The organism is Alkanindiges hydrocarboniclasticus (assembly GCF_001982605.1).
GTDB classification, from domain to species: Bacteria; Pseudomonadota; Gammaproteobacteria; order Pseudomonadales; family Moraxellaceae; genus Alkanindiges; species Alkanindiges hydrocarboniclasticus.
Genome location: NZ_MLCN01000017.1, coordinates 1 through 57,671, shown reverse-complemented (window position 1 = coordinate 57,671; position 57,671 = coordinate 1). Strand labels below are relative to the sequence as shown.

Annotated in this window: 40 protein-coding genes (1 of these 40 running past the window's edge); 31 read left to right on the top strand and 9 right to left on the bottom strand. The window is 46.7% G+C overall.

Annotated elements, in window-relative coordinates:
* From BKE30_RS07270 to BKE30_RS07235, 8 genes are all read left to right on the top strand, one after another.
* Positions 1–1,055, top strand: partial view of a cupin domain-containing carboxymuconolactone decarboxylase family protein gene (locus tag BKE30_RS07270; protein ID WP_076877944.1) — the 3' portion only. Its footprint begins 82 nt before the window's first position; the window shows 1,055 of its 1,137 coding nt (coding positions 83–1,137); its start codon lies off the left edge, out of view; its stop codon occupies positions 1,053–1,055.
* Between the two features lie 92 nt (positions 1,056–1,147).
* Positions 1,148–2,173, top strand: a complete 1,026-nt coding sequence (locus BKE30_RS07265) for an alpha/beta hydrolase (RefSeq protein WP_264754293.1) — start codon at positions 1,148–1,150, stop codon at positions 2,171–2,173.
* A 523-nt stretch (positions 2,174–2,696) separates the two neighbouring features.
* Complete coding sequence (locus tag BKE30_RS07260; protein ID WP_143253679.1) at positions 2,697–2,897, top strand: hypothetical protein; 201 nt, start codon at positions 2,697–2,699, stop codon at positions 2,895–2,897.
* A gap of 32 nt (positions 2,898–2,929) precedes the next feature.
* Positions 2,930–3,100: a helix-turn-helix domain-containing protein gene (locus tag BKE30_RS07255; protein ID WP_158073170.1), complete on the top strand. Its 171-nt coding sequence runs from the start codon at positions 2,930–2,932 to the stop codon at positions 3,098–3,100.
* Between the two features lie 153 nt (positions 3,101–3,253).
* Positions 3,254–4,111, top strand: coding sequence for a DUF6502 family protein (locus BKE30_RS07250; RefSeq protein WP_076878005.1), 858 nt, complete (start codon positions 3,254–3,256; stop codon positions 4,109–4,111).
* 184 nt (positions 4,112–4,295) lie between these two features.
* Positions 4,296–4,997 carry a hypothetical protein gene (locus tag BKE30_RS07245; protein WP_076877941.1) on the top strand — a complete coding sequence of 234 codons (702 nt, stop codon included), beginning with the start codon at positions 4,296–4,298 and terminating at the stop codon, positions 4,995–4,997.
* Positions 4,998–5,188: 191 nt separating this feature from the next.
* Positions 5,189–10,834 carry an ESPR-type extended signal peptide-containing protein gene (locus tag BKE30_RS07240; RefSeq protein ID WP_083698479.1) on the top strand — a complete coding sequence of 1,882 codons (5,646 nt, stop codon included), beginning with the start codon at positions 5,189–5,191 and terminating at the stop codon, positions 10,832–10,834.
* Positions 10,835–10,899: 65 nt separating this feature from the next.
* Positions 10,900–11,292, top strand: coding sequence for an outer membrane protein assembly factor BamE (locus BKE30_RS07235; protein WP_076877939.1), 393 nt, complete (start codon positions 10,900–10,902; stop codon positions 11,290–11,292).
* Between the two features lie 612 nt (positions 11,293–11,904).
* Here BKE30_RS07235 and chrA read toward each other — a convergent pair.
* The 7 genes from chrA to BKE30_RS07195 form a co-directional block, all read right to left on the bottom strand.
* Positions 11,905–13,275, bottom strand: coding sequence for a chromate efflux transporter (chrA, locus tag BKE30_RS07230; protein ID WP_076877938.1), 1,371 nt, complete (start codon positions 13,273–13,275; stop codon positions 11,905–11,907).
* Between the two features lie 315 nt (positions 13,276–13,590).
* Positions 13,591–13,884, bottom strand: coding sequence for a hypothetical protein (locus BKE30_RS07225; RefSeq protein WP_076877937.1), 294 nt, complete (start codon positions 13,882–13,884; stop codon positions 13,591–13,593).
* A 109-nt stretch (positions 13,885–13,993) separates the two neighbouring features.
* The gene (locus BKE30_RS07220; RefSeq protein ID WP_076877936.1) at positions 13,994–14,803 is read right to left on the bottom strand and encodes a metal-dependent hydrolase; all 810 of its coding nucleotides are present in this window, start codon (positions 14,801–14,803) and stop codon (positions 13,994–13,996) included.
* 570 nt (positions 14,804–15,373) lie between these two features.
* Complete coding sequence (gene mmsB / locus BKE30_RS07210) at positions 15,374–16,285, bottom strand: 3-hydroxyisobutyrate dehydrogenase (protein WP_076877934.1); 912 nt, start codon at positions 16,283–16,285, stop codon at positions 15,374–15,376.
* Between the two features lie 51 nt (positions 16,286–16,336).
* Positions 16,337–17,533, bottom strand: a complete 1,197-nt coding sequence (locus tag BKE30_RS07205; protein WP_198938053.1) for an enoyl-CoA hydratase/isomerase family protein — start codon at positions 17,531–17,533, stop codon at positions 16,337–16,339.
* A complete protein-coding gene (locus tag BKE30_RS07200) occupies positions 17,533–18,693 on the bottom strand; it encodes an acyl-CoA dehydrogenase family protein (protein ID WP_076877933.1) in 1,161 nt (386 codons plus the stop codon). The genes BKE30_RS07205 and BKE30_RS07200 overlap by 1 nt, the downstream gene beginning before the upstream one ends.
* A 27-nt stretch (positions 18,694–18,720) precedes the next feature.
* Entirely contained in the window at positions 18,721–20,226 is a 1,506-nt protein-coding gene (locus BKE30_RS07195) for a CoA-acylating methylmalonate-semialdehyde dehydrogenase (RefSeq protein WP_076877932.1), read from the bottom strand.
* Positions 20,227–20,452: 226 nt separating this feature from the next.
* Here BKE30_RS07195 and BKE30_RS07190 point away from each other — a divergent pair, with 226 nt between their 5' ends.
* The 6 genes from BKE30_RS07190 (at position 20,453) to BKE30_RS07165 (ending at position 34,651) form a co-directional block, all read left to right on the top strand.
* Positions 20,453–21,496 carry an AraC family transcriptional regulator gene (locus BKE30_RS07190; RefSeq protein ID WP_076877931.1) on the top strand — a complete coding sequence of 348 codons (1,044 nt, stop codon included), beginning with the start codon at positions 20,453–20,455 and terminating at the stop codon, positions 21,494–21,496.
* Positions 21,497–21,706: 210 nt separating this feature from the next.
* A complete protein-coding gene (locus BKE30_RS07185; RefSeq protein ID WP_076877930.1) occupies positions 21,707–22,720 on the top strand; it encodes an AraC family transcriptional regulator in 1,014 nt (337 codons plus the stop codon).
* An 89-nt stretch (positions 22,721–22,809) separates the two neighbouring features.
* A complete protein-coding gene (locus BKE30_RS07180; RefSeq protein WP_076877929.1) occupies positions 22,810–23,436 on the top strand; it encodes a sterol desaturase family protein in 627 nt (208 codons plus the stop codon).
* Between the two features lie 664 nt (positions 23,437–24,100).
* On the top strand, positions 24,101–31,057 hold the full coding sequence (locus BKE30_RS07175; RefSeq protein ID WP_076877928.1) for a carboxypeptidase regulatory-like domain-containing protein: 6,957 nt from the start codon (positions 24,101–24,103) through the stop codon (positions 31,055–31,057).
* 58 nt (positions 31,058–31,115) lie between these two features.
* Complete coding sequence (locus tag BKE30_RS07170) at positions 31,116–34,358, top strand: transglutaminase-like domain-containing protein (RefSeq protein WP_083698478.1); 3,243 nt, start codon at positions 31,116–31,118, stop codon at positions 34,356–34,358.
* Positions 34,355–34,651 carry a hypothetical protein gene (locus BKE30_RS07165; protein WP_143253678.1) on the top strand — a complete coding sequence of 99 codons (297 nt, stop codon included), beginning with the start codon at positions 34,355–34,357 and terminating at the stop codon, positions 34,649–34,651. Before BKE30_RS07170 ends, BKE30_RS07165 begins: the two co-directional genes overlap by 4 nt.
* Before the next feature lie 75 nt (positions 34,652–34,726).
* Here the strand turns inward: BKE30_RS07165 and BKE30_RS07160 are convergent, their stop codons facing one another.
* Positions 34,727–35,122, bottom strand: coding sequence for a winged helix-turn-helix transcriptional regulator (locus BKE30_RS07160; protein ID WP_076877925.1), 396 nt, complete (start codon positions 35,120–35,122; stop codon positions 34,727–34,729).
* A gap of 125 nt (positions 35,123–35,247) precedes the next feature.
* Here BKE30_RS07160 and BKE30_RS07155 point away from each other — a divergent pair, with 125 nt between their 5' ends.
* From BKE30_RS07155 to BKE30_RS07075, 17 genes are all read left to right on the top strand, one after another.
* Positions 35,248–36,189: a pirin family protein gene (locus BKE30_RS07155; RefSeq protein WP_076877924.1), complete on the top strand. Its 942-nt coding sequence runs from the start codon at positions 35,248–35,250 to the stop codon at positions 36,187–36,189.
* A gap of 98 nt (positions 36,190–36,287) precedes the next feature.
* The gene (locus BKE30_RS07150; protein WP_076877923.1) at positions 36,288–36,845 is read left to right on the top strand and encodes a hemerythrin domain-containing protein; all 558 of its coding nucleotides are present in this window, start codon (positions 36,288–36,290) and stop codon (positions 36,843–36,845) included.
* Positions 36,846–36,985: 140 nt separating this feature from the next.
* The gene (locus BKE30_RS07145) at positions 36,986–37,300 is read left to right on the top strand and encodes a GNAT family N-acetyltransferase (RefSeq protein ID WP_076877922.1); all 315 of its coding nucleotides are present in this window, start codon (positions 36,986–36,988) and stop codon (positions 37,298–37,300) included.
* Positions 37,301–37,717: 417 nt separating this feature from the next.
* Positions 37,718–38,749 carry a DUF1852 domain-containing protein gene (locus BKE30_RS07140; RefSeq protein WP_076877921.1) on the top strand — a complete coding sequence of 344 codons (1,032 nt, stop codon included), beginning with the start codon at positions 37,718–37,720 and terminating at the stop codon, positions 38,747–38,749.
* A gap of 23 nt (positions 38,750–38,772) precedes the next feature.
* Entirely contained in the window at positions 38,773–39,816 is a 1,044-nt protein-coding gene (locus tag BKE30_RS07135) for a methionine synthase (protein WP_076877920.1), read from the top strand.
* 263 nt (positions 39,817–40,079) lie between these two features.
* On the top strand, positions 40,080–40,571 hold the full coding sequence (locus BKE30_RS07130) for a flavin reductase family protein (protein WP_076877919.1): 492 nt from the start codon (positions 40,080–40,082) through the stop codon (positions 40,569–40,571).
* A 46-nt stretch (positions 40,572–40,617) separates the two neighbouring features.
* On the top strand, positions 40,618–41,418 hold the full coding sequence (locus tag BKE30_RS07125; RefSeq protein ID WP_076877918.1) for a sulfite exporter TauE/SafE family protein: 801 nt from the start codon (positions 40,618–40,620) through the stop codon (positions 41,416–41,418).
* A 771-nt stretch (positions 41,419–42,189) separates the two neighbouring features.
* Positions 42,190–43,572 (top strand): diaminobutyrate--2-oxoglutarate transaminase, encoded by a 1,383-nt coding sequence (locus BKE30_RS07120; protein WP_076877917.1) that lies wholly within the window; start codon positions 42,190–42,192, stop codon positions 43,570–43,572.
* Positions 43,572–45,179: a pyridoxal phosphate-dependent decarboxylase family protein gene (locus tag BKE30_RS07115; protein WP_083698476.1), complete on the top strand. Its 1,608-nt coding sequence runs from the start codon at positions 43,572–43,574 to the stop codon at positions 45,177–45,179. Before BKE30_RS07120 ends, BKE30_RS07115 begins: the two co-directional genes overlap by 1 nt.
* Positions 45,176–46,990: an IucA/IucC family protein gene (locus BKE30_RS07110; protein ID WP_076877916.1), complete on the top strand. Its 1,815-nt coding sequence runs from the start codon at positions 45,176–45,178 to the stop codon at positions 46,988–46,990. Before BKE30_RS07115 ends, BKE30_RS07110 begins: the two co-directional genes overlap by 4 nt.
* Complete coding sequence (locus tag BKE30_RS07105; RefSeq protein ID WP_076877915.1) at positions 46,983–48,287, top strand: lysine N(6)-hydroxylase/L-ornithine N(5)-oxygenase family protein; 1,305 nt, start codon at positions 46,983–46,985, stop codon at positions 48,285–48,287. The genes BKE30_RS07110 and BKE30_RS07105 overlap by 8 nt, the downstream gene beginning before the upstream one ends.
* The gene (locus BKE30_RS07100) at positions 48,271–49,587 is read left to right on the top strand and encodes an MFS transporter (RefSeq protein WP_076877914.1); all 1,317 of its coding nucleotides are present in this window, start codon (positions 48,271–48,273) and stop codon (positions 49,585–49,587) included. The genes BKE30_RS07105 and BKE30_RS07100 overlap by 17 nt, the downstream gene beginning before the upstream one ends.
* A complete protein-coding gene (locus BKE30_RS07095; RefSeq protein ID WP_076877913.1) occupies positions 49,562–51,475 on the top strand; it encodes an IucA/IucC family protein in 1,914 nt (637 codons plus the stop codon). Before BKE30_RS07100 ends, BKE30_RS07095 begins: the two co-directional genes overlap by 26 nt.
* A gap of 57 nt (positions 51,476–51,532) precedes the next feature.
* Positions 51,533–52,159, top strand: coding sequence for a GNAT family N-acetyltransferase (locus BKE30_RS07090; protein WP_076877912.1), 627 nt, complete (start codon positions 51,533–51,535; stop codon positions 52,157–52,159).
* A 77-nt stretch (positions 52,160–52,236) separates the two neighbouring features.
* Entirely contained in the window at positions 52,237–52,605 is a 369-nt protein-coding gene (locus BKE30_RS07085) for a hypothetical protein (protein WP_076877911.1), read from the top strand.
* Positions 52,602–53,897 (top strand): MFS transporter, encoded by a 1,296-nt coding sequence (locus BKE30_RS07080; protein WP_076877910.1) that lies wholly within the window; start codon positions 52,602–52,604, stop codon positions 53,895–53,897. The genes BKE30_RS07085 and BKE30_RS07080 overlap by 4 nt, the downstream gene beginning before the upstream one ends.
* A gap of 10 nt (positions 53,898–53,907) precedes the next feature.
* Complete coding sequence (locus tag BKE30_RS07075; RefSeq protein ID WP_143253677.1) at positions 53,908–56,226, top strand: TonB-dependent receptor; 2,319 nt, start codon at positions 53,908–53,910, stop codon at positions 56,224–56,226.
* Between the two features lie 338 nt (positions 56,227–56,564).
* On the opposite strand, the gene BKE30_RS07070 is transcribed toward BKE30_RS07075, so the two are convergent.
* Positions 56,565–57,347, bottom strand: coding sequence for a hypothetical protein (locus BKE30_RS07070; protein WP_143253676.1), 783 nt, complete (start codon positions 57,345–57,347; stop codon positions 56,565–56,567).
* Between the last annotated feature and the right edge of the window lie 324 nt (positions 57,348–57,671).

Genomic DNA, 57,671 nt, shown 5'->3' with positions numbered 1-57,671 from the left:
AGATTACTAAAGTCAATCAACAGGTAAGTCAGCAGGCACCGGCAAATAACTTTTCAGGCCAGGCAAATTTTTCCCGTTTCCCTGTTATGCCCTCACAAGGTAATGTTGCACCAGCGATCGTCAATTTTGCAGCAGGTACAATTACCAACTGGCATATCCATCCGCAGGGGCAGTATTTAATTGTGACTGAGGGTGAGGGACGTACTCAGGAATGGGGCAAGCCGATACAGACCATTCACAAGGGTGATACTATCTGGTGTCCGCCCGGTGTTAAGCACTGGCATGGGGCAAGTGAACATAGCCCCATGTCACATATTGCTATTTCACCTGTAGCAACTGATGGCAAAAGTGCGACATGGCTGGAAAGAGTGAATTTGCCGATTCAACCACAAGCATCTGTACAGTCCAAAGCAAACTCACCTGTGGTATTAAGCCAAAGACAACTCAGCCTGATTCCAATTGCTGCCTTTAATGCCACAGGCAATCTTGAACAGCTTAAAACTGCATTGATTCAAGCTTTGGAAAGTGGTTTAACAGTGAATGAAATCAAGGAATTATTTGCCCATCAATATGCCTATGCAGGTTTTCCCCGTGCGTTAAATGGCATGCTAACTTTTAAAAGCCTGCTTGAAGAACGTGAGAAACAAGGCATCAAGGATATACAAGGTGCAATGCCAAGTAACTTGCCAAGCAATACTGATTATTATCAAATGGGTATAGAGCGGCTCGCTTATCTCAACAAAACCTCTATCGAAGCCAATACAAAACCACTATTTGATAATTTCTCACCGACGATGGATTACGCTTTAAAGGCCCATTTGTTTGGTTATCTGTTTAGCCGGGATAATTTATCGCCTTTAGAGCGTGAATTGGCGGTGGTCAGTACTTTATCAGCATTCGGTGATGTCAATGCCCAATTACGTTCACATTTAAGAATTACCCGAAATTTGGGTGTCGATCAAACTCAAATGCAAAAAATCATAAGCACTTTACGGCAAGCCATAGGAGATGATTTGGCAAAGAATGCCCAAGGTGTTTTACAGCAACTACAATAATTGAGAGCTAGAAAAAAATGATCAATACCACATTCATATTCAGAACTACGCTGATGTCGATCTGCCTTGCCGGGATTATGTCAGGCTGTTCAATGAATCCAAACAAGCCAGCCGCTCTGACCATTGCCCAGCAAGGTAATTTTGCTGCGGGTGGGAAAATCATTACCAGTGAAGGTAATTTTGACGACAAGCAGTTATTTAAGCCTGCTGGCCAAACATTACATGGCGATCATGCATCGGTCTTTTATCAAATTCCTGAAAATCCGCATCCTTATCCCTTGGTCTTTCTCCATGGTGCAGGACAATCTGCCAAAACCTGGGGAACCACACCTGATGGCCGGGAGGGGTTCCAGACCATTTTCCTACGCCAACATTTTCCAGTCTATTTAGTCGACCAACCACGTCGGGGGCAGGCAGGCCAATCAACAGTTGGCGCAGAAGTGCCTGCAACCACCAACGATCAGGCATGGTTTAACATGTTCCGTCTGGGACGCTACCCCAACTTTTTTAAAGGCGTTCAATTTTCCCAAGACCCGCAAGCGTTAAACCAGTATTTCCGTCAAATGACACCCAATACTGGTGCCTATGATGAACAAGTGATTAGCGATGCGATGGTTGAAGTCTTGAAACGATCGGGGGATGCAGTATTGATTACCCATTCGCAAGGCGGTGGGCCGGGTTGGTGGACAGCCATAAAATCCAATCAGGTCAAAGGTATTGTGGCTTATGAACCCGGCAGTGGTTTTGTTTTTCCTGAACATGAATTGCCTGACCCCATGCCAAGTGCAACAGGAACATTAGCTGCAACCCCAATCAAAATGGCAGATTTCCAGAAACTGACCAAAATTCCAATCATTGTCTACTATGGCGATAATATTCCAACAGAAAAAAATGGCTATGCCGGACAGGAGAATGCTGGTCAGGATAACTGGCGTGTACGCTTAAAAATGGCACAGCTCTGGGTGGATAAAATCAACCAGCATGGTGGTCATGCCCAACTCGTACATTTACCGGATATCGGCATCTATGGTAATACCCACTTTGCTTTTTCAGATTCAAACAGTGACCAGATTGCACAGTTGTTAGTGGACTGGTTGCAGAAAAATAAACTGGACTAACCCAGCTATAAGTATTTTGAGTGATAGCTTCTGACAAGCTATAAATCACTAATTTTAATTAAAAGGGAAACTGTAAAAGTTTCCCTTTTTTCTGGTTTAAACCAATTACTTGAAATTTCTACTTAAAGAAACTGGTCAATTTATCAAACGAAATCAGATCAATTCGATCATATAAATCCACATGACCTGCATCCAGTATAATTAATAATTCTTTAGGCTGGCCAGCAAGCTTGGACGGCTATTGATAAATGATTTATGAGTTTTATGCATGAATAACGTGAGTGAGTTTGTGGATCATGAGCGTCGTGCCAAGAATACCGATCACCGACTGGAATCAGCAGGATTTGGTATTGGGAAATGATCAAACAGCCGAAGCTGGACTTGGTGGATTGATGGCAGCTTAATGTTTCTCTATAACTCCGGTTCCAGACACCTTAATCAGACTCAACTATTTTTTTACAGTTCTCTTGAATGCGATGAATTAAGCTATATGTTTTATCGATAACGACATTTTGAGGAGCTAATGATGGTGATTACAATCAAGGGTAAAAAATATAATGCACAACATATTGTCAGCATGGATTTAAACGAAGGAATGCTTTATGTCCATCTTAGCACTGGCGAGTTAGAGAAAATTGATTTTGAAGATGATCAGGAAGCAAGGCAGATTCTAAATTCTTTTGAATCTGTGTTAGGTGCAGTTTCGGCTCACACACAGATGTAGTGTTCATATGCAACATACTGGTATGGCCATTATTGAATACTGCCAGAATTCAAAAAGCTCAAGAGCTGCTGGAAACTACTAGTTTAAGTTTTAAAGCCATTGTCTGGCAGGTGGGTTATCAGGGTAGTTTATCCTTTAATAAGATTTTCACTAAAACTATTGGCCTTACCGCTACAGAATATCAAAAACGCTTTAAAAGTTAATATTAGTCAGAGAAAGCTATCAAATTATATTGTTTCGTATCATGTTCTCGGAGCGATAATTATACTATGCTATTGTTTTAAGCAGTTTAATAGTTCATGTATTTGATTTTTAGCGTGTCTATTCTATAGCTTAATTTAGCATCTATGAAGCTTATGGGAAAACTATTGAAAAGTACTTTAGTTAAAGAAGATAGCCTATTGTTAGCACATGGTTTATCGCATGAAGCAGAAACAACTTTAGAGCATGCTCTCATGATCATGCAGGAGCTGGCACGCTGGCTGATTAAGTCTGGTATAGGTTATACGGAGTTTTCTGCGGTTCTAAAACCTATTTTTTATAATGAAGCCATCCGGGAAATTGAAAGGCTCAACCAGAAAAAAACAGACTCATCAATTAGCCTGCTTTCTGGACTTAATAGACGGGATATCAGCACATTACGACATAATAATAATGATGTGCACCAGCTAATTCATCATTTTGCAGAACCTGCGTCGGTAATTAGTGTACCTGCCAGGGTGGTGGGAATATGGGTAAATGATGGCTTACCCCAAAGCATTCCCGTGTCTGGTCATGAAGTGAGTTTTGAAAATCTAGTCAGGAAAGTATCTACAGAAAAGCATCCCCGTTCAATTTTATTGGAGTTAAAGCGCATAGGGATAGTAAAAGAAGAAAACGACCGGGTTATATTGCAGGCAAATAGTTTTACACCATCTCCAGAAAATGATGAGTTAAAACAGATGTTTGTAGCAAACATCACTGATCATCTGGCAGCAGGGATTCATAATATTGTTGAAAAGGAAAATAAGTTTTTAGAGCAAGCAATTTTTGCGGATGAATTAACCCTGAAATCAATCCAGCACTTAAAAGAAACCAGCATGAAATTGTGGAATGAGATGTCCAGGCAGATTCTAGCGGAGGCAATTGATTGCTGTAAGCAGGATGAAGGTAGGCAGGATGCTACTCTTAATTTCAGGCTCGGAATCTTCCAATATGATGATAGTGATGAGTAAGCGTCTATTGATTCAAAAGTTATTATAAAAATTGCTTCAATTATAAGCCTGTAGCTTTTAATTGAATAAAAAGAACGGCGATACTGATAAATGATCTTTGGTTAATACTCTTGATCTATTTCATTAGATAACTGATTAATAGGCATTAATTTTAAGTTAATTGAATATATAGCTGGAAAAAGTCATGCAGGGCATAAAGCTTTATTTCTTGGTTTGTGGTGTCTTAATTTTATCTGGCTGTGGAGATGAATTTTCGACTGCTGGTGTAAGTCTGGGAGGTTCTGGTACCGGCTATCCTCAACCACAGCCTCCTATAGATATTCCAACCGTGCCAGAACCGTCGCCACCGTCACCTGTTACGCCGTCACCACCACCACCTGTGACGCCGGCGCCGCCACCACCGCCTATTATTTCTAAGTTTAAATTCCTTAATCCTGGTGCAATCAAGCAGAGCTGCAATGGTGTCGAGCGCTTGATTCAGTTTGAAAACATTGAGACAGGTGAATTACTGGCAGAGAATATCCATGAAGCAATTTTGCCACAGCCTAATATCAATTCTAATAATATGGCAGCGCGCATAACGGTTTGTAATGTAATGCCAGAAGTGCGATTTGAGCACATAAACTCATGCACCAGTCCGATTAAGTTACTGGATTTTAAGGGCAGTTTAGTACCAGCGCAGACCAACTTTACTTGTCCATTAGGTGAAAGCTTAATCGTTTATCAGCCTGCTGAGTGTAAGGTGTCACGATATGAGTTTTCTGTACCTGAGCTTATGGCACAGTGGAGCTTAGCTTATGAAACGAACTACTCGAATAAAACGGCTCAAAGTGATGTGAATTCATGTTTACCCATGACTTATCGTTTTAGCATTGTCGGCGAGTAGAGGAGTTCCTATCTAACCAGTAGTTCTTCGCGCTGCTTTTGATACTATTTTAAAGGCTCCTGTTGATCAGGAGCTTTTTTTATAACTGTATGTTTAATTAAATAATAATAATTCTCAATAACTACAAAAATAATGTGCAATTTGCGCATATTAAGAATAAATATGTTCAATTTACACATATTTTGTTTAGAATGCCTTTGCTAAACGATGTTTTCTTGATTTTAGAGATGCAAACCACTTGTAAGGGTACGAGTATGAATAAGATATATAGAGTTGTCTGGAATGCTTCAATTGGAGCTTGGGTTGCGGTTTCAGAGACTGCCAAAAGTAAAACAAAAAGTCGTTCAAAAACCTCAGGGTTAGTGTCAGCTGGTATAGCAGGCATTGTACTAAGTTTCTCCTCTCAGGCTTTTGCAGAGGTTGGTACTGGCGGGGGAACAGGCACTGGTACAGCAATTTCCAGTTGCACAGGGAATACAGGCGCTACAAAACAAGCCACAGCCTCTGGCACCAATGGCGTAGCACTCGGTTGTAATAGTAATGCAGCAGCTGATTCAGGTATTCTGGATCGGCAAAATCCTTTTAACAACAGTACTGATGCCAATACAAATAATATTAAATGGAGCAGTGATAATGGCTATACAGGAGGTAGTACCGCTGTTGGTACAGGCGCAGAAGCTTCCGGACTGGCTACTGCTTTAGGTACTTATGCCAAAGCCAGCAATACAGCGGCTGTTGCCATTGGTGTTGCCGCTGCATCTACCGGTAATACCTCATTAGCGATTGGGCGTCAGTCTACTGCAACGGCTGATTACGCTCAGGCTATTGGTAATGTCTCTGCTGCAACAGGTAAGGGTTCACTGGCCGTGGGTCATTCTGCAACTGCAACTGGTTACCGCGCAATTGCTATTGGTTCGCCTGATATTGAAAATGCTGGTAGCAGTGGTAGTGGACAATCAGGAACAAATTATCAAACTACTGGTCAAACCAAAGCAACTGCCCAGGATTCGATAGCATTTGGTGGCGGTGCACAGGCCACTGCAAATAATGCACTTTCAATTGGTGCTTTTTCACAGGCCACTGCTGAAAAGTCGGTTGCTATTGGTACTGGCGCAGCAGCAACTGCTGCCAATGCCGTAGTTATTGGTGAAGGTGCCAATACCAACGTTGCAGGCGGAGTTGCACTGGGCTTAAATGCGCAGGTAACCGGCGTAAACAGTGCGGCCCTAGGCCTGAATTCTGTAGCCGAAGCACAGATCGGCTCAGCTTTTCTGACCAATACTGCTGCAACAACGCAGGGTACTGTGTCATTTGGTAATACGACGACAAAGCGCCGACTGACTAACCTGGCTGATGGCGCAGTAGCCAGTGATGCGGTTACTGTTGCGCAATTACAAAAACAAAATGATTTAAGTAATCAGCAGGGCGTTGATACCGCAGCAGCATTGGGTGGTGGTTCAACTTATGATGCAGCTACAGGCACAGTCAGTGCTCCCAGTTATACTGTGGATGGTACAACAGTAGGAAGTGTGGGCGCTGCCATTAGCAATGTTGATGCGCGCACAACAGCAAACAGCAGCAACATTACTACTTTGCAAAATCAGACCTTCAAGATTAAGGCCAATAACGACACCGCAACGGCTGTTGGTGCAGACGATACCATTAGCTTTGCTGATGGCAATAACATCAGCATCACCCGTACCGGTAATACCATTAGTGTTGCCACCTCAGCAACGCCGACGTTTACGACAGTAACTTCGACTAGTGCAGCAAGCATAGGTGGTGCTTTAACAGTTTCTGGCGGTGCTACGGTAGGTGGCGCGCTAACCATAACAGGTATTGCCAACTTAAATGGCGGTGCCAACCTAAATGGCAATCGCTTAACCAATGTTGGTGATGCTACTGCTGGAACTGATGCCGTTAATTTGAATCAGCTGACAACTGCCCTGGCTGGCGCAGGCAATGCTGATGCACTGGGTCAAAGTACCGCTACTCATTTAGGTGGTGGTGCAACCTATAATCAGACTTTAGGTACAGTGAACGCACCAACCTATACCTTAGATGATGGCAGCAATGCAGGTAAAACTGCTGACTTTAGTAATGTTGGTGCTGCACTGGGCAATCTGGATGGTCGTGTTACGACCAACACAGCGGATATTGCTGACCTGGCTTCTGGCAAAACTGGTTTAGTACAGCAAGCCAATAATACTGCTGGCATTACTGTTGGTGCAGCAACAGGCGGTACTAGTGTTAACTTTGTAGGGGTTGATGGCAATCGCCAGTTAACTGGTATTGCTGATGGCAATATTGCTATAGGTTCAACTGATGCAGTGACAGGTAATCAGTTAAATACTACAAATATCAATGTTAGCAATGCTCAGGTTACGGCTAATACTGCTTTGGTTCAGGCCAATAAAGGTTTCAATGTTACGGCTGAAGGTGCTGGTTCAACAAATGTAGAACCAGGTAGTACCGTTGATTTTGCTTCCGCAGATGGCAATGTCGTTATTGCTAATAATAAAAATAACCTGACATTTGACCTGGCTAAAAACATTACGCTTGATTCAGTAACTCTTGGTGGTACGACACTTGAAAGCACTGGTTTAACAATTAGCGGTGGGCCTGGTATCACTGTTGATGGTATTGATGCTGGCGGCAAAATAATTGCCAATATCGCTGATGGTACCAAAGCAGATGATGCAGTTAATCTGGGCCAATTAAATGCCGTTACTGCGACTACTAATGCCAAGACTGATGCGTTAGGTAATAGCACAGCAGCCAATTTAGGCGGTGGTGCAGCTTATGACAAGACAACAGGTGCAGTCAGCGCGCCAGATTATGTACTGGACAATGGCAACAATGATGGCAGTACATCCACCTACAACAATGTTGGTAATGCATTAGGCAATCTGGATGGCCGTACTACTAGCAACACCGCAGACATTGCTAATCTGGCCTCTGGCAAGGCAGGTCTGGTTCAACAGGCCAACAATACTGCGGCCATTACTGTTGGTGCAACTACGGGTGGCACAACGGTTAACTTTGCCGGTACTGATGGTAACCGTCAGTTAACGGGGATTGCCGATGGTACCAGTGTCAATGATGCAGCAACATTTGGCCAGTTAGCCTCAACAGCAGCCAGTACAGCGGCTGCCCTGGGTACAACCGCCAATGCAGATGGCACCCTTGTGACACCAGCATACAATGTCGCTGGGGGTACATCAGACAACGTAAAAGATGCACTGGAAGCGCTGGATACAGCCAATCAGGATCTGTCTGCTGGCGCCGTACAGTATGAGCGTAATCTGGATGGTAGCGTAAATTATGACCGCGTTACCCTAAATGGTACTAATGGTACTGTGCTGGGTAATGTGGCTTCTGGTGAAATCAGTGCAACTTCTACCGAGGGGGTTAATGGTAGCCAGATTCATGCAGCCAACACCTCTATTGCCAGCGCACTGGGTGGCAACAGCACCGTAAATGCAGATGGTACGCTAAGCGCCCCAACCTATACACTGGATGACGGTATGAATATCGGCACCACTGCTGACTTTAATAATGTTGGCGATGCGTTAGGCAATCTGGATGGCCGTACTAGCATCAACACCGCAGATATTGCTGATCTGGCCAGTAACATCAGTAACGGTGCTATTGGTCTGGTACAGCAAGCGAATAACACCGCAGAAATTACCGTTGGCAAGGATTCTCTAGGTACAAGCATTAGCTTTGCCAATGCCAATGGTGATGCACGTCAGTTAACCGACGTTGCCAATGGTATAGATGCTACTGATGCGGCCAACATGCAACAGCTAACAGACCTGACCACAGCGCTGGGTGGTAATATTGATCCAAACACAGGTGCGATTATTGCACCAGAGTACAATGTCAATCATTACAGCATTGACCCAAATACCGGCATGATGGTTATTACCCCATCTGTGGTCAACAATGTCGGTGATGCGCTAAACAGTATTGGTGGCCAGATTAACAACCTGCAAACCAGCGACATTGGGATTAAATACTTCCGCACTAATTCTACGCAGAGTGATGCCGTAGCGCTGGGTGAGGACAGTATTGCCATTGGGCCTGTTTCAGCAGCAGAGCAGCAGGGCAACCGCACTATTTCCATGGGTGTGGATGCCAGCAGTGCAGCAAATAGTGCCATCGCCATTGGGGATGGTGCCACTATTGCACAGGGTGCTGATCAAAGTATTGCCATTGGTAATGGCGCGCAGGTAAATGGTGAGCAGTCCATCAGCATTGGTACCGGTAACATCGTGAACGGTGACCGTTCCGGTGCAATTGGTGACCCAAGCATTATTAATGGTAGTGACAGTTATTCGGTGGGTAATAACAATACCGTAAATAGCAATGACACCTTTGCACTGGGTAATAACATCACAGCAACTGTTGATGGTTCTGTTGTGCTGGGTTCCAGTTCTGCGGCAACCACCGGCGCAGGTGTCGCAGGCTATGCATTGCAATCAGCAGCAGCAGCCGATCAACTTGCAATTGCGGCAACCACCAGTACCACCGGTGCTGTGGCAGTCGGTGATGCAGCTAGCGGTGTCTATCGTCAAATTACTGGTGTTGCAGCAGGTACAGAAGATTCTGATGCAGTTAACGTGGCCCAGTTAAAAGCGGTAGACAATGCCTTAGCCAGCTTAACCAGCGGTATTGGTAACGGCAGTATTGGTCTGGTACAGCAAGTGGCCAGTGGCGCGACAATTACGGTAGGCGCTGCAACTGGCGGTAAGACAGTAAACTTTGCCGGCAATGCAGGTGATCGCCAATTAACCGGTGTTGCAGCCAGTGGCCAAAATAATGCTGCTGCTACTGTAGGCCAGATTGGTGCCCTTGCTGGTGCACTGGGTGGCGGTGCTACTGTGAATGCGGATGGCACCCTGACCGCTCCAACCTACAATATACAGGGCGGCACACAGGGTAATGTGGGTGATGCACTGGGTGCGTTAGACACTGCACTAAATGATGTTAGAAGTGCCAATCAGTCGCTGAATAACGCTGCGGTTCAGTATGATAAAAATACAGATGGCACCGTGAACAAGGGCCAGATTACGCTGGGTGGTGGTGCTAATGGCACGACATTGACCAATGTTAAAGATGGTGCGCTGACAGCTGGTAGTAAGGATGCAGTCAATGGTGGCCAGCTGTTTGAAACCAATCAACAGGTTAGTAATCTGGCCAGCCAGATTAGCAACGGTACAGTTGGTCTGGTACAGCAGGCGGCTAACAATGCACAGGTTACTGTGGCAGCCGGTACAGGTGGTACATCAGTAAACATGGCGGGTACCGCAGGTAACCGTACAGTTACTGGGGTTCAGTCTGGTGCCGTAACCGCAACCAGCAGTGATGCCATTAATGGTTCGCAGCTTCATGCATCTAATACCAGGGTAGCCAGCGCGCTGGGTGGTGGTGCCGCAGTGGATGCCAGCGGCAACCTCACAGCGCCGACTTATCAGGTCGCAGGTGAAACAGCCAGCAACGTGGGTGATGCCTTAACTAAGCTTGATAACCAAAACACGGCACTGGGCAACCGACTGGATCAGGCGTTCTACCGTACTAATGAGCGCATTGATAAGGTTGAAAAACGTGCCAATGCTGGTATTGCAGCTGCCCTTTCCATGGAGTCTGCACCCTTTGTAGCAGGTAAGTTTACTTACTCGCTGGGTGCCGGTTTCCATGGTGGTGAAAATGCAATCGGTGCGACCTTGCGCCGCACCTCGGATAGCGGCCGCTGGAGTCTGACTGGTGGTGTTGCCACTGCGTCTGAAGGCGGAGCAAGTGCACGTATCGGTATCAGCGGTATTATCGACTAAGGCATGAAGCAGAGAGGTGGTTGGGTTGCCCAATCACCTCGTTCAACCGATTTGAGAGAAAAACCATGAAAATTATCTTAAAAACCATATTGTTGTCGGGCGTAGTTGCGCTGTCGGCCTGTAGCAGTGTTCCTATGATGACGATGCAGGAAGCCACAGTCTTCCCGAGTGTGGCCCAGAGTCATTTAAAAGCCCTGCCACGCTATGATGTCAGCCAGGTTCAAAAACTGGATATTGGCCTGAATAAGGATCAGGTCAGACATTTGCTGGGCAATCCACATTTCCGTGAAGGAATTCTTGCCACCAAAACCTGGAACTACGCCATTGGCCTGCAAACGCCAGGTAGTACCGGATACCAGAACTGCCAGCTTAGAATTGATTTTGACAAGCATAACAAGGTTCAACAGTTGCGCTGGAAAGATCAAAGCTGTGCAGGCCTTGTTAATGCCAATAATTAACTGAGCTTCTATGAATAGGAAAAAACGTAGTTCATAGAGTTAAAAGCTTTTGAGCATCATTAATGATTAAAAAGTCCTGAAATATTTCAGGACTTTTTAATCAAACTATTTTCAGTTGACAACCTTGTATAGGCCAACATTACTCTTTAGCTTAACTTATTAAAAATAATCAATGGCATGCCATTTAAATTGCTTGTGATGGGGGAGATTTGAAGTGTCAATATTTATCGTTATGTTGAATATAGTTGCAGCCATATTTTTTACCCTGAATCTATGCTGGTTAATATGGGATATTCTGGTCACTTGCAAAGTAGATAAAAATTAGATCTGCCGATTAACGCCGACTACCCAATGGTCGGCATCTGGCAAAGCACTACAGGAATAGTAACAGGCTGAGAATGCTGGGCAATTAGCAACTGTAAAAGTATAAAAATTATATAACGCTGGCATCGTAGATTTGGTAACAGTCCTGCAAGCCCGCCGGTCACAGTGACAGGCCAGTGATGCTGTTGTACAAGCCCTATGCAAACGCTGTGGCAGAGGGCAGTGGATTTAAGCTAAGCTTTTGCTAGGTAGCTATTGAACCAGTAAGCACGTGTTAACTACTACGATTTATTTGAAAAATAAGCTCACTAACAGTCCAATCACAGCACAAACAGCAATGACATGAATCACATTCTGCTTATAACGAAATAGGGCAATGGCGGCTATAATAGCAATCAAGGCAGATATCCAGTCGAAACTTCCTTCAAACCCTTGTGGCCATAATACATGATAACCAAAGAATAGCGCCAAGTTTAAAATCACCCCAACGACAGCCGCAGTAATTGCAGTAAGTGGTGCTGTAAACTTAAGATTATTATGTGTTGACTCAATCAGTGGGCCGCCACCTAAAATAAATAAAAAAGAGGGCAGGAAAGTAAACCAGGTCACAATAATAGCTGCCATCGCACCTGCTAAGAATAGATGATCTACACCAAAAACTGCCTTGGTATAACCACCAATAAAGCCAACAAATGCCACCACCATAATCAATGGGCCAGGCGTTGTTTCGCCTAAGGCCAAACCATCAATCATTTGCGTTGGATTAAGCCAGCCGTAATGCCCCACAGCGCCTTGATACACATAAGGCAAAACAGCATAAGCTCCGCCAAAGGTTAATAACGCTGCCTTGGTAAAGAACCATGCCATTTGGGTAAAAGGATGCTCCCAGCCATAGATAGCTGTTAATGATCCAATAGGTATGATCCATAAAGCCAATCCTACCAAGAGCAAGAGTACTAAACGATACCAGCGAAACTGCGCATGGGCTGGTGTCGGCGTGTCGTCATCAATGAGTGCACGCTCCGATGATTTGTTAATCTGACCATGACCTGAACCCAATAAGAATAAATCAGGAGATAGTTTACTGCCCACATATCCAATCACCGCAGCACTAAGGACAATAATTGGAAATGGAATATTCAATGCAAAGATCGCCACAAAAGATCCAGCAGCTATGGCCCATAACGCATTATTTTTTAAAGAGCGTGTGCCAATCCGATGCGCAGCATGAAACACAATTGCTGTTACCGCAGGTTTAATCCCATAAAACAGTCCTTCAACCCATGTTAAATGACCAAAAGCAATATATAGCCAAGATAAAAAGATCAGAATAAATAAGGAAGGTAATACAAATAAAACACCAGCAACAATACCGCCAATAGTGCGATGCATCAGCCAGCCTATATAAATCGCTAATTGCTGTGCTTCAGGGCCGGGCAATAGCATGCAATAATTTAAGGCATGTAAAAATCTTTTTTCGGAAATCCAGCGTTTTTGTTCCACCAGTTCCTGATGCATGATAGAAATCTGTCCAGCAGGGCCGCCAAAGCTAATAAAGCCCAGTTTTAACCAGAATACAAATGTTTGCCAGAAGCTAATCGATAAAGGTAAATCTGAGCTTTCCTCTACAGGTACATTTAATGCTATGTTGGTACTCATATTATTTTCCCCTAAAAGATGAAATACAGGCCATCCAGTGAATAGCGATTTTTAATTAATTTGGTTTTAATTTTATTAAAGTAGCAATTATATTTATAAATTTACATCTTAAATAATTATTTTTAATTTAACTGTTAATTAAAAATAATTATTAGAGCTATAGTCATAGAAACTTTGACCAAAGCTATTGGAATGATTTTTTCCTCTATATACACGAGTATTGGGTGAAAGAATCCCAATGTAATTTATTGATTTTCTGCTAAATATAAGGCTTGTGCAGCAACTTCATCCGCTGGTTTAATCGGGACAGTTTTGTCAGTAGTCCCGTGGATAAAGGGTAGGGGTGGTAAATGCTGCCAAATCTGGCCTAAAGTCAGTGGTTGTAAATGCAGTAGCACAGTGCAAGGTTGCTTTTAAACAGGCGTCCATAGCAACTTTATGTGACCAGTCTACAACTTCGTCACTGGCAGGATGTGATAATACGCCAATGCCATAGAATTTTTTGAAAAAGGTGGCAAAGAACTTGGCACGATCTTCTTTCATCTGATGGGCCATCTCATCAAACTTTTTCTGTGGTGTTCCATCCGGGTTATCCGGTGTTTTCAGCATATAAGGCACAACCGAGGAAATCAGTACAGCCTAGGCAACCTTGGCAGTGGCATAACGGCTCAGATAACGTGCGACTTCACCACCGTCCACAGAAAAGGCATGGCCATGCTTAGCTGGCTACTTTGTTATTGCGATAAAACTGATTCAATATTCCATTTTGGCCCAACAATTTTTCTTTCCATATCTTTTCTAATTCTTCGGTATCATCATTTCTAGGGTCAAAGTCTTTTTTGAGAAAATCAGGTGCCTTGGTCAGTAAAGGCCGCAAAAAACCATCCTGTCCAAAAAGTAGCTTTAAACCCTGAACAAATTCCTCACGATTCTTGTGGCTATCATGCTTATAGGCAATCACGATGGCTGCGTAGATACTGACTGGAAGTACCACACCCATGACAGCACATACGGCAATCAACCGGTTCAGCCATTGATCTTCTCCCAGCATTTTATACACATCATAACTAACTGTTTTATGTTCCAGTTCTTCCAATGCATGCCACTGCCACATGGCGAGGGTTTTAGGATCACTGAGTCGGTTTAGGTCAGCATGACTCAACCATTGTATTGCCAGATGCGCTGTTGCATGTTCCATTACCACGGTGCAGGCCAGTTGCTGAATTGGCGTTAATTTTTTAAGTAAACCCAATCCTTTGCTAATGCTTTTCACACCAGTTTCAACATCAAACCCCTTTTTGATTAAAGCCTGATTAAAACGGTCATGTTCCCTACCATGCATGGCTTCCTGTCCAACTTGTCCCTCGCTCATGTGTAAATCAAGGGCTATCGGGGTGAGCAGGCTGACTGGCATAAACTCAGATGCAATCAGTACCGCACAGCATAAAGCCATGACAAAAACTGCACCCCAGGCGGGCGCATCTAGCGGTTGTGACGTTTGCCCAGCCTGATGAGAAGAAATAGACATAATTTTTTCTGCCTTAACTGAGATAAAGCATTTCAAAAAACAGCAGTGATAAGACTTAAGAGACTAACAATTTATTTAGTGAAGGATTAGATGGCTATTGATGAATGGATTTATGAGTTTTATGCATGAATAAAAGATGCAGAAGACCATTCGTGATGCCGCCTTGAAATGAGTCAAAACAAGAGTAAAAGGTGATTTACGGAAAGCACATCTGAGACAATGCATCCTGTTTAATTAAAAGTAATACACCACAACATCGGTTCCTCACAGGGAGATATGAAAAGAACCGTAGGATGCATTCAAGCGGTCAGCAAATTGACCTTACTTTTAACAGATGCAATACAAAGCGCAGGAATACTTCCGTTTTTTGATAGTAGATACACTCTCCAACAAGACTGGCAGGTTAATTACATATAATGAAAAAAGCCTGATCAACGCGGTAATCTGGCGGAATCTTATTGATCGGGATCAGGCTGGATTACAGCAATCAAGCAACGGGTGCTGGGTTGTGCATGCTTAGGGTGATTGACAGAATCAGTATCTCAAATCCCTGAACCCCCTTTAAATCCACTAATCCTTTGTGCTGGACTGCAATAATTGCAAGATACTGGAAAAATCCAAGCTGCCAGCGCCAGCCTTGCTGTGTAAGGCATACAGGTTACGTGCCATTTCACCCAAAGGAATGCAAGCCTGAGCATTCAATGCCGTTTCGGTGGCCAAGCCTAAGTCCTTGAGCATTAAATCCACCCCAAAACCACCGCTATAACCCCGCGATGCAGGCACATTGTCCATCACACCCGGGTAGGGGTTGTATAGTTCCAGTGACCAGTTACGGCCTGAGCTTTTGACCATAATTTCGGACAATACCTGCGGGTCAAGGCCATTGGCCACGCCCAGCGCCAAGGCTTCAGCTGTGCCAATCATTTGAATGCCCAGCAGCATGTTATTGCAGATTTTGGCAGTTTGTCCGGCACCATGGGTGCCTGCATGAAAAATATTCTTGCCCATGACGCTTAAAACCGGACGCGCACGTTCCAGTGCAGTATTATCACCGCCCACAATAAAGGTCAGTGTGCCGGCAATTGCCCCTGCTGTACCACCGGAAACCGGTGCATCCAGCATGTTCAAGCCCAGTGCCGCCGCTGCTTTTGATACCGTAATGGCAGTTTGCGCGGCAATGGTACTGCAGTCAATAATTAAAGTGCCTGGGCGGATATGTGGCAACAAACCAGTTTCGCCTGAACTATTTTGACCCAGATACAAGCCTTCGACATGACGGCTGGCTGGCAGCATGGAAATGACAATATCGGCATGGCTCACCGCATCAATGGCAGAGGTTGCAACACTCGCACCTGCATCAGCCAGTGTTTCAATTGCGGCTGGCGATAAATCAAAGACGGTCAGGCGATGGCCAGCCTTTAGCAGGTTTTGCGCCATTGGCCCACCCATATTACCTAAGCCGATAAATGCAATTTGAGTCATTATTGTTCTCCCTGATCTTTAATACTTTAAATCATTCATACGGTTAAATCATCAATGAGGCTGGCCTAGATCAGCCAGTGGATGCTGAGCGGCAGGCCATGGGCTTTCAATAAAACTATTGACCCAGTCCGGGGTAACCTCAGCATGCGTTGCAGGCTGCCATTTGGGCTGTAAATCTTTATCAACCAGCAAGGCACGTATTCCTTCGGCAAAATCAGGGCGTGCGGCACAGTGCAGGGCGGCCAGATATTCCATGCGGAACACCTCAGCCAGTGACATAGCCTTGGCCTGCTTCAGCAATAAATGGGCAAGCTGCATAGAACTGGGCGAGCCATTTTTGACTGAAGCGGCTGCTTTACTGAACCATTGGTCGTCACTGCGATGGTTAATAATCGCTTCGATACTGGATTCAAGGCTATTTTGATTGAAACCCTCTTGATCGCACAGCATTTGAATGGTGGCAAGCTGTGTTTTAATTGGCCCTGCACTCAATGAATCCAAACCAGTTTCTGAGCGAGTTTGTGCATTGTTTAACACTGCATCAAGCAAAAAGCCATTTTTGGTCGGCAAGTCACTCCAGGGCTGCTTTAATAGCGCATTCAGTACCTGTGCTTTATCAGCCTGAGTAATTACATAATCGGCTAGATGAATAAACCTGGCGTCACTTGCATTAATCAGGGCGCCAGTCAGGGCAAGGAATAAACCAACCTTATCAGGCATTTGATTTAAAAAATAACTGCCGCCCACATCAGGAAATAAGCCAATGCCAATTTCCTGCATGGCCAGCCGTGATTTTTCAGTGACCACGCGATGGCTTGCACCTGCCATTAAACCCATGCCACCGCCCATCACAATGCCATGAGCCCAGCATAAAATTGGCTTGGGGTAGGTATGAATTAAATAATCCAGCCGATATTCACGCTCAAAAAAATCACGGGCATAGTGATTGGCACCAATATCATCGGATTGTGCAGAGGCATGGTGTGTCAGCATAGACTGATACAGGTTTTGCAAATCACCGCCAGCACAAAAGGCTTTTTCACCAGCCGCTTGCAACATGACCATAGCAATATGTTTATCAGTTGACCATGCCAGCAGTTGCTCAGTGATCAGGTCAATCATCTGTAGCGACAGCGCATTTAAGGTTTTTTCAGCATTTAGTCTAATGATGCCAATTGCGTAGCCGTTACTGCTGGCAAGGGTTTCAAACAAAACCGGTTTTCGGGTTTCCATACTATTTTCAGCCATCAACGAATCTCCTCAGGCGCAGTGCCATTGAGCAATTGGCGTGAAATAATCACCCGCATGATTTCATTGGTGCCTTCCAGAATCTGGTGTACACGTACATCGCGCAAATAACGCTCTAGTGGATATTCACGAATGTAGCCATTGCCGCCATGCAGTTGCAAGGCATCATTGCAGACATTAAAGCCCACATCAGTGGCAAAGCGCTTGGCCATGGCACAATACACACTGGCATCCGGCGCACGCTGATCCAGTTTGCTAGCGGCTAGTCGCACCATTTGTCGGGCTGCCACCAGTTCGGTCAGCATATCGGCCAGCTTAAATTGCAAGGCCTGAAAGTCTGCCAGTCTGGTTTTAAATTGTTGACGTTCACCCATGTAAACGCGCGCTGCATCCAGTGCTGCCTGTGCCGCGCCGATGGAGCAGGTGGCAATATTAATCCGCCCGCCATCAATGCCCCGCATGGCAATCTTAAAGCCTTCGCCTTCATTGCCCAGCAAATGGTTCGCAGGAATCATCACATTATCAAAGCTAATTGTACGGGTTGGCTGGCTGTTCCAGCCCATTTTTTGTTCCTTGCGGCCATAGCTAATGCCTGCTGTATCGGCAGGCACGGCAAAGGCTGAAATGCCGCGTGCGCCTTCCCCGCCAGTGCGTGCCATGACCACCAGTAAATCGGTAGAGCCCGCACCAGAAATAAAGGCTTTGGATCCATTTAAGCGATAGTAGCCATCCCGCAGCTCGGCACGGGTTTTTAAGGACGCCGCATCGGAACCGGCATTGGGTTCAGTTAAGCAATACGAAGCCAGTTTTTGTCCACTGGCTAACAGGGGACCCCACAGCTCACGTATTTCTGGCGTGGCCCAGCTTGCAAGCATCCAGCAGGCCATATTGTGAATGGTGATATAGGCTGTGGTGGACGGGCAGGCATAAGCCAGTTCTTCAAATATAATGGAAGCGTCCAGTCGCGACATGCCAAGGCCACCTGCCGCTTCAGGCGTATACATGCCACAAAAGCCCAGATCACCTGCTTTTTTAATCAACTCAATAGGAAAAAAACACGCTGCATCCCACTGGGCCGCAAATGGTGCCATTTCAGTTGCCGCAAAATTTCGTGCAAGCTGCTGAAAAGCATACTGATTTTCGGTTAAATCAAAGTCCATAGCCAACTAGTCCCTGAGCCGGTTTTTTTATTTCAATGAAATAGTGGTATTGACGCCACCGGCAACGGTATTGTCATCAAACCAGCGTGCTGTAATGGTTTTAGTTTGCGTATAAAACAAAATCACCTGCTTGCCGTATGGCCCAAGGTCACCCAGTTTAGAGCCACGCGAACCACTAAAGGAAAACAGCGGAACTGGCACCGGAATCGGCACGTTAATGCCAATTTGTCCCACCTCAACTTCTTCTTGAAACTTGCGTGCTGCCGCCCCCGACTGGGTAAAGATCGCCGTGCCATTACCATTAGGATTTTGATTAATAAATGCAATTGCTTCATCCAGTGTACCGGCAGACACCACACACAGCACCGGGCCAAAGATTTCCTGATGGTAAATGCTCATATCCGCTGTCACGCCAGAAAAAATAGTCGGCCCGACAAAGTTGCCTTTTTCAAAACCATTGACAGTCGGGTTGCGGCCGTCCAGTTCAAGGGTTGCGCCTTCTTCTACGCCTCTGGCAATCAGGCTTTCCACACGCTCCCGTGCTGCGCAGGAAATTACCGGCCCAATATCGGTGCCATTTTCAGTGCCTGCATTAACATTCAGGGTTTTGGCTTTAGCCACAATATCGGAAACCCACTCGTTTGCCGCACCCACCAGAACCACCACCGATAAGGCCATACAACGCTGACCTGCTGCACCAAAAGCCGCACCAATAAGGTTATTTAAAGTGTGTCCCTTATTGGCATCGGGCAGCACAATGGCATGGTTTTTAGCACCCATCATGCATTGTACCCGTTTGCCCGCCAGCGTAGCACGATGGTAAACATGTGTGCCAACTTTGGTTGAGCCCACAAAGGAAACCGCTTTAATATCGGCATGGTCACAAATGGCATTGACGGCCTTTTCACCCCCATGAATCACATTCAGCACACCTGCCGGAATACCGGCTTCTAATGCCAGCTCTACCAAACGCATGGTGACCATCGGGTCTTGCTCGGATGGCTTTAAGACAAAGCTGTTACCGCAGGCAATTGCCATGGGAAACATCCATAGCGGAATCATGGCAGGAAAATTAAATGGCGTAATGCCTGCACAGACACCCAGACCTTGCTGAATAGTATAGGTATCTACACCGCCTGCTACATTATTGGCCAGTTCACCCATTTGCAGGTTGCCAATATTGGCTGCGTGTTCCACCACTTCCAGACCACGAAACACGTCACCTTCGGCATCGGCCAGCGTCTTGCCCTGTTCGGCGGTCAGAATAGCCGCCAGTTCTTGCATGTTTTCACGGATGAGTTGCTGGTATTTTAAAAAGATTCGTGCTCGGGTTCCAATTGGGGTAAAACGCCAGGTTTTAAAGGCTGTTTTTGCTGCAGCAACTGCGGCATTAATTTCTTCGTCAGTGGCAAAGGGTACACGCGCCAAAACTTGCTGGGTTGCAGGATTGATGACATCACGCCATTCGGTGGTTTTTGATTCAACAAAATTTCCGTTAATGAGCAGTTTGATGGTTGGCGTTATTGTACTCATGCTAAATCCCTTAAAATAATAAACCTGCGGCTTGGGCGCCAGTTATGGGGTCGATGCTACCGGTCAATATCCATTGCGTAGACCCCTCGACGTGGCTATACGATAGTCAAACTTCAATAAAGCAGCTATGCTGAATTCCCTCAAATGAATTGAGTGAATTTGCCATATCACTTTATATTGGCGGAAAATCAGATTTGATTCTGAGCAAAAGCACGTGGTGTAAATTATGGAAAAAAATACGGTTTCAAGTTATTTTGTGCGTTCAGCATTACAGCCTATTCAATCAAAAAACTATGATATTAAAGCCATTTTACTGGAATGCCAGATTGATCCTGCACTCATTGAGGTACCCCAGTCGCGGGTGAGTGCCATGCAGTTTAGTGCTTTATGGCTGGCAGTAGCATGGCATCTGGATGATGAGTTTTTTGGGCAGGATTCGCATGGGATGAAGGTAGGAAGTTTTGCACTGTTATGCCAGTCATTAATTCATTGTAAGACCTTAAAAAGTGCGCTGCGCTATATGCTGCGCTTTTTTAATTTACTGCTGGATGACTATCACTGTACTTTGGTGACGCAGGGACAATATAGCCAGATCCAGATTACAGAGCAGCATGGGCTTGCCGGGACGCGCCAGCCACCACGGATTTTTGGCCATGAAACCTTGCTGATTTTGCAACATGGCATTGCCTGCTGGCTGGTTGGGCGGCGGATTCCTGTCGTGTTTGCAGGCTTTGCCTATCCTGAACCTGCGTATAGTGAGGAATATCACCGCATGTATTCTTCAGAATTACGGTTTAATCAGGCGTTTACCAGCCTCAATTTTGATGCAAGCTATCTAGGCTTGCCACTTATCCAAAATGAACGCACTGTGGCCGATTTTATCCGGCAGGCACCTGCCAATATTGTGCTGAAGTATAAAAATCATTCAAGTTTTTCGGCCAGCATCCGTAAAACCTTGCGCACCTTAACCTGTAGCGAATGGCCGGATTTTGACGCATTTGCTGCACACCTGAACATGACCCGCTCGACATTGCGCCGCCGCCTGAAAGATGAAGGCCAGCCTTTTCAGACCATCAAGGATCAGTTACGCCGTGATCTGGCAATGACGGCACTGGCCCAGTCAGATAAAACAGTAGGAGAAATTTCCATTGAACTGGGCTTTGCTGAACCCAGTGCATTCCACCGGGCGTTTAAAAAATGGATGGATTGTACCCCTGAACACTACCGTCAGGGCTTAAGAAAAGCAGCCTCTACCCGGATTGGCCAGTAAGGATTAAGCAGACGCTTGCTTGATTTCATTTAAGCTTTGCGCAGCCGCCTGTTTAACGGATAGCTGCCAGCGGTAGTCTGGCCCCTATAAATTGCTCGATAGAGGTCATCTATGAGAGTGCGCCAATAAATTTGATTTATCTCTAAAAAGGGTTTTGATTGTCTGATAATTAAAATACACTTCATCAAACCAATTGATATTCGCATGACTATGCCCTCCCATAAACCCAGTGATGCGGGAATTTTTCTATGGATGACGTACCAGACTATGCAGCGCATGGGTCTGGATGCTGCGGCTATTTTTGCCAGCGTGAATTTGCCTGACCAGCCCCCTGATAAAACCGTACGGCGTGATAATTCGACCCAGCATCGCTTTTGGGACGCGGCCGAGCAAATTAGCCGTGATTGTAATATTGGCCTGCATGTTGGTGCCAACATGCCACCGTTCCGCGGGCAGGTGATTGAATATCTGTTTTTAAGTAGTCCAACTTTTGGCGAAGGGTTACAACGTACTTTGCGCTATCAGACTTTGCTGACCAATGCATTTAAGCTGGATTTACGGATTGACAATGAGCTGGCTGTCCTGACTGGCTTACAGCATCCGGTACGGCATTATCTGGAATGTGCCATCAGTGTATTTCTAAATTTTTTTAAGCACATCAGTGAGGGAAAATTTCAGCCTACTGCTATCTGGCTAACGCACAGTGAAGGGGCAAGTGCTGAGGAATATCACCGGCACTGGAATTGTGAGGTTCTTTTAGGCATGCCGGAAGGACGTATCTTGTTTGATGCTGCCCAATTGCAACAACTGTCACCCGCTGCTGAACCTGAATTACTAAAAATCCATGAAAATCTGGCTGAGCAGCATTTAAGTGTTCTGGAAAAACATCAGCTGATTGATGAAATTGAAAGACTGCTTGGCAGTGGTTTGCTGGAATCAGGTGAGCTAAACCAGCAAATTATTGCCGAAAAGCTGGGGCGTAATCCGCGTACCTTGCGTGCTGACCTACAGCTTATCAACATCAGTTTTGAAAAAATTGTCAGCCAGTACCGGGAAAAACTGGCCCGGCGACTACTGGCCAATACCACCGAGTCTATTGACCAGATTGTTTACTTAACCGGCTTTTCCGAACCCTCAGCATTTTCACGTGCTTTTAAACGCTGGACCGGTGAAACCCCAACAACTTATCGGCACCGCAAGCAAACAGAACATGCACTTGATTAAAACGGCAGTCAGTACCGTGTCGTTATAGTCAAAAAAACCTTGATATTCTTTCCTACAATCTGGACATTCGATTGAGTAAGGAAAGAACCATGCTTGGTTTTCCGGTTGGTGTTTTTGTTGCAAATGGTCTTGAATGGTATTTTCATAAGGTGTGGCTGCATGAATTTGCCATGAAAAACCGCAACAGTCCGCTTTTCACCCATATTGCCCATCACAAGCGTGCCCGGTTAAATGCTTTTAGTGATCAAGGCTATGCCGAATCCCTGTTTAAAAATGCAGAAATTTATCATGAAAAAACTGCATTAATCAGCTTAACGGTTGCTGCCACGGTATTTTTACCTGTTGCGCCATTCTTCACCGCAGGCTTGTATTACGGTATTTATAACTACTGGAAAGTACACGCCAAATCACATCTTGACCCTGCATATGCCAAGAAACGAATTCCTTGGCATTACGATCACCATATGACCAGTAACCAGAATGCCAACTGGTGCGTCACCCGTCCGTGGTTTGACTATATTATGGGCACGCGGGTGATGACTGAAAGCTCTGAAACTGAAACCAATCCACTGGGTATGCAGCTTCCCGTATGGCTGGAAACACGGGTGAACAAAATAGCACGTCGTTTACTGCCAAAGTCCTTTGCCAGGATTAATGTAAATTCCCGGATTGACCAGAAAAATATGCGTCAAGGGATTGAGGTAACTTTAGCCTAGAGGCGCTAAAACATAACTATAGTTTTTCTTACCAGCATATAGAGCAGCGTATTACACGCCGCCGCTATTTATTGCAACAGTCGTCATCGCTGTGCTGCACTATTCGGGATTAAAACTTTCTAATCTATCTTGCATCACATAGCCAAGCAACGATTGGCTATGTGATTTGGTCAAGTGCTGCATGAGTAAAATGCACTTGATTCACTACCCACCAGCTTAACGCTGCAAGTGACAGAAATCGGTTGTGCCTTGAAAGTGGATAAGAGCCAGAAGCTGTTATCAAGCTCTGGTATTCGGACCTATTTTGACTATTTCCGTTCAAGCTTTGGTGAGAAAACTAAAGCCCCACTGGTTTACTTAAACTGTTTTTATAGGTTAGGCCAGTTGAAGCACGCAAGAAATAAGTGGTTAAACTTAGACTTAATAAAATTAAATTTATTTAAAAAAATGTGGTCTACCCATCATAAATATTGTTATGTGATGATCAATCGAAATAATTATAAGCCTTAGCTTCACTTGTTTAAAAATAGTCAATTTTTACTAATAAATGTAACTATTGACTCTATTTTGGTTAAAATATAGCATCAATTATGAATTTTAAAACACGATTTAGGCGTTAACAACACCACGCCATTACAACAAAATTGAATAGATAGAGAAACTCATGAATCAGCTATTGCCGCCTGCTACATCCCAGCATGCCTATTTGACTTTAAAATCAAACCCTCAAGTTTCAATTGCAGTATTGGGGCTTATATTACTGCCAACACTTTCTCAGGCTGGAGAGGTAGAGGGGGTTAACTGGTTAAAAGCCCATGCAAACGCTTCTTCAACATTGGCTGAAAGTATACAAACTACGCAAGAACTTACGCATACACTAAATCTGTTTCAGCAGTCACTGGCTGGCAACGTTAATGTTGCAGCATTATTGCAAGATGAGCACAGCACAGAATTATTGTCCCGTGCTGCCATGATGGCAAAGCTACAGCAGCAAAGCCCTTCAATTTATTTAACCGAACTAAAATCTGCGCAAAATGATGATGGCGGTTTTGGGCATTTGGAAGGCTGGCAAAGCAACTCGCTGGACACAGCTTATGTCTTAATTGCATTGGCAGAAACCGGATTTATTGACGGGCTAAGTGCTGAGGCTGAAAAGCAGCAATGGCAGACAATCCGGGCTAAGGCATTGGATTACTTGAAAACCCAGCAGCAAGCCGATGGCAGCTATCAGGTTTTATCCGTTGATAAGTTATATGTCAGTGCTTATGTGCTGAGTGCGCTGACCAAAGGGGTAGGCTTAAAGCCGGACCTTGCGCCCAGCATTAAAAACCTCGTTAATTATCTGGAACACAGCCAGATTACTCCTGGGCAATGGTCAAGCCACAGTCAGGGCTTATTTCTGGATGCATTGGTCGCAGAAGCCCTGCACCCTTATCATAATAGCCAAAACCAGAGTGTCGAAGCTGCTTTTCGCCAGCGCGCCTTAGCCCAGCAAACAAGCGATGGCAGTTGGCAGGCTGATCCTTATACTACTGCGCTGGTGCTTCGTTCACTAAAATTTCAGGCCACCACAGTACAAAACCCAATCACTTCCAGTATTCAGCTACAGGTTATTGATGCTGAAACAGGCTTGGCACTATCTGGTGTTTCACTCAGCAGTATCACACCACCTTTAAGCCAGACGTCTGATATCAACGGGCAAATTGCCATTGCTACTGTACCTGCAGGTCAAATCCGCTTTAGCCTGCAGCGAGATGGTTATGCAGGAATCCAGTTTGACATTACCCTGCAACAGGGTGAGCGCTTAAATCTGGGGCAAATCAGATTAAGCCGTGCTATAAACACTACCACCGCACAGATACAGGGCAAAGTGCTGGATAGCTTAACTGGCGCTGGGATTGCTGGTGCGCTGGTAACAGTAGTTATGCTGGATGGTAATGGACAGCCCACTACGCCACAAACCGTATTAACCGGGACTGATGGCAGTTATCAGGTCGTATTAAGTCAGGGAGGGAGTTTTGGCATTGATATCCGTAAGGACGGCTATGCGCCGGTACAGGGTAATGGTGCTGTTCCCAATGGGAACATTGCGGTATTTAGTCCAAAGTTAAATACCTTAGCCAATAATGTGGCCTCAGCGCAGGGCAAGGTGGTGGATGAGCAGGGGCAGCCGTTAAATGGGGTCAATATCCTAGAGGGCAATAGTATTGTTGCCACGACGGATGCGCAGGGTTTATTTAGCATCACCAATATGCAGGCGGGTAGTAAGCAATGGGTAATCCGTAAGCCGGGTTATTTACAGGCCACCATCAGTGCAGGCGTTCAGGCGGGGCAAAATTTAAATATTGGTACGATTAGCTTACCCCTGCAAACAGGAAGTGGCGATCCGACTACGCCGCCGCAAACTACCGTTGCCACAGGCGATATTGTGGTTAAAGCGCTGGATAGCCGTAATAATGAAGCAATCAGCGGCATAAACATTGTTGCTGAATTGCTTGATAGCCAGAATAATGTCATCCAGCAACAAAGCTTTAAACCGGGTGAAGCGTCAGCCAATGTGGCAACATTAAGCTTGCCTGCTGGTAAATGGCGTCTTACCGTAAAACATCCGGCCTATCAAAGTGCCTCACAGCTATTGACCTTAACGGCCAATCAGACTTTGAATTATCAGCCTGCGCTGATTCTTAATGCTTACGGCATTACCGGTACAGTGGTTGATTCTTTAAGCAACAAACCCATAGTAAGTGCGCCTGTCAGGCTGATTCATGGGACTACCAAAGCCGTAATCTATACGGGACAAACCGATACCAATGGCCGGTTCACGGCACCTGCCAATATTACCGCGCAAGATATACAGCTGGAAATTAACCCGGCTACTTATCTGGCTACCACACGGTTTATTAGCCGCGATGCGCAACCTGACTCCACACTGGATTTAGGGGAAATCCGCTTAAGACCGCAGTCTGCTGAAATTGTGTTACCTGACCTGACAATCAATAAAATCAATAGCAGTGCTATACAAACAGATTTACAAAAATTGACAGTCAGCGGAACTGTCACCGCAGAGATTGTTAATAAAGGCAATGCCGCGCTTACGGCCAGTCAAATTACTTTGACAGCGTTTGAGGACGGTAATTTTAACCGTACACTAGATGACGGCGAGCAAATTCTGGGTAGTGCAGCATTTAATAATGCTTTAGCAGTCAATACGACCTCACAAGTTACAGTTCCCGTTCAGGGAAAATTACGTTTCCGTGATGCGCCGATTGCAGTTATGGTCGATAGCCAGAACAAGCTTGCTGAAAAAGACGAAAAGAATAATGTGAGACTAAGTAGTGATGCGCTTGAAATTAAACCGCAAAAAGGCACATTAGAGGCGCAAGTGCTATGGGGTGCAAATTACTATAGTGATTCGGGTGCAGTAGTTGCCCCTTTACAGGATTCCAATCAGGATGGGGTGGTAGGAACTGGTGATGTTTCTAGCATCATTGTGTATTCAGGCGGAATATACCGGGTTATCAATGGCAAAACAGGACAGCTTGAATTTAGTATCAATGCAGGATTTGGAGGTCAGGAATTAGCGGCAATTGGTGATGTGGATAATGATCACTTGCCGGAAATTATTGTGCCCACCTCAAACGGTATATCTGTCTATTCAAATCTGGGTGTGCTCAAGAAAACAATAAGCGCATCTGGCATGGCTACCAGTGGTTGGTCGAGTGATGCCTATCACCCCATACTGGCTGATCTGGATCAGGATGGTGAAGCTGAGATTATTCAAAATAATAAAATATTTAGCTATAACAAAGGACTTGTGCTTAATAACTTGGCTTCTGGCCAGTCCCAGGCCGTTGCGGATGTCAATGGAGATGGCTATCTTGACATTATTGGTTTGTCAGGAGCTACCGATCGATTTGGCAAGTTACTTTATAACTTTAAAAGCAAGACTGGCAGCACATTAACTTTAAAATTTTTTGCAATTGGGGATGTGCTCGGCACTGGGAAACCTCAGATAGTTTCAATTTATGGTTCACAGGTTTATTTATTTGATGCCAGAACAGGTGCAGAGATTGCTGCTTATAATGCCCCAAGTAGTCAGGGTGGCTCTCCAGTCATAGCTGACTTTGATGGAGATGGAGTTGCAGATATTGGTGTTGCGCGGACTTATAACTATGTTGCAATGCGTGGCGATGGAAGTGTGATTTGGTCAACACCCATTGCGGATGGCTCAGGAGGCACAGGTTCGACCGTTTTTGACTTTGACAATGATGGCCAGTCAGAAGCAGTGCATTTTGATGAGCAAAATCTGCGTATTTATGACAGTAAAACCGGACTTGAACGCATAAAAATTCCCAATAGCACTGCCACGGCACATGAATATCCCGTGGTGGCTGATGTTGATGCAGATGGCCATGCCGATATTGTCATTACTTCTGGTAGCGGTAATGGAGTGCGGGTCATTAGTAGTAAAAATAAGGATTGGGCCGATACCCGCAATATCTGGAACCAGTACAGTTACCACGTAACTAATATTAATAATGATCTCAGTATACCAACCCATGAGGCCAATAGCTGGGAAGCGCACAACACTTATCGTGCCAACCTGCTGCTGAATCAAAATGCGACTGCGGCCTCAGACTTAACCACGTCTTACCTGCGCTTTAAAGATAGCGGTATTTTTAGCCCAAGTACGCTTACTGCCCGGATTGGTAATGCAGGCGGCAAGGATGTTGCTGTGGGCACGCCGGTAAGTTTTTATCGTATTCCTCCAGCGGTTAATGGGGTGGCTTCTCAGCCGCAACTGATCAAAACAGTAACCTTAACCCAGCCATTGCTAGCCAGTCATTATGAAGACATTTCGGTTGACTATGCGGGTGATATGGCAAGCTTTGGTGAACTGGTAGTGGTGGCCAATGATGCCGGTGCCGGGCTGGATTCTCTCACTGGTATTCCGGTTAATTCACCCAATAGTGCGGGTGTGGTTCAGGAATATACCCGTGCCAATAATCTGGCACGGCTGACCTTTGGCTCAGGTTTTCAAAGCTATAGTCTGGATGGCTTAATTGATAAAACCAGCTATGGTGCAGGGGATACGGTTAACATCAGCGCAATACCCACTAACCTCGGTAGCCTGACCAGTGATGTGATTATTAAAACCCGCATTGTGGACAGTGCTGGTAATACGGTTGCTACCTTGGCGGATCAAACTGCCACTCTGGCAGGTAGCGTGCTGGGTGATGGCAGCAACACTAAAACCTTGCACATACCCTGGGCTGTTGGGCAGTCCCGTACTGGCAACTACCGGGTGGTGATTGAGCTGGTACGTGATGGCTGGTTGGGCCAGGAAACAGTAGCTACTGTTGAACGCAGCTTTAACGTGGTGAGTAGTGCCAGTGCTGTTGGCCTGACTGCCAATACCGTTCAGGTCGACAAAACCCGCTATCAGGCTGGCGATACCATTAATATTACTTCGCGTCTGCAAAATACTGCCAGTAATGAAATTGCGACTTCGCGTACGGTGACACTGGAATTGGTTGATCCGCTAGGGAATATCATCTGGACACAAACCACCAATTATGACCCGTTGGCACCCAATGGCCTGATTGATAAAACCTTTCCTGTAGTGCTGACTCAGGCGATTGCAGGCAATTATACGGTTCGCTCGACTCAGCATGCCCCTGATGGTAGCCAGTCCAATCAAACCGTGACACGTGGTTTTAATGTGTTAGGTAGCACACAAAGCGGCATCGGGATTGCTGGTCAAATACAAGGTGCAGCCAGTGTGGATGTGGGCAATGCTATCAGTTTTAACTGGAGTCTTGCCAATCCGGGCAATAGTGCCATTAATGACCTAAATACCCGGATTATCCTGATGGATAGCCAAAGTGGTGATTTAATGGGCAGCCCAGTTTATAGCGGTAGCCAGAGTATGGCTGCTGGGGCCTCAACACCTGTACAAGTGGCCCGGTGGGTCAGTCAGGGTAATCCTGAGCAGCGTCTCACTGCCATATTACAGGTACAACTGGATCAGCCTAATCTGCCCGAAGCAGAGCGCTGGAAAACCATTGCGAATACGTCCTTTAAACTGACCGTACCGCCGTTAAAGGTCAGCTTTGACGAGAGCCACAAATCCGCCAAGCCGCTACTGGTGTATTACAGCTGTCATGAAGGCTGGTGGGATGTGTTGTCTGGTTGGATACTGGGCCGTTATGATTATGGCTGCTTTGATGAACGTGAAAAACAAGTCAAAACCTATCTGGACCGGATTAATGTGCCGTATACCATGGTCCGGGAGCCGTGGCAGTTCCGCGACAGGCTGCACAGTGGCGTCTATGGCCAGTATTGGTTGTTAGGCGCGGTAGAGCAGTTATCACCGCATACCTATAAGGAAGTGCGGGAAAGCACATATCTTGGCGATAACCTGCTAACAGACAATGGTTTGCTGAGCTGGCAAAATGCCAATCTGATGGCCTTGGCTGGCGTTCGCTATCGCGGGCGTATCCAGTTGAATGATGGAATCATTACGCCACAGCCTGCCAATGCTGGCTTACCAGCACTACTGACCAAACCAGAGAGTGGTGAATTGGCCACTACGCCACTACAAACTACCACGGCACGCCGCGGTCAACCGGTTGCTGCCAACTGGCCAGTATTGCTAGAGCCGCTGACCAGTTACACCCAGCTATCAGCTACTTTTAGCGCCAGTAAAAAACTGGGCTTGCAGGTCGATGCGTGCTATGAGGCAGGCGCTAAGCCCAACAGTTACTTCCACACAGTAAAGGATTACCCGGCAGTAGCCACTGCGCCGTATGGCCGTGGCAGGCCAGTCGCGCTGGCCTTTGATTTACCAGCCAGTTTGACGTTGGCCAATGGCGGTAAGCTGCCAGCAGCAGGCGAGTTACCACATGCCTCCCAAAAACGCTGGGACTATGCCTTAACCGAGTTGCTGGTTAACCGACAGGCATTGGCACGCAGCAGCTATGTCTCTGCCGAACCGGTACAGGTGCCGATTACCCTAGAAAACCAGAGTAATCAGGAGCGCACGCTTCAGGTAGACGTTGAGTTGCCTAGTGGTTCCAGCTGGCTGGGTCGTCAGGGAGGAACCCGGAACCTGCCAGCTGCCGCACAGGCTCAGACTAAAATCAGCTATCAGCTTACAATTGCGGCCAACAGTAAAACCACCGAGCTGGTTGCCTTGCGCTTACCCAGCACTTCAGGCACGCATGTAGTACGCACCACAGTATCCAGTATTAGCGGCACCGGCAGTGCAACCAGCACCACACTACTGGCACAGCAGGAGAACCGCTATCTGGTGCGCAGTCTGGATGAAAGGTTAACCTTACTCAAGCAATCCATTAACAACTGGAACAGCAGTCCGGGTGCCAGTTGGCTGCAACTTGGCAAGTTAAAGACCGACCTGTTCCTGCTGGACCAGTATTACCGCTATGGCCAATGGGAGCTTGCCATTTTACAGGCAGGGCATGTTAGTGATGACCTGGCCAATATGCAAAGTGCTAAAGACAGCAGGATTGTGTCCAACCGCATTGAGCTGGATGAGTTCCTGCGTGGGCTGCAAATCCGCTGGTATTTACAGCGTAATGGCCAGCGGCTGGCACCTTAATCCTGACGATTTCCACTGGATTTATAGATCAATTAAATAAAGCATTACAGCAGGTTGAATGATGAATAAGGTTAATACAATAACAAAGCAGGTTTTTAGCAAGACTCATAAACGTGTTATTAGCAGCGCAGTAATTCTGGGCATGCTCAACACCGTAACACTACCTGTACAGGCGGCTGTACAGCAGGCACAGCATGAGCAACGGGCTAACAAGGTAGCCAGTCAGGAAAGTAGTTGGGAGCAGCTAACAGAGCTCACTGCCCAGCATCGCCTGATGGTAAACGGTTTAAAAATAGGCCGCACTATCCATAAGGCCGTCTGGTATGAAAGTGCCTGGGATAAAGTAGTTAGCTTGTTTACTGAGGATAGTGAGACTATTGCCGAGCGCGAACATGCATTGACTACGGTTGACCAGATATTGGCCTTGCGTATCAAGACTATGCAGGAACAAGTAGCCATCATGCAGGAAATTACTGCACAGGCCAATGCACTAAAAGCCCAGCAGCTAGCTCCAGAGATTATACAACAAAGCATGCAACGGCAAGCCGAGCTGGTCAAGCAACTGGAAGGCCGTTACCGTACCCTGCAAGGACTATTTGAGCAGTTACAGCAGGCGAAACAAAGTGGGGATAGTGAGCAGCAACAGCAAGCCTTAAGCAGGCTGGATCAACAAATTCAGGCATGGCAACCCAAAACCGCACGAACTGACATGCAGCGTTTGCCATGGGGAACCCCGGATAGCAAGGTACGTGCCCCTATTACGGCCGAGACTAAAGGAAAAATTACACCCGCTGCTTATCATAAAGGCTTAAGTGATTTAAATACGACAACCGACAAGCAAAATCGCAGCAGCAGTATCGGACAATGGCGTAGTACTGAATACCAGTATGCGCAGTTTTTGCAAAACCAGCATTCCATCCGTCCAGTGGCTAATACCATCAATGGCATGACCGCGTCAGGAAAATGGCCGGTACTTAGCGCATTGCCTGCCACAGTGCAGGATGCCGATTTACAAGCCAATGAAGATGTCAGCATCAATCCGGAGATTCAGGCATTAGCAAAAGAACTCAACCATAATCCGGCCAAAATCTATAAATGGGTCTATGACAACATTGAATATGTACCGACTTATGGCAGTATTCAGGGTGCAGCCTATACGCTGGAAACCAAACGTGGTAATGCCTTTGATACCAGCAGCCTGCTAATTGCCCTGCTGCGTACCTCCAAAATACCGGCGCGTTATGTGTATGGCACCATTGAAGTCCCATCCAAGGTAGTAACTGACTGGGTAGGTGGGGTCAACAGTGTGGATGCCGCGCAAAACCTGATGGGGCAGGGCGGTATTCCCAATATTGGCTTGACCAGTGGTAGCCAGACTATGGCAGTACGCCTGGAGCATGTGTGGGTAGAGGCAGCAGTAGACAGTCTGCCAAGCCGGGGTGGCCTAAATAATCTGGATGCAGCGGGCAACCTGAGTAACCCAGATGCTGCACGGCAGTGGATTCCTTTGGATGCAAGCTATAAACGCTATAACCGTACTGCAGCTATTGATATAGCCAAAGCAGTACCATTTGATGCCAATAAACTGGTGAATGAGCTGAAAGCGGGTGCCACCATTGATGAGGCGGCGGGGAGTGTACAGAATCTTGACCAGAGCAAGATTGACAGTGCCATCACCAGCTACAATAGCCAGATAAAGGCGTATCTTGAGCAAAATCATCCTAATGCTACAGTAGAAAACATTCTGGGCAAAAGTGAAATCCGGCCATACCAGAGCAAACTGCTTAGTCCGGTATTGCCCTATAAAGTGAATACAGTGATTGCCGATTACCACACCTTGCCTGATAGCATGCGGCATTATTTTGTACTTAATACTTTCCCAAGTAATGACCCTTATGCCCAAATGGAAGGCAGTGCTGATTTTAGTATCAGGATTCCCAGTACACAATTACAGGGTAAACCGCTCGCTTTTTCATTTAAACCCAGCAGTCAAACCGATGCCGACCTGTTGGCCAGCTACCTACCTAAGCCGGATGCCAGTGGCAACATTGACCCAGGCAAACTGCCCAAGAGCTTGCCGAGCAGCATTCGCATGACAGCTGAAATTACCCTAAATGGGCAGGTATTAAAGACCGGTCAAAGCTATCCGCTGGGTACAGAAATTAAGGCACAAATGGGCTTTGCCAGCCCCAATAATAGCTGGGGCTTACCCAACAAGCAGTTTCAGGCTGGGGAATATCATGCCATTGGTTATGATATGCAGGGCCTGAGTCAGGCACAAATGGATCGAACCAAAGCTCAACTTGAAGTTGCCAAAACCAAGATTGAAAGCAGGCAGGAAACCCAGATAAAAACCCTGACCAGCCATGATGTTACCGGTGCAATGTTGCAGGGCGTGGTACAAAGTTACTTTGCCTTAAATGACGCTCAGGACAAGATTGCAGGCACTCAGGCTAAAGTAACCAAGTTGCCTTATATGAGTTTTGGCACTTTTTCAACGCAGGTACAAGGGGTTTATAGCTGGGGTGTATTACGCCAAGCCAAACTCAGTGGCATGATGATGGACATTGACCGCTTATCAGCAACCAGCGTTGAGCATGACAATAATATCCAGAACTGGGTCAACTTTAATGCCAGTCAGGGTTCACGCATGAGTGCCAATGAGCATCTGGTGCCTGAACAGTTCTTTAATGATCCCAATGCAACCACCAGAACTGTCCACGGCATTAGTGCAGTAAAGGCCTTGCAAGTTGCAGCCAGCCAAGGGCAAAAGATTTACCAGATTGATCAAGCTAATATCAATACGATAGTGCCACAGCTCAATCATAGTAGTGAAACGATTAGTGATATTCATAATGCAGTGGCATCTGGCAAGGTCGTAACCACCAGTCAGGCTAAAGTCAGCATCAATGGATGGACCGGAAGTGGTTATATTATTATTGATCCAGCCACTGGTGCCGGGGCGTATATGATTGGCGGTGGACTGGATGGCGGGGCAATTACTATGCCGCCGGCTTATGCGTGGTTATTCGGGATTGCCGCTATTTTGATATTGGCATCATTATTTCTTTCAGGGCTAGGCGGTCTATTCTTATTGCTGCTTGGGATCATCGTGTTGGGCTGTGCATTTTCAAATTACACTAATAATCCTAAATGGGTGGATAGAGCCACAACCCTCAGTCTTTTTCTGCTGGGCGGACTGGGATTGTTCCTTGAATCTGGTGCAGTTGCTTTCTGGGTTTTAACAGGGCTGTTGGGTGCTAGTATTTATGAAGTTCAGCTAGGAACTCAATGTACATGAGCGATGTGATTCCATTAGGTCTTTGCCCTTACTGTAAGAAAAAGATAATTCTTTCAGTCAAGGGCGTCCAAAAAAATCATAAAGGGCAAAGGATTTGCCCTTATTGTGGAAATCTTTTAAAAATCAGCTTTTGGTTTAAAGCCTATGTATTTTGTGCCTGTGTTTTCTTTTTGATCTGGATTGAATACCTGCAAAGTATATTGAGCTATAACACCTCCTTGGTATTTTCCTTACTATGGATCGGCGGCTTTATTGCTTTCTGGGTATTTTCTTATCAAAGGGTTAAAACCTAGCGTAATAGCACGCGAGACGATACAGCAGTAGGCAAAGTCGATTATGTCAGCTTTGCCCATGAGTTCTTTTATTTATCAGTCTGGTGCGGTAGTACCTGATTGAAAATCCTCTGTTAAAGCCGAGGTCTGGCGAATTTTCAGGCAACGTCTGGCATGGTTTTCACCCCAGATATGCATGGCATGCAGCACAGGAAACAAGGTTTGTCCTTGTTCAGTCAGTGAATACTCCACTTTGGGCGGCACTTCCTGATAGTCAAATCGCTGGATCACCCCATCCCGTACCAACTCCTTTAACTGTAAGGTCAGCATGCGCTGGGTAATATCCGGCAGATCACGGCGTAATTCATTAAAGCGTTTGGCCGAGTGTTGCAGATGGTAAAGGATTAATACCTTCCATTTACCACCAATAATATCCAGCGCATCACTGACCGGGCAATGATTACTGCCGGCAGGTAGTGGGTAATTTGGCATAGGTTTTCCTCTTTCCATATTCTAATCACAGTATAAAAAATGTGCGTACTTACTTTTTTATACTGTAAAAATTATAATGATCTTATCCACAAACTGCCAAGTCCAATTTGGTTCAGGAGAAGAAAATGAATAATTATCCTCAGCAGTATTATCGTCAAATCCAGAATATTTATACTGCGCCCCGTCCACACTGGGTCGGTAATGGCTTTCTGGTTAATCCCATGTTTAGCCACATGGCTGGTGACAAACGCACCGATCCGTTTTTAATGCTTGATTATGCAGCACCGCATACTTATCAGCCCAATCACAGCGCACCCCGTGGTGTGGGGCAACATCCGCATAAAGGCTTTGAAACGGTAACCATAGCGTATCAGGGCGAAGTGGCGCATCGTGATTCGTCCGGTGGTGGCGGGGTAATTAAAACCGGAGATGTGCAATGGATGACCGCAGGTAGTGGCGTGCTGCATGAAGAATTTCATTCCCCTGAATTTAGCGAAGCTGGCGGTGCTTTTGAAATGGTCCAGTTGTGGGTCAATTTACCTGCCAAAGACAAAGGTGTTGCTGCCCGTTATCAGCATCTGGTGAATGAACATATTCCTGTGGTGACCTTGCAGGATGACCATGGTGACACAGGTGGTATGGCCCGGTTAATTGCAGGTGAGTTTATCGGCCAGACTGAAAGCATGAAAGGATTAGGGATGACTTTTACGCCTATTAACCTGTGGGATATTGAAATTACTGCCGACAAAGCAGTTACGCTGAATATTCCAAAAACGCATAACCTGCTGCTTTTGGTGATGCGTGGCAACGTGGTGATCAATAGTGATGACAGCCAGAAAGTTGGTGAAAAGCAATTGATTACTTTTGCCAAAGAGTCGGGTGAAGCCGGAGTAGACCTGTTGCGTTTGCTGGCTGTTGATCATGATGCCAAAGTGCTGCTGATGAGTGGCGAGCCGATTAATGAACCGGTAGTCGGTTATGGCCCATTTGTGATGAACAGTGATGCTGAAATCCGGCAGGCTATTCTGGATTTCAATGCCGGTAAATTTGGTTCAATGCAGGCCTGAACGGTGAGCAGGTTAAACCCACAAGTATAAGAGGGCTGGGCTTAGGCTCAGCTTTTTTACCGCATAATCCGTATCCAGTAAATCAGGAGTAAATGTTGATGAGCACCAATATCCCAGCCCTGCATCTACCGCGCCATGCCGACAGCTTATTAAGCGCAGAATGGCTGTTTTTGCATGATCATTTACCACCGGATGACTGGTTTAACCCGGATTATGCTTATAAAACCTCAACGTGGCTGGCCATGCATTCCCGTATTCAGCAGCGGCAAGGCAGACTGCAACAAACCAGTAACGCCTATCAGGACAACCGGCTGGACTGGGCGAACTATAAGTCGCAAACCTTGCGTCAGCTTTCCAGCCATATTGACCATTTGCATGGTCATCACAGTATTGAGGACGGCCAGTATTTTCCGCGCTTTGTAAGGAATTATCCGAGGCTGACCGCAGGGTTTGCCATTCTGGACAATGACCATCACACCTTAAATGCTGCCTTGCATGATCTGCAACAAAGCGGTAGGGCATTGTATCGCGCCACACTGGAAGACCAGCGGCTTGCTGATACCCTGCATCAGCAACTTGGTCAGGTTGGCACATTGCTGTCCCGTCATTTAAGTGATGAAGAGGATCTGGTGATTCCAATACTGGGATTAAACTAGGTTGTGTAAGCCGGGTTTTAAATGTATTTAAGCCTGTGCAAAGGATTCACTAATTTTTACTGTGATGAGTTTTACAGGCTTGTACATTATCACTGGTAAAGCAATATTCGCACTGGACAATATTAAGACTGGAGAACGCCATGAATTATGACGTAATTAATAATGAAGAAAACAAGCGTTTTGAAATTCATACTGAGGGAAAGATAGCACTGGGAGGGTATGATTATTTTACCACCGCTCAGGGTGATCAAGGCATTGCCTACCTGCATACCGAAGTCCCGCCTGAGCTGGGCGGACGCGGTATTGCGACCTATTTGGTCAAATATATGCTGGACTATGCTAAACAGCAGGGTTTAAAAGTAAAGCCTGCCTGTTCATTTGTTAAAGCGTATATCGACAAACATCCCGAATACCAAGCCAATTCGGTGTATCACCAGTCCGGCTCTGCCCAATAAACTATTCAGGGGTTCCAGAAGGTGAAGCACAAAGTACAGTGTGATCACTTGCCAGAATAGGAAAAATACGGCGTTCTGTTCGGTTAGCCTTAAAATTCCATATTGAATTACAGACCCGTGCCACCAGTTTTTGAAAACATTGGTATTTGGCGGCTGAGGTTTATTTTACTATTCCATTTGCTTATGCCTGCATGCAAAACCATCTCCTAAATGTTTATTTTCAAGCATTTTATATCAATTTAACCAACTTGAAATATTAACCAAGGTGTAGCCAAATTTTGTGGTTTTTCTACCTAATAACCACAACAATACTTATTAAAGTGAATTTTTCTCATGTTTTTTCCAAAAAAGATCATTTTTGTTCATGTTGTGATTGGGGTATAAATTACCCTATAGAAATTAGGGTAGTAAATCACCATGAGTAAAGAGTTTACATTTACGATTAAGCGCATTCGTTTCGATGAAAACTACCGTCCCTCAGACAATACGCGCATCACAACCAACTTTGCGAATTTGGCGAGAGGAGAGAGCCGCCAAGAGAACCTGCGCAACACTTTACAAATGATTAATAATCGTTTTAATGATTTGGCGCATTGGGATAACCCTACAGCAGATCGTTATTCTGTCGAACTTGAAATCATTTCGGTTGATATTGATGTTGAAGGCAATGGAAAGACCTTCCCGACCATTGAAATATTGAAAACAAATATTGTTGATCACAAAACAAATAAGCGCATTGAAGGCATTGTGGGGAATAATTTTTCCTCTTATGTGCGGGATTATGATTTTAGCGTCTTACTGCTGGAACATAATAAGAATCAAGCTGAATTTAGCCTTCCGGAAAACTATGGCGCGCTGCACGGAAAAATCTTTAAATCTTTTGTAAATTCAAATACGTTTAAAAATAATTTCAATAAACCGCCTGTGATCTGTCTGAGTGTCTCAAGTAGCAAGACCTATTACCGGACGGCAAATCAGCATCCTGTCCTGGGGGTTGAATATCAGCAAGATGATTATTCCTTAACGGATGAATATTTCGAAAAAATGGGTTTGCAGGTTCGCTATTTTATGCCGCCAAACAGTGTTGCTCCTTTGGCATTTTATTTCTGTGGTGATTTGCTGAGTGATTACACTGACCTTGAACTGATCGGCACTATCAGCACCATGGAAACCTTCCAGAAGATTTATCGCCCTGAGATTTACAATGCGAATTCTACAGCCGGCAAATGTTATCAACCCAGTTTGAAACATCAGGATTACTCACTTACGCGTATTGTGTATGACCGTGAAGAGCGTAGCCAATTGGCAATTCAGCAAGGAAAATTTACTGAAGAGCACTTCATCAAGCCGTACCAGCATATTCTTGAGCAATGGGCTGAGGGCGAAGGCTACTTTGATAAAAACTACCCTGATAAAAACCACACTGATAAAAGCTACGCTGCTGTGTAATCCAATATAGAAGATCGCTGATTATGAAAAACTCATTTAAAAATAAATTATTACCCACTTCAACTGCTGGCAGCTTACCCAAACCGTCATGGCTTGCAGAGCCTGAGACACTCTGGTCACCCTGGAAATTACAGGATGAGCAACTGATTGAAGGCAAGCAGGATGCTTTACGGGTGTCATTGCATGAACAACAGCTTGCAGGGATTGATATTGTCAGTGATGGCGAGCAAACACGCCAACATTTTGTCACCACGTTTATTGAGCACCTTAATGGCGTTGATTTCTCGAAGCGTGAAACAGTTAGAATTCGCAATCGCTATGATGCCAGTGTACCCACAGTGGTTGGTGCGGTATCGCGCCAAAAGCCTGTCTTTGTTGAAGATGCCAGGTTCTTACGGCAGCAAACCGATCAACCGATTAAATGGGCGCTGCCCGGCCCGATGACCATGATTGATACGCTTTATGATGCCCATTATAAAAGCCGTGAAAAACTAGCATGGGAATTTGCCAAAATCCTCAATCAGGAAGCCAAAGAATTAGAGGCTGCGGGGGTTGATATCATTCAATTTGATGAGCCTGCCTTTAATGTATTTTTTGATGAAGTGAATGAGTGGGGAATTGCCACCCTTGAGCGCGCAATTGAAGGGCTGAAATGTGAAACGGCTGTCCACATCTGCTATGGCTATGGCATCAAAGCCAATACCGACTGGAAAAAAACGCTGGGTTCGGAGTGGCGGCAATATGAAGAAGCATTTCCAAAATTGCAACAATCCAGTATCGATATCATCTCACTGGAATGTCATAACTCGCATGTTCCGATGGATTTACTGGAGCTTATTCGCGGTAAAAAAGTGATGGTCGGGGCGATTGATGTGGCCACCAATACCATTGAAACACCGGAGGAAGTTGCCAGTACGCTTAGAGCCGCCCTTCAGTTTGTCGATGCTGACAAGCTGTATCCCTGTACCAACTGTGGCATGACGCCTTTATCGCGTGAAGTTGCAAGAGGCAAGCTCAAGGCGCTAAGTGCAGGTGCGGAAATCATTCGAAAAGAACTCTCAAGGTAGTGCTGACCGCTAGAGTGCTGGGTAAAGGCTTAGCTGTTTTGGGTTTGATGGAATATTCATGATCCAAACGCTAATCCTTAGCTTAATTTGGAGGAAGTGTCGTTCTACGCGGCACTCATTCAGATTGTGCCTATAGGACAAACCCGCGTGATGCCAAAAAACATGATGACAAAACCACCTGATGATAAAACCGTGTGAAACAAACCGACATGGTATCGCTCAATTTAAGGCAAAAAGGTACGGTTCAATTTTGGAATAAAGTGATGATTGAAGTAACAGACTTTAGAAATGCAATGTCTTTGTTAACCGGTGCAGTCAATGTCATTACCACGGCAGGGGTGTCTGGTCGTCATGGATTCACTGCATCTGCAGTATGTGGAGTCTCTGATACGCCTGCAACTTTATTGGTCTGTATGAATAAAGCTTCTCGCTCACATGTTCATTTTATCGAAAATAAAATTTTAACCGTAAATGTTTTAGGGGCACATCATCAGCATCTTTCCCACGTATTTTCATCCAAGATGAGTTCAGAGGAGCGGTTTGAACATGGAAGCTGGACAGCATTAAAAACGGGTACGCCCGTTTTAGAGGATGCTTTGGTGAGTTTTGATTGTCAGATTGAGCAAATTCAGGAAGTTGGAACGCACACTATTTTTATCTGTCGTATTGTCGCTATTCAACAAAGCCAACATGATCAAGGTCTGGTCTATTTTAATCGTGGCTATCATCAGGTAGGGCAGGCGAAAACTGCTTAACCGCACTGGTTATTTCATTTAAAACTCTTAAGCAAGTAAATATATCGTGGAATTAATTATTTTTTTAGCAATAGGCGCATTAGCGGGATTTGCTGCTGGTCTCTTTGGTGTGGGGGGTGGACTGATCATTGTACCACTTCTGTATGTGGTCTTTACGCAAATGGGCTACGATCCTGAAGTGGTGATGCATATGGCTTTGGGAACTTCATTAGCGACCATTATTGTAACTTCCATAAGTTCATTGATGGCTCACCATAAAAATGGTGCAGTCATTTGGTCGGTATTCAAAAATCTGTCGCCGGGGTTAGTGATAGGGTCCTTTTTGGGAGCAGGTATTGCAGGCCTGCTTTCTGGGACAAATTTACAGCTGATCATTGGCGTCTTTGTGATCTGGGTTGCCTATCAGATGTTTGTTGGCGCAAAAAAGCTGGTAGATCAGCGTAAGGTACTGCCATCACCCCCTAAACAATTATTTGCAGGGACGGGGATAGGCGTTGCATCAGCAATTTTTGGCATTGGCGGTGGGAGTTTAACGGTACCTTATTTAAATCATTATGGCGTGGTCATGCAAAAAGCGGTGGGAACATCAGCGGCATGTGGTTTACCGATTGCCGTTGCTGGTGCTTTAGGTTTTATGTTTTTTGGCATGAAAGAGCAAGTAAACCTTTCCAATACTATTGGCTTTGTACATATTTATGCATTTTTAGGAATTAGCCTAATGAGCTTTTTTACCGCAAAGTTAGGTGCTAAAGCGGCACATTCATTATCGCCACAAATGCTGAAAAAATGTTTTGCCTTGTTATTGTTTTTGGTGGGGTGTTTTTTCTTTTTTAAGGGATTGCGTTGAGCTATTGCCAACGCATAACAGACTGCCAGTTTAAAAAGATGGAGCTTTCTAAGGCCATGCCTGATTTGGCATTACGTGTGCTGCTTATTTTGGAGCTGTTTTAGTTTTAATTTTGATTGCCATGAGGCTATGACACTGTTTCGCTACAACAGTACTGAGAATATGGTTTAAGTCCACAGGCCATCAAAACCAGTATAACTAAAGCCTCCACAGTACCGGGTGTTTTTGCCTGTGGAGATGCAGCACGATTTGGTGGCTCAGTACCTTTGGCAGTAGGGGGATGGAGCCATTGCTGGTACTGCAGCACACCAGTCACTCATTTTCGGGCTTTAAGCAAAGTTTATATACAAAGTAGATGATAGAAGCTGGCTGCATTTATCTCAATATTTTCAAAGCTGGCAAGGATTTCAGGCTAGGCTAATGCAGGTAGCCATGATCAAGCTGATAATTGAACTGACCTTTTTATTTGAAAAAGCTCAAAAATTATTCACTTGATCAGGCCTGATACGCCGAAAGGGCAAAGATAGCTGCATATCTCATTTAGGAGGAAGAAGTTACACTCAGCGCTTACCAGTGGCATATGTAAACAACCTGATAGATTTAATAAAACTAATATGGAAATAAAAGCAATAAGTAATGCAAAAGAACTTTTTTGCTTAAAATACGATACCACTATCTTGATAAAAAACCTGTTTTTGTTAGACAAAATAAAATAATAAATATAATATAAATGCTAATAATTATCATTAATAATAAACAACTGGAGTAATAATGACAGCTCAAGCGTTTTTAGGTGCAGCCACCAAGACTTATAACAATGATTACTGGCTGGAGCGGCAAGCCCAGTTTGAATCCAGCGTGCGCAGTTATCCGCGTAAGTTGCCACTGGCTATAACCAGCGCACAAGGTTGCTGGGTAACTGATGCCAATGGCAAGCGTTATCTTGACTGTCTGGCGGGTGCCGGAACACTGGCTTTAGGTCATAATCATCCGCAGATTATTGAAGCCATTCAGCAGGTATTGCAGCAGGGCTTGCCACTGCATACCCTTGATCTCACCACACCCCTTAAAGATGAATTCAGCGAAAGCCTACTCTTTTTTTTAGCTAATAATGTTAATGATTATTGTTTACAGTTCTGTGGCCCTTCGGGTGCTGATGCAGTTGAGGCCGCTTTAAAGTTGGCCAAAACGGTGACTGGACGACGGCATATTATTAGTTTTTCCGGGGGTTATCATGGCATGACGCATGGTGCCTTGGCGGTAACGGGCAATCTGGCACCCAAGCAGCAGGTGAGTGGTCTGATGCCCGATGTGCAATTTATGCCGTACCCGCATAGTTATCGCTGTCCGCTAGGTCTGGGTGGGGAGCAGGGCAGTACCGCATTGAGCCATTATTTTGAACGCTTTATTGAGGATGTTGAAAGCGGGGTGTGCTTGCCTGCGGCGGTTATTCTGGAGGCAGTTCAAGGGGAAGGCGGTGTCAATATTGCGCCCACAGCGTGGCTACAAAAAATTCGTGAGGTGACTCAGCGGCATGGCATTTTATTGATCATCGATGAGGTGCAGGCAGGCTTTGGTCGCACCGGTAAACGTTTTGCTTTCCAGCATGCGGGCATTGAGCCGGATATTGTGGTGATGTCCAAGGCCATTGGCGGCGGTTTACCGCTAGCGTTACTGGCGATCCGGCGTGAGTTTGATCAATGGCAGGCGGGCGCGCATACCGGCACGTTTCGCGGTAATCAGCTAGCGATGGCGACTGGGCTTGCAACTTTAAATTATCTCAGCCAGCCCGATGCGCTAATACAGGTACAGCAGCGGGGTGCTGAGCTGATGCAGCAATTTACTGCGCTGCAAAGCCAGTTTGCTTGTCTGGGTCAGGTGCGTGGACTGGGCTTGATGCTGGGTATTGAGATTGTTGATGAACGTCTGCCAGCCGATCATTTGGGGTCTTATCCGGCTGATGCGGCACTGGCCGTCGCCATTCAGCAGCATTGTTTTGAGCAGGGTTTGTTGCTGGAGCGTGGTGGACGCGGTGGAACGGTGATACGCTTTTTGCCACCACTGATTATTTCACCCGCTGAGTGTGAGCAGGTGGTCTATCGGTTCCGGTTGGCATTACAGGCTGCTTTGCTTGAGTTGCGAGGGCTAAAGTAATGAATAGTCAGTTGATTAAAAATAGCCTGCTAGAAAATGGCACGCTTACAACATCCAGCGAGATTCAGAAAGATCAGCTTCATAGCAATCCAGCCCTAAATTATGTCCTGTGTGACAGTGATAGCTCGCGGCAGCAGTATCAGCAGCAGATGACACTGGCCGCACAGGGTGTTGAGCGGTGGCTATCAGACCCAGCCCTGTATTCCGGTCTGGATGTGGCTTCACTCGCGCGAGCCATTAATCTCAATATTGCTGACGAACCACAGCCTGCTGAACAGGTGATTGAGCAGGCGCTGAGGCAGTATCTCGACCATAGCCTTAAGGTACATCATCCGCATTGTGTGGCGCATTTGCATTGCCCCACTTTAATTATCAGCCAGACCGCCGAACTGCTGATGAATGCCAGTAATCAGAGCATGGATTCATGGGATCAAAGCCCGGCGGCCACCGTGATTGAAATGAAGCTGATCGCGTGGTTGCGTGAGCTGGTGGGCTATAGCACGGGGGATGCTGGGGTGTTTACCAGTGGGGGCACGCAAAGCAATTTGATGGGTTTGCTACTGGCGCGTGATGCGGTGGTGCAGCGGGTATGGGGCATCGATGTGCGTACTCAGGGTTTGCCGCCTGATGCCCAGCGCCTGCGGGTGATTTGTTCCAGTCAGGCGCATTTTTCAGTACAAAAAAATATGGCACTGCTGGGGCTGGGTTATCAGTCTGTGGTGGCAATTGCCTGTAATGCACAGGGGCAGATGGACACCCAAGTCCTGCAACAAACCATTGCCCAGTTGCAGCAGGATGGCTGTGTGATTGCTGCGATTGTGGCCACCGCTGGCACCACTGACATTGGGGCGATTGATCCACTCCAGCCGATTGCAGACATTGCTAAGCAGCAGGCGATCTGGCTGCATGTGGATGCGGCATGGGGCGGCGCACTATTACTGTCAAACCAGTATCGCCACTGGCTGAATGGGATGGCACAGGCTGATTCGATTACGCTGGATTTTCATAAACATTTTTTTCAGCCGATTAGTTGTGGGGCGTTTTTGCTGAAAGACCCCGCGCATTTTGGCCTAATGCATTATCAGGCGGACTATCTCAATTCAGCGTTTGATGAGATGCAGGGCGTGCCTAATCTGGTGGCCAGATCGCTACAAACGACGCGGCGTTTTGATGCACTGAAACTATGGATGAGCCTGCAACATCTGGGCACCGCTCAGTTTGGTGCGCTGGTGGAACGTGGCATTGAGCTGGCGCAGCAAGTCGCAGCCAAAATTGCAGACGATGCCCAATTGCAACTGATGATTGAGCCGCAACTATCCAGTGTGTTGTTCCGTTTAAATAATCCAACTGACGTTCTGAGCTTAACACCTGCCAATCTGGATTTGTTAAACCAGCAAGTGGCCGATCATTTGCTGTACAGCGGACAGGCGAATGTTGGGGTGACTCGTTTTCAGGGACAAACCTGCCTAAAGCTGACTATTTTAAATCCGGTCATTACCTTGCCAGATCTGGAAAAATTGCTGGTATTGGTTAAACAGCAGGCTGCGGTGCTGATTCAAAAAATAAAAACACTGGAAACGGTCAGTCAGCGGGAGAGTTTGTCATGAAGCAGCATGCCAACCGTTTGGCGTTACAGCATCTGATTAATGCCTATGCGCAGGAAACAGGCCGCGGTCATATTGTACTGCCAACCCAGCAAAATCCTTCGCAACAAAAAATGAGTCAGAACAAACCGTTATTGTGGTTTAGCCTGCATCCCTTAAGCCTGACTATGGCCGTGCCACTGGATTATGTGAGCCAGTTGGGTCGGCACCGGATTGGGGCTGAACCGTGGCTGTGGCAGGATGGCAAATGGCGGCAACTGAGCGCGGTGCTGGCGGCCAACCTGCTACTGGAAGACATTGTTCAAAGCAGTAACGTGCAGAGTAGCAGTGACCAAAGTAGCGCGCGACCAATTGACGCGGCCAGTGTGCTGGAGCGCTGGGTACAAAGTCGTGATGCAGTGCATTGTTTTTTGCAACAGCGGGCGCAAGCGCTGGATGAATTAGTGGCACCTAGGCAGAGTTTTATTTTTAGTGAACAGGCTTTGCTGGCGGGTCATGCCATGCACCCTACGCCCAAGAGTCGTCAGGGTTTTATGCATGAAGAATTTGCCCAGTATTCACCTGAAACCCAAGGCCAGTGCCAACTGCATTTCTGGCTGGTTGCACCGGACTATATCGTCGAAGGCAGCGCCGAGGATACGATGCCTACGCTCAGCTTGCGGCAGCTTTTACAACCCTTGGCTACAGCGCGCCAGCAAACACTCATGCAAGACCATCCGCACTGGAAATTATTGCCTTTGCATCCGTGGCAGGCACGCTATTTAAGCGGCAAAGGCTGGTGGCATCAACTGCGCGATGACGGGCAACTGCACGATCTGGGACGCATGGGCTGGACATTATCACCGACTACATCCATCCGTACACTGGCTGCTACCGATGTCCCGTGGATGTTTAAGCCGTCACTGTCGGTTGCGATTACCAATTCAATTCGGGTCAATCAGGCGCATGAATGCCTACGCGGTGAAACGGGTTGCCGCCTGTGGCGCAGTGAGTTTGGCCAGCAATTGCAGCAGGATTATCCGACCTTGGCGGCCATTAATGATCCGGCTTGGATTGCCTTGCGCTGGCAGGATGAGGTGGTCAATGAGACCATTTGCATTTTGCGCGACAATCCCTTTGATGCAGAGGCACAGGTCAGTTGTATGGCGAGCCTGTGTCAGGATCATCCTACCCAGCCGGAAAACCGTTTGCAGCATATTATTACGGCACTGGCTGAACAGGAACAACGATCTACCGCAGATATCGCCGCAGACTGGTTTGCGCGCTTCCTGCAAGTAGCGGTAGAACCCATGCTGGGCGTGTATATGCGCTTTGGTATGGCGTTTGAGGCGCATCAGCAAAACACCCTGTTGGCGCTGGATCAATTATGGCCAGCCAAATTCTGGCTACGTGATAATCAGGGCTTTTACTATATTGAAGAATATGCCCAGCAGATTATTGCACTATTTCCGGTATTGGCCACTGATGCGCAATCGGTGGGGCCAAAGTCATTTGTCGATGAACGGGTGCTGTATTACCTGTTTGGCAATACTATTTTTGGCCTAATTAATGCGCTGGGTGCCACCGGATTTATTACAGAAAAAACCCTGCTGGTGCAACTACAACGCACCTTACAAGCCTTACTGGTACAGCATCCGCATAGCACTTTGTTGCACACGTTGTTGCATGCCGACACACTGCCCTATAAAGGTAATTTGCTCACCCGTTTGCATGAACTGGATGAACTGCTGGCGCCGCTGGAATTTCAGTCGGTGTATGTGACCATTAACAATCCGCTCAAGGTCGGCGCACAGCAGGAGCAGATTTATGCTTGATATGATTGCTATTGGTTTGGGGCCATTTAACTTAAGTCTGGCGGCGCTGCTGCATCCGTACCGAAATCAACTGGATTACTGTTTTTTTGAGCAAAAACCCACGTTTTCATGGCATGACGGCATGTTGCTACCGGGAACCACGCTACAGGTTCCGTTTATGGCTGATCTGGTCAGTATGGTTGACCCGACCAGTCCATTTAGTTTTTTAAATTATCTCAAGCAGCACGGTCGGCTATTCAAGTTTTATTTTCTGGAAAAAATACACATTCCGCGGCAGGAATATAATCATTATTGCCAGTGGGTGAGCCAGCAGCTAAGCCGTATTCAGTATCAAAGTCAGGTGATTGCGGTGTATCCCGTAAAGGATGGCTTTGCGGTTGAGGTGCAGCAGGCCGGGCAGCGGCAGACTTATCACACCCGCGCACTGGTACTGGGGACGGGAACGGTGCCGGGCATGCCGGAGTGCCTCAAAAACCTGATGCAGGATTATCCAGCGCAGTGTTTTCATTCTGCCGAGTTTATGCAAAAAGGCGCACAAATCCAGTCAGGTCGCGTAGTGGTGCTGGGTGCCGGACAGTCGGCGGCGGAGGTGTTCCAGTCGCTGTTTGCACGGCAACTGAATACCCAAGGGCAACCCCATTACCAGATTGATTGGCTGACCCGTGCTGCCGGATTTTTCCCCATGGAATATTCGGCACTGGGACTGGAGCATTTTACGCCGGATTACAGTCGCTATTTTTACCAGTTGCCGCAATCACTCAAGGATCAACTGGTACCCAATCAGGGACTGTTTTACAAAGGAATTAGCTTCGGCACTATTGGTGCAATTTATGAACAATTGTATCACCGCACCATTGCTGGCCAGCCGCAACACGTCACGTTATCGGGCTTAAGTGAGCTGGTGCAAGCCTCTCGACAGGGAAACCGCTTTGTACTGGAATTTGAGCATCGGCAACAAGGGCGCTGCTTTGAACTCAGCGCAGATTATATTGTCAGCGCCACCGGTTATCAGCATCGGTTGCCTGCTTTTATGCAGGGTCTGGATGAAGTGCTGCAACGGGATGCGCAACAGCGTTTGCAGATTAGTGCCGATTATGAAGTGACACATCAGGGGCAAGGGCGGATTTTTGTACAAAATGCCGAGTTGCATACGCATGGTATTGGCACGCCGGATCTGGGGCTAGGGGCATGGCGCGCGGCGACCATTATTAACCAGCTACTGGCGCAACCGGTATATGAACTGGTTGTGGATAATACCTTCCAGCAGTTTGGAGCCGCCTATGCAACGGCCGAGTAGCACTTCCTTATTGCTGTGTTGCGGCTTCCTGTTTGTATTTACTGAAACCGTATTATCGCCTTTTTATCCGCAGTTTTTTCAGCAGGTATTTGGCCGTACTGATTTGGCGTTAACTGGCAATTATGTGGCGACTTGTCGTCTGACCGTATTACTGGCCGCGCCATTATGGGGTTTGCTGGCGCGGCGGATTGATGCCATTAAACTATTGGTGATTGGTCAGAGTATTGCGGCACTGCTAACCGCTTGCTTGTCGTTAGCGTCTGATCTCACCGTATTTTTTGTATTAACCATTGCCTTGCTATTGTTTAAAAGCAGTTATTTTCTATTTTATAGCGCGCTGATTGAGTTGCAGGGCAAAGCGCAGCAGGCCAAAACAGTCGGGCAGGTGCAACTGGTGGTGCATCTGGCGCTGATTGCATCCACACTGGCCAGTGCCTGGGTATTGTCGTTTGAGCATCCGTTGCAATTGTTTTTGCTGGTTGCGGTGCTGGATGTGATTCAGGTGGGATTATGCGTGCTGGTATTACGTCAGCGCAAGACACCAGAATCGGGACAGTCTCTTGAGCCACAGTCACCTCAGCCAAAACCGTCATTCGATCAGACACAAGATTTGCAATCAGGCTTGCCAGTAGAACCACAACAGTCCAGCGCACCGACGATTGCTCAGGAGCCGCGTCCTGCTCCATCCATAGTACAAGGCTGGCCAGTCACCACGATTATGGGCTATGGCTTGCTGGTGTTGGCTTTTAGCATGGCGACCAATGCGGTGCGGCCTTATCTCACTGCCTATAGCATGAACGTGATGCAACTGGATCGTTTGCAATCGGCATGGTTGTACCTGTTGCCCTCCCTGATGGCCTTATGTGCCTATCCTTTACTGAAAAGCAGGCTGCTTCAGCAATCCGGCTTTATCCAGCGTTACGCGGTGCTGCTCACCTTACTGATACTGAGTTTGCTGGGGCAAGCGCTGGCCAGTCATATCAGTCTGCTGTTTTTATCCCGAATGCTGTTTGGGCTAAGCCTACTGCTGGCACAGGCGCAACTGGAGCTGTATTTGTTCCAGAACGCAGCGCACAGCCCGCACTGGTACTTTAGCCTTGCCAGCACCACCCAGCATGCCGGGCAGTTACTGGCACCACTTGCGGCTGCATTGGTGGTAGGGATTTATGGTCTGGTGGCACCTTTTTGGTTGGCCGCCGCTATTTTACTGATTTCATTTATTTTTATTTCAATAGGGCTTAATGCCCAGCACGTATCCACACGGAGTATTAAGCATGAGCGTGACATCATTACAAATTAACCAGCAACAGTGGCGACAAGCCGGCGCACGCCTGATCGAAATGGCGATTGCTGAGTTTTTATATGAAGAAATTATTCAGGCACAACAGATTGAGGTAAAACAGGTAGATGACGCTGTCGACAGTGCCACTGAACCAGCAGTCTGGCAGGTCAATCTGGGTGAACAACATTATCAGTTTCAGGGTTTTCAGTATCGTCTAGGGCACTGGTATGTGCAGCCGGGTTCGGTGCGCCAGTCTGACCCTTCAGCAGAACGCGTAGTTAAGTCACATATAGCCTCCGAGGAAAGTTTATCGGATTCTCAACCAGTGGAGCAAGCGACTAAACAGGCTGACCAAACCGCGTGGAACCTACATCAGTTTATTACTCATGTAGCCCGACAGGTCGAGGTCAAGCCGTTTACCTTGGCCTACCTGATTAAGGAAATGAACAATACGTGGCTAGCCGAAGCGCATTTGTTTGATCCTAAGCGACCCGATAGTAACGCCATTACCCATTTGCCTGCCGCTGCGGTGGAAGGGGTATTGCGTGGTCATCCGTGGCTGATTATGAGCAAAGGCCGCATGGGTTTTGGCTACCATGATTATTTGAGTTTTTCGCCAGAAATGCAGCCCAAGCTACAGTTGTTATGGGTGGCGGTACAGCGGCAACTGGCTGAGTATCGTCATATTGAAGGGCTGGATGAACCAATATTGTATGCGCAGGAGCTGGATGCACCGCAACTGCAACAGTTTAAGCAGCGCATTGCAGACACGGGCAATATGGCTGATGACTATATCCTGTTGCTGGTCCATCCGTGGCAGTGGCATCACTGGCTGGTCAGCACTTATGCGGGAGAAATCGCCAGCCAGCAGATTATTGAATTGGGGCTATCACAGGACTGGTATACGCCCATGCAGTCCATTCGCACCTTTAGCAATATCAGTCACCCCGAACGCCGCTATGTGAAATTGCCCTTAAGTATTTTTAATACCGCGGTTTATCGTGGGCTGCCCTCTGACCGCAACAAAGCTGCACCTGCGTTTACCCAGTGGCTAAAAACCACCTTTGCACAGGATCAGGTATGGCAACAAACTGGCCTGATTTTGCTGGGTGAGGATGCCACTGTGACAGTTGACCAGCCGTGTTTTGACCAGATTGATGGCGCGCCTTATCAGTTTAAAGAGCTGTTTGGCTGCCTGTGGCGTGAAAGTGTACATGGCTATTTGCAGGGTAGTGAGCAAGTGCTCAGTCAGGCGGCGCTGGTGCATCGTGATCTGGCAGGTCATTCGGTACTGGCAGCACTGGTACAACGTTCCGGCCTGCAACCCTTGGCTTGGCTCAGGCAGTTTGTGCAGGTGTGTATGACACCGCTGCTGTATGGTTTATACCGCTATGGATTGGTATTTTCACCGCATGGCGAAAATAGTTTGCTGATTCATGATAATGGCGTGCCGCAGCGCATGGTGATTAAGGACTTTATTGATGATGTCAACCTGATAGATGAAGACATTGCCGAACTAAAAAGTTTGCCGCCAGAAGCTGACCTGTTGCTACGTCATACGGCACAAGACCTGACGCACTTTATTTTTACGGGTCTGTTTATTGTGCATTATCGCTATATCAGCAGTATTTTTCTGCAAGACTTTAATCACACTGAGGCCGAGTTCTGGCAACAAGTGTCTGATGTAGCGCATGAATTTCACCAGCAGCATCCCGAATTGAACGAGCGCATTCAAAAATTTGACCTCTTTCGTCCCCAGTTTGAAAAAATCTGCCTGAATCGGGTACGCCTGTTTAGCCACGGTTATGCCGATGATGCTGAGCGCCCGTATCCCACCATTTTGCACCCCATGCCCAATCCCATCCATCCTGAGGTATTGGCCGCGTGGCAATCGGCCAGCGTCTAAATATTCCCAATTCTTTTAAAACCATTCAAACCAGACCAGACTATCAAGGAGCCAATCATGAGCACCGTTTCACGCCAATTACCGGATTATTATGAATATCAGGAAGACGGTACCATCTACCATCTCAAGCAGGTGCGCTATCCCGAACACATGCCGCTACTGCATCGCTGGATGCATGAGCCGCATGTAATTCCGCAGTGGCAACTCAACCTGCCGCTGGTTCCACTCAGTGTCTATTACGAAAAAATGCTGGCGGATGATCATCACCGACTGTATCTGGTGGGCATTAACGGGCAGGACATGGGCTATACCGAAATTTATGAGGGCGCGCGCGATCGTTTGGGACGTTACTATGATGGCGACCCTGATGATCTGGGCTGGCATTTGCTGTTTGGCGAAACATCCGCGTTTGGCAAAGGGCATTTACGTCCGGTGATTCGCATGTTGAGCTATTTTATTTTTGAACATTCCAATGCCAAAAAAATTGTTGGTGAACCGGATCACACCGTCAAACCTTATGCCGTGGTAGTGGCAGAGCTTTGTTATGAATTACAGCGGCTTATTCCTATGCCGGAAAAAACCGCCGCACTGTATTACTGCCATCGGGAAACCTTTTTGAATAAGTTTCCTAAAATACCACAACCTCAAGTGTCAGCCTCGGCTAGCGAGTCATCAATCGCATAAGGCTTGCTTGACTATTTTTTAACTTTAACTAGAATAGTGATAATTATTATCATTATTACTACAAGTTATTACATGTTATGACAATAGACGTAAAAGGCTGGCCGATTGTGCAAATGTGCTTTCGCGGGGTAATTACCCAGCCGCAATTTGAACACTGGCTGGCTACCTTAACTGACTGCATTGCGCGTAATGAGCCGTTTGCGGTGATTACTTTAAGTGAAGAACCACTCACATTGCCCGACGGTTATCGTCAGCTTGAAGCAGTCTGGTACAAGCAGTATAAGCAGCCGTTTGCCAGCGCTTGCAAAGGTCTGGCGCGGATTGCCAGCGATGATGCCCAGTTTGCCAAGCTCAATACCCCAGCGATGCACAAAGCCTGGGGCTGTCCTTATTTTGTCTGTCGTGATCTGGCCAGTGCCGAACGCTGGGCAGCGGAGCAACTATGACTGCTTTTAATTCCCGACAGGTCAGCCTGCTGGTGATCATGCTGTATCTGGCGCATGCGCTGCCGCTGTATTTTTTTAATGTGGCATTACCTGCCATTTTGCGCCAGCAAGGTGTGGATTTGCGCTGGATTGGCATGTTGTCCTTGCTGTATTTGCCGTGGGCGTTCAAGTTTTTCTGGGCACCGTTGGTGGATCGCTATTTTTTACCGCGTTTGGGGCGGCGACGTAGCTGGCTGATTTTTACCCAGTTGGCGGTGATTGCAGGCTTACTGGTGTTGGCTGGTATGCAGGTTGATTATGGGTTATGGCCATTTGTGTTGACCGCGCTGTGGATTTCGACCATGGCAGCCACGCAGGATATTGCGATTGATGGTTACGCGGTTGAGGTTTATCCGGCCACGCATTATAGCCTTGCCAGCACCATGCAAAGCGCGGGTATTGCGCTGGGCAGTATGCTGGGTGGTGCTGGAACCCTGTGGCTTTATCAACAATACAACTGGCAAGTGGCGTTACTGAGTTTAACGGCGCTGATTGCCATGACCACGCTATCGGTATTTTTCCTTAAAGAAACCCACGACAAAGAAATCCCTGACAAAGAAATCCCTGACAAAGAAAACCAGGACGGCCAGCAGTCGGGTGGGGCAGCAAGTAATAACCAGTTTCTTGAAAAATATAAACCCAGCCTGCGTCGGGTGTTTTCGCGGCCTGAAATTCGCCGCCTGCTATTGGTAATTGTGGTGTATCGGCTGGTGGAATCACCAGCGATGGCGATGCTCAACCCCATGCTGGTCGATGCCAAATGGTCGCTCACCCAGATTGGACTGTTGTTTTCGGTGGTGGGTGCGGCAGTGGGTCTGCTGGCCGCAGTTGCGGCGGGTTGGCTGGTCAAGCGGCAGGGCAGCATGCGCTGGTTACTGGGCGCGGGCTGGTTGCGTAGTGTGGTGTATAGCGGCGTGGCGATAGGGCTGCTGTCCGGCGCGATGGGTTTTTGGGGTTATGCCATTGCCGTGGTAAGTATTCTGGCAGTGCGCTATCTGGCCATGACCGCGTTGTATACCTATTTTATGGAGCATTGTTCCAAGCAGCAGGCGGGCACTGATTTTACCGTACTGGTGTGTTTTGAGTTGCTGGTCTTTTTCCTTGGTGCAGCGTTATCCGGTTTTATGGCCAAGGCGTTGGGGTACGGCAATCTGTTTGCCGTGTTGTCTGTTGTTTCTATCATTAGCGTCATCCTTAGCCACATGCTTATGCGTCCAGCCACGGTATCGACGATTCATCAAACAAATGTCTAAGGAGTACCAAATGCGTACCACGCATTTTAGTCTATCGCTATTGTTTCTGGCCATCAGCAGCCAAATCTATGCTGAAACACCAGCCACGAGGGTCAGCAGCCAAGCGGCGAATACTCAGCCAAGCAGCACCTTAAGTCCCATCGTCGTTACAGCTACCCGTAGTCCGACCAGCATTGCCGAGATTGCCGGAACCGTGCAGACCATTGCGCAGGTAGAAATTGTGCAACAGGCAGCAACAGGTAAAAAAGTAGCCGATATTCTGGCGCAACTGGTGCCTTCCTTGGGCGCTTCCAGCGGAACGATCAGTAACTACGGCCAGACCATGCGTGGCCGGCAGGTGCAAATCCTGATTGATGGCGTACCGCAAACCGGATCGCGTGATGTATCGCGCCAGCTCAACAGCATTAGTCCGGCGTTGATTGATCATATTGAAGTGGTATCAGGTGCCAGTAGTATTTATGGTTCTGGTGCAACCGGCGGGATTATTAATATCATTACCAAACGCGCTACCGAAGGCGAACCGCTGAGTTTTGAAAGCAAAGTCGGTCTGACCGCAGGCAACCGTTTTTCCAGTGATGCACTGGCTTATGAAGTCGCGCAAACCGCAGCATTTAGTCATGGCGCGCTGGATGGGTTTTTGGGTGCCAGCTTTACCCAGCGTGGCGAGCAGCAGGACAGTCGTGGCGAGCGAATTGCCCCTGAACCGGCACAGGCTGACCGTCAGGATACCCAGACGGTTGATATCAATGGCCGCCTTAATTTGCGTCTTAATGATCAACAGCGTATTAGCCTTGGCGCGCAATATTACAATGACGAGCAGGATAGCGATTATGCACCGGATTATGGGCCTAATCTGTCGGCCTTACTGGTGCGTGGTTATCAGCCCAGCCTAAAAGCTATCAAAGGCTTGCAACTGGACAAGCAACCACTGACCAGCCGTTATGCGATTAATGCCCAGTATCAAAATGACGATTTGCTGGGGCAGCAACTGACCACAGAGGCCTATTATCGGCATGAAAAAAGCCGGTTTTTCCCGTTTGTCACCGCCATTAATCTGGCACGTGCCCCATTAAGCGATGCGCAGAAACAGCAACTGGCGGCTCGTGGCTATGCGGTGCTGCAATCCGAGTCTGAGGTTGAGGTGGCTGGTGCGCGTGCTGCCTTGCAATCAAACCTGAATCTGGCTGATAAAACCCTTGAGCTGACTTACGGGGTGGATTACGAGCAGGAAACTGACAAGCAGCAGGCTGATAGTCATGACCTGACCCGTTTTATGTCCTCCAATGGCTTGCAGTATCAGTCATCTGGCAAAACTTATGGTTTTGGCCCCGATGTCGATATCAATAAACTGGGCGTATTTTTGCAATCCCGCTTACCATTGACCGATCAGCTAAGCGTACAGGCTGGAGTGCGGCATGAAAAAATCGACAGTGACAGCAAGCAGTACATTCCTACCAATGAGGCCATGCTGTCTGACCTGCTGGCTGCCTATCGGATAGCCTATCCCCCGTCCAGTGTAGCTGCGGGCAAGGTCAAGCACGATGCCACGCTGTTTAATCTGGGTGCAGTTTACGCGCTTAATGACGCGCAACAGGTATTTGCCAACTTCTCGCAGGGCTTTAGCTTGCCAGACGTGCAGCGTATGTTGCGCGATGTACAGCCGGGTTTTGTGGTTAATTCCGCTAATATTGAACCGATTAAGGTTAACAACTATGAACTGGGTTGGCGCATGCAAGGCACTGATGGCCTGAATCTGGGTTTAACTGGTTTTTATAATACTTCCGACAAAGTGACCCAGTTTAACCGTGACTTCAGTGTGACCGTGGCTGATACCGATGAGCGAGTGTATGGGGCTGAAGCCAATTTTAGTGTGCCGGTACTGAGCCAATTTAAGGCAGGCGGGACACTGGCCTATACCCGTGGTCAGTTCAAGGATGCAGCAGGGGCGTGGCGTGAACTAAATGCTTATCGGGTTTCGCCAGTCAAGGGCACCCTGTTTGGCGAATGGAATGATGACCACGATAATGGACTGCGGGTACAAATGCTGGCGATTGCGGGTTCTGACCGCGCCTATAATGATGCCCAGCAAGCGGCTTTTAGCAACACGGTAAGAGCTACACCAGCTTCCAAGATCAAAGGCTATGCCGTGATGGATGTGCTGGCGCATGCCAATGCCCTAGGCGGACGGATTGATTTTGGTGTTTATAATGTCTGGAATACCGAGTATCGCAGTGTTTACAGTCAGGAGGCTGCTGCTACCTATGGACTGATGTCGAGCATTCCTGCTGAAGGGCGGACTTATGGTTTAAGTTATACCGTTCGTTACTAGGACCCAAGTCTGGGACGTCAACCTGATTGCCGTGTACCATGACAGCGGTAATCAGGTTGCAGGTTTTGCAATCAGTAAATGGCAAAAAAACCAGCAGTAACCAAGCCAGCAGTACGGGTACAGAATTCAATTAACAGTAAGCTTCAATAGTCGATATTTTGGCTATATATCGCTGGTTCTGTGAATTTCGATTAACTCCAAATTCTTTTGCTACTTTTGGATAATACCTACAAAGCCTGCATGAACCTGATAAAAGCAATTATCCTGCCAAGGCAGAATGAGACTAAATTCAAGTTATACAGTATTTAAGCCAGCTGCTATTGATGCTTAAAAACCCATTAAAATTCTATTGACGTCCAGTACTGGTCGACGCCCTTGCCAAACCGGTAGCAGGTTTTTTGGGCTGGATAACAGGTAATATTTGCTGCTGGTGAATAGCTTTGCGCATTACTGTCCTGACGGTGAGAGTTACTGTCCTGATGTGAACTACACTGCTCATTGCCAACCTTGTTGAGGCTGTCAATCCGTCCATCATAAACGCTAATGGCCAGACAGTCCTGTCGGCTTTCATTCCACCACAGGTTTTGCTTGCTGGTATAGCGCGCATGGCCTTCAATATGACGATATCCATTACGGATTAGTACGTTTTCTGCCGAACTGCCTCGTGTTCCGGGCAGGTTTTTCACTTCATCCGGGGTTGCATGCTCACGTTCACGGCGCTCTTCTTTTTTCTCCTTGTCATGTTCATGCTTGGCAATGGCGGCAATTGCACCTATGGCAAGTGCAGCTCCCGCCACTTTGGCCGCAGTGCTGCCACTATTCGCAGTACCACAGTCATTTGGTGAGCTGGTGATGGCATCGTAACGGCCATCAAAGGTTGCAACCGTAATGCAGGTGCCTGTTGCAGGCTTGCGCCAGTATGACCAGTTGCGGTCATCCCCTTTTTGCGTGCGAACAAATTCGTAGCCCCGGGATTGCAGGGCAGACTCACCCGAGCTGGCACGCACGCCCACCAGATCACGCACATCGGCTGGTGTTTCTGCCAGGGCTACACCAGCACAAAAAATCCCCATGGATAACAGGGAACTCTGGAGTAATACACGGCTGTTCGATATTTGCATTTTAGGGTTTAGCATTTTGTGCTTACTCATTTGATTTTAATCAGTTGGTCATATTATTTCAGGCAGGGATTATTTCAGGTGGTTTCATTTAAAAAATTGAGCTGAAATTAATTCATCATACAGGACTGGATATTATTAAATAATACGATCTTTATCTTATATCACATCTATAAAAAAGCAGTTATAGTCAGTAGTTTGAATTATAGAGTCTATCCAGTCTAAATCTGTTTTAAGCCATAATATGGGTTTTATATTTAATGGTTTTAAAACTTCCTGTCCGGTTTCCTATAATTAAACTGAATAGTGTTAAACCAGTATTTTTAA

What these genes read in the sequence shown, in the direction of transcription:
- BKE30_RS07235 (WP_076877939.1), top strand. Translation starts at nt 10,900, where the DNA reads ATGAAAATTATCTTAAAAACCATATTGTTGTCGGGCGTAGTTGCGCTG.
- BKE30_RS07145 (WP_076877922.1), top strand. Translation starts at nt 36,986, where the DNA reads ATGAATTATGACGTAATTAATAATGAAGAAAACAAGCGTTTTGAAATT.
- BKE30_RS07115 (WP_083698476.1), top strand. Translation starts at nt 43,572, where the DNA reads ATGAATAGTCAGTTGATTAAAAATAGCCTGCTAGAAAATGGCACGCTT.
- BKE30_RS07110 (WP_076877916.1), top strand. Translation starts at nt 45,176, where the DNA reads ATGAAGCAGCATGCCAACCGTTTGGCGTTACAGCATCTGATTAATGCC.
- BKE30_RS07075 (WP_143253677.1), top strand. Translation starts at nt 53,908, where the DNA reads ATGCGTACCACGCATTTTAGTCTATCGCTATTGTTTCTGGCCATCAGC.
- BKE30_RS07265 (WP_264754293.1), top strand. Translation starts at nt 1,148, where the DNA reads ATGAATCCAAACAAGCCAGCCGCTCTGACCATTGCCCAGCAAGGTAAT.
- chrA (WP_076877938.1), bottom strand. Translation starts at nt 13,275, where the DNA reads ATGAGTACCAACATAGCATTAAATGTACCTGTAGAGGAAAGCTCAGAT.
- BKE30_RS07185 (WP_076877930.1), top strand. Translation starts at nt 21,707, where the DNA reads ATGCCCTCCCATAAACCCAGTGATGCGGGAATTTTTCTATGGATGACG.
- BKE30_RS07160 (WP_076877925.1), bottom strand. Translation starts at nt 35,122, where the DNA reads ATGCCAAATTACCCACTACCTGCCGGCAGTAATCATTGCCCGGTCAGT.
- BKE30_RS07260 (WP_143253679.1), top strand. Translation starts at nt 2,697, where the DNA reads ATGATGGTGATTACAATCAAGGGTAAAAAATATAATGCACAACATATT.
- BKE30_RS07095 (WP_076877913.1), top strand. Translation starts at nt 49,562, where the DNA reads ATGAGCGTGACATCATTACAAATTAACCAGCAACAGTGGCGACAAGCC.
- BKE30_RS07070 (WP_143253676.1), bottom strand. Translation starts at nt 57,347, where the DNA reads ATGCAAATATCGAACAGCCGTGTATTACTCCAGAGTTCCCTGTTATCC.
- BKE30_RS07175 (WP_076877928.1), top strand. Translation starts at nt 24,101, where the DNA reads ATGAATCAGCTATTGCCGCCTGCTACATCCCAGCATGCCTATTTGACT.
- BKE30_RS07195 (WP_076877932.1), bottom strand. Translation starts at nt 20,226, where the DNA reads ATGAGTACAATAACGCCAACCATCAAACTGCTCATTAACGGAAATTTT.
- mmsB (WP_076877934.1), bottom strand. Translation starts at nt 16,285, where the DNA reads ATGACTCAAATTGCATTTATCGGCTTAGGTAATATGGGTGGGCCAATG.
- BKE30_RS07240 (WP_083698479.1), top strand. Translation starts at nt 5,189, where the DNA reads ATGCCTTTGCTAAACGATGTTTTCTTGATTTTAGAGATGCAAACCACT.
- BKE30_RS07120 (WP_076877917.1), top strand. Translation starts at nt 42,190, where the DNA reads ATGACAGCTCAAGCGTTTTTAGGTGCAGCCACCAAGACTTATAACAAT.
- BKE30_RS07130 (WP_076877919.1), top strand. Translation starts at nt 40,080, where the DNA reads ATGATTGAAGTAACAGACTTTAGAAATGCAATGTCTTTGTTAACCGGT.
- BKE30_RS07135 (WP_076877920.1), top strand. Translation starts at nt 38,773, where the DNA reads ATGAAAAACTCATTTAAAAATAAATTATTACCCACTTCAACTGCTGGC.
- BKE30_RS07180 (WP_076877929.1), top strand. Translation starts at nt 22,810, where the DNA reads ATGCTTGGTTTTCCGGTTGGTGTTTTTGTTGCAAATGGTCTTGAATGG.
- BKE30_RS07245 (WP_076877941.1), top strand. Translation starts at nt 4,296, where the DNA reads ATGCAGGGCATAAAGCTTTATTTCTTGGTTTGTGGTGTCTTAATTTTA.
- BKE30_RS07150 (WP_076877923.1), top strand. Translation starts at nt 36,288, where the DNA reads ATGAGCACCAATATCCCAGCCCTGCATCTACCGCGCCATGCCGACAGC.
- BKE30_RS07105 (WP_076877915.1), top strand. Translation starts at nt 46,983, where the DNA reads ATGCTTGATATGATTGCTATTGGTTTGGGGCCATTTAACTTAAGTCTG.
- BKE30_RS07225 (WP_076877937.1), bottom strand. Translation starts at nt 13,884, where the DNA reads ATGCTGAAAACACCGGATAACCCGGATGGAACACCACAGAAAAAGTTT.
- BKE30_RS07220 (WP_076877936.1), bottom strand. Translation starts at nt 14,803, where the DNA reads ATGTCTATTTCTTCTCATCAGGCTGGGCAAACGTCACAACCGCTAGAT.
- BKE30_RS07200 (WP_076877933.1), bottom strand. Translation starts at nt 18,693, where the DNA reads ATGGACTTTGATTTAACCGAAAATCAGTATGCTTTTCAGCAGCTTGCA.
- BKE30_RS07190 (WP_076877931.1), top strand. Translation starts at nt 20,453, where the DNA reads ATGGAAAAAAATACGGTTTCAAGTTATTTTGTGCGTTCAGCATTACAG.
- BKE30_RS07250 (WP_076878005.1), top strand. Translation starts at nt 3,254, where the DNA reads ATGGGAAAACTATTGAAAAGTACTTTAGTTAAAGAAGATAGCCTATTG.
- BKE30_RS07155 (WP_076877924.1), top strand. Translation starts at nt 35,248, where the DNA reads ATGAATAATTATCCTCAGCAGTATTATCGTCAAATCCAGAATATTTAT.
- BKE30_RS07080 (WP_076877910.1), top strand. Translation starts at nt 52,602, where the DNA reads ATGACTGCTTTTAATTCCCGACAGGTCAGCCTGCTGGTGATCATGCTG.
- BKE30_RS07140 (WP_076877921.1), top strand. Translation starts at nt 37,718, where the DNA reads ATGAGTAAAGAGTTTACATTTACGATTAAGCGCATTCGTTTCGATGAA.
- BKE30_RS07165 (WP_143253678.1), top strand. Translation starts at nt 34,355, where the DNA reads ATGAGCGATGTGATTCCATTAGGTCTTTGCCCTTACTGTAAGAAAAAG.
- BKE30_RS07100 (WP_076877914.1), top strand. Translation starts at nt 48,271, where the DNA reads ATGCAACGGCCGAGTAGCACTTCCTTATTGCTGTGTTGCGGCTTCCTG.
- BKE30_RS07205 (WP_198938053.1), bottom strand. Translation starts at nt 17,533, where the DNA reads ATGGCTGAAAATAGTATGGAAACCCGAAAACCGGTTTTGTTTGAAACC.
- BKE30_RS07090 (WP_076877912.1), top strand. Translation starts at nt 51,533, where the DNA reads ATGAGCACCGTTTCACGCCAATTACCGGATTATTATGAATATCAGGAA.
- BKE30_RS07170 (WP_083698478.1), top strand. Translation starts at nt 31,116, where the DNA reads ATGATGAATAAGGTTAATACAATAACAAAGCAGGTTTTTAGCAAGACT.
- BKE30_RS07085 (WP_076877911.1), top strand. Translation starts at nt 52,237, where the DNA reads ATGACAATAGACGTAAAAGGCTGGCCGATTGTGCAAATGTGCTTTCGC.